The organism is Pseudomonas sp. NBRC 111130 (assembly GCF_001320485.1).
Classification (GTDB): Bacteria; Pseudomonadota; Gammaproteobacteria; order Pseudomonadales; family Pseudomonadaceae; genus Aquipseudomonas; species Aquipseudomonas vlassakiae.
In genome coordinates, this window is the sequence record NZ_BCBG01000047.1 from 1 (window position 1) to 42,560 (window position 42,560).

The following is a 42,560-nucleotide window of genomic DNA, read 5'->3' on the forward strand; positions in this document are numbered from 1 at the left end:
CACCCCATACAAAACAAGCACTTACAGAAACCTTGTAGTGCTTTTTTTGTGCCTGGAGGGGTCGATTTGGGCTGGTAATGCCAGCTTTATGACAGCATGACCGATGACGGATTGCCGGAGCAGGTTGACAAACGTGTCAGCCGCCACCAAGATGAAATCGCGAGCGCTAGCGATGCCGCTAGGTTAACTGAAGGAGTTCTCATGAGTATGAACGTGATGACCAAGCGTGAAGAGTACGAAGGCCTGTAAAGCAGTTGCTCACCCCTCCCACAAGAATGGAGACCTGAAGGTCTCCATTTTTTTCGTCGAGATTTCACATGGATATGGTGTGTCAGACCACGCCTCAGGTGCTTGAGGCTCTGGGCTCCGAGATTTTGCGTAACGTGCTGTTGATACTTGGGTTGGCAACAGCGATTGCATCCGTGGTCACCAGTAAAATTATCGCCAGACGAAAGCAGACCGCTGACCTTATGTTCGGAAGCAGGAGCGACGAGAAGCTTAGCGAGGGCTATGAAGTCATCAGGCAGCTCCACGACGATCCAAATGGAAATATTCGGGCCGTCTTCCCGAAGAATCGCGAGGTGCCTTCTGATCCAGCTGAGGCAGCGAAACACGCGTCACAAAAGGAAAAAACTCAGAAGATCAGCTATGTACTGAACTACTGGGAGCGTATAAGTATCGGCATCGACGAAGGCATCTATTGCGAGAGGATGCTGCGCTACACGCACAACACCACGTTGATCAATCTGTACACCCAGGCCCTCCCGTTCATTGAGGCTGTGCGCGAACGATCCAGAGTGTCGAGTTATTTCGCAGATATCGAGCGCCTGGCTCTCCGCTGGAAGAGCAAGCCGCTCAAGCCTAAGAGAATCAAGCGTAACGGTATCATCTGAACCAGCTGTCTCTGCAAAAAAGTCCATGAAGCCCAGGTGAAAATCTGGGCTTTTTTGGTATCGCCTAGCCTAGGCAGAGTCACCTCAGTTGAGCTTGGGCAGTTCCCTCCCCCTAGCCTTGGTCACGACCCGCAACTGATAGTCGGATACGGCCTGGAATAACGATTCGGCGAGCAGGCGCAGGCGCTCGACTTCTTCAGCGGGTCTTCCTTCATCCTGCGCCTGGTAATAAGCACGCATGGCATCGAGAGCCTCCTTCACCAGGGGCTCTCCCGCCTCAATCATTCCGATGAAAGTGCCCTTCTCCATTTCCCCCTCCGATCAATGAGACAGCGAATTACCAGACACACTAACCTTATCCACGATCACTGCTGCTCCTCCTTGTAAGCTGGGGCGGCTATACCTATGGACGGGTCGCTCAAATTTCCCGAGAGCATCAGTCGATACTCAATAACTGCCTCATACAGCTCATCAGCCAGCAACCGCAAGCGCTCAACCTCTCGTGTAGGTGCGCCCCCGTCCTTAGCGTCTTTGTGCGCCTTGATAGCCTCAAGAGCCTCTCGCAGACGTAGTTCGCCGAACTTGGCGATTTCTCCGACAGATCGCTGCATCGCTCGCCCCCCCATCAATTGATCAGGGCATTATAGGACGCCTCACAGAGCTGGCCCGCTATTCTTGCTCGGTCATAAGCTTTCGCCAGCTCTCCCGCTCGAGCATCAGCCCGTGTGAGCAGGTCGGAGAGCACCATGGCGGCGCGGGTGGCTGCCTGGCCTCGGGCGACAGCGGCGGTATCCGCGCCGGGGCAACTGACGGTGGCGGCGAGCTTTCCAGCTTCGTCGCGCAGCCGCTGGCCAGCAGCATCGGCCCCAGCAGCACCAGCATCAGCAGTCGTTCGTTGTTCTTGGGCATGAGCTCTCGCCTCCTCTTGCGCCTGGGCGCGTCGCTGTTCTTCCTGTCGGGCGCCGCGCTCTCCGATGATCTCGGCCAGCCGGTCACCGCTATCGCGTTTTGCCGTTGCTGTTGCAGCCTCTGCTCGCTCTACTGATCGACCGTGCTGGTAGACGCCCCAGTACGAAGCCAGCAGCGCCAGCAAAACTGCCACCCTGATGGCCAAAGACGTCATACCAGCGCCCTCCGAACGCCCTCATCTATGACGGCCTGGGCGTATGGGTTACCACCGTTCTCGTGGATGATGATGCTGACCACCATGCCGCGTAGTGTGGTCGGGTCTTTTATGTTGATCGGATCAGTGGGACGCACGCCGATGCGCTTGGCCACCGCCGAGGCATAAGCCTGGGTGTCGTTCTCGTTGCTAGGGGCCCAGCGATTGATGGTCTCGAGCACGGTGTCGATGCCCTTCCCGCCCACACCAGGCATGCCGTCCTTGCCTCGGTAGTTGATAAGCAACTTGCCCAGGGCGCGGATGCCATTCTCTGCCGTGTCGAAGATGGCGAAGCGGCCGCCAGGCTCTTTGCCGATCTGGCCCTGCCAGTCGTTGCGCGGGTTGAAATCGATGTTGCCGGGGTTTCGGTTGCGTACACCCCGAGGCTGGGACTGGGTCATGGGTTTTCTCCAGGCAAAAAAATACCGCCAGGCGGCGGTCGGTGGTTTGGTGTCGGTCAGGCCGGCGGCGCGGGCCAGTCGATGTCGGCGGGGTAGCCTGGCTGATCGGGAAGACGGTTCAGTGCAACCCGAAACTTCTTCCAAGACTTGAGCATCGCCTCCTCGTTCGGGGTGGCGTCGTTAATATCGACTGCGTCCTGCAATGGGGCAATGGCCACATCGGCCAAGGCGCGCAGTCGGGCGATTTCACCTTGAACCTTGGCCAAGAGTTCTTTAGCCGCTTGTTCGGCCTTCATTTCGGCAGTGATCATTTGCGACCAGTCAATATTAATCATTCTCGTCGACCTCATTCATCGGTGGTCCATCGACGACGGGAGGCTCGCCGAACGTAGGAAGGCTTACGGGCCCCGCTGCCTCCACTATAATCGGCTTCGGATACCGCGTCTCCTCAGGTGCATACGGGCCGTGTGGGAGTCTGATTGTCAGAGACAGAACACCGTCCACTCGGTTAGCGTCGCCGGGGAACCAATCGGACAGGATAGCCTCGCGGGGCAGGGTGGCCCCCTCCAACAGAGGCGAAAAATCAAACGACTCTCCGTTTACGGTGATGACATCCCCAACGACGCTGAGAATTAAACGTTCGTTCATACGGACGGGAGAAAGAATCAACTCCATATTACCTCCATCGACCAATAGCAGTGATGTCGCACAAAAATTGTTGTGCAGAAGAAGCCCCGTTGCGTAACCTCATGGTAATAGAGCCCGTTGCCCTATTGTAAGCTCCCACGACACCATAGAAATCCCAATTCTGCGTGGGCTGACTGCTGGCTTGGATACTATATCCCGTGTCAACAAACGGCATGGGCATTGTCCAGTTCACGTCAGCAAATGCATTCGGGGCCACGCTGTTTGACGGGATTTGCCAGCTCCAACATATCTGAGTTCCATCTATAAACCTTAAATACCTGCCGTTCGTATTACCACCGTACTCCAATAGTGCCGATTGATTAGGGTCCGTAGATACGACACCGATGGCATTATCGTTTGCATTAATCCTTGTCCAAGCGCCCCAAGTGCCACCATTCTTAACCCGCCCCCAGTAACTGGAGAAGTTTAATTGCTGCCAAGTCTGTTTGGCATAGTAAGGGTCGGGACTCTGAACGTGGGTGAGGTAACCGTAATTACTGGTAGGTAGTCCCGCAGCACCCGGTTGAGTCCAGTATGAGCTTGTGATGTTGATGAGGTTAGCATTGCCGCTAAACAGCGACTCACTGCCGCCGATCCCGAAATCGTTGACACGCAGAACGCGCCCTGGTGTTGCGTCTTGTACCGACGTAGTTAATGTTGCGAAAGCCGCAGAGCCCAAATCTACCGCAGCAATGTCAGTACGCCAATCGCCCCAAGCACCAGTGCCGTTGGCGTTGAATACTCTGGTGGCTGACTTACCAGAAGTAACGTCGGTCGCCTCTTGAACGACGAATCCAGCGTTATGCACCCCGACAAAGATCATCGCGTAGGTTATTCCGGGCGGGAGATTAGCAGCGCCACCCGCGAGAGCCGCATACCATCCGGGCTGATTGGCGTCGTTGAGGTTGGTGATATTTCTGGTCATAACGCCAGTGATACCCCAATCATCTAGGGATTTGAAGTTGTTATTGCAGCGAGTAAACGCCGTGCGGGCATCGTCACCGTCAGTGCCGGTCGGCGGCGTGCCCAGTCTGATTTGATCAAGAGCCATTAGGCCTCCTCGGTAACTGCCGTGTCAGAAATAGGAAACGTCTACCAGCATCAGCGTCGGGGGCTGCATTGCCGGAGACGAGGGCGGCGGTGGCACTCCACCCCCACCAGTTGGGCGAGACGAGATGGGAAGCTCCCCCACCCCATAACTATTCGGCCCAATATTGAGGCCGTACGAGAACTGAACCCAGTAAGGCACGCCGGCCTGCGCTGCTCCGGCGCCGCGCTTCGGGTAACTCCCTATGCCAGCTGCATATGACCTTCCGTCGGCTGGATAATTTTTGACGGTTCCCGACGCCGCGCCGCGTACGATATCGGCAATCCTCATCCACTTAGCGGCAGCGTCAAAAGTCAGCATCCCGGACGAACTAAAGGTCTGAAAACCAACATTAGAAGGGGCGATCTGTTGATCCGCAAATCCGTAGATATTGATCGTGCCCTGAGCTGATACTTTGAATCGCCATGTGGTTCCTGACTTCGCCCACAACGCAATAAACATCGAGGTGCTGGACGAGAAGAACAAAGACGTAATATTCGACGGTACTGTTAGATCGAAGTAGTAGCCCACCGACACGAACGGACCAGAGTTGGCCGTGAAGGGTCCGCTGTAGGTGGTCTGAAATGCCAGCGTGGAAACCCTCACCTCAGAATCAATCTGGAATGTTCCACCTGATTCAAGATCAACTCGAAGACCGGTTGGCATTAGAAAGTCCCTGCAGAAATGTTAACTGCGCGGCGCGGCACAAGGTTGCCTGCAGTTGGGTAGGAGAAATCGACGAAGGACCAGCTCACGGTTGTTCCGCTCACAGTAACATTCGGGTATGCGTACGGCGTAGCGATCGTTAGATCTGCGGAATTATCTTCCACAAACACGAAAGGCTCGCCGCCGTCTGCAAGTGCGGGAACGCTCATCAAACCATTAGACACTCCCGACGAAAAGGTTAAATAGATTCGACCTAAGCGAGTATTGGTGTCGAGCATGATCCTGCCAGAGGCATCAAAAACTTGCAGTCCGGTCGGCATTACCAAGTCCCCATTCTGACGCGCAACACGTTGTTGATTACGATTCGAATACCGTTCCTATCCATGACGTTGTAAGTGTTGGCCATGGTCGGGTGATAGGTTGCGATAGTGCCATTGGCGAAGTTTTGCGCCATGATCGGCGTTCCCCAGTTGCTCTGCTCGGACGACTGGACATAGCCGCCAACGATCGCGTTTTGGACCGCCAGCTTGGAGATAAACGCCGAAGCAATTACTGTCTGCCCGTTCTCAATGGCAAACATGGCCTGAGGCACACCGTTGATGTTCTGCATCACGGCAAAACGGTCAGCCAGGAAGTTAACCTGCGACTGCATTCCTCCTGGCGTGTTCTCAACACCAACGCCCATGCCGGCGGAGTAGTAACGTCCGTTCGCATCGATACCCACCTTGATGCTGTACATGGCCTGCAACTTGCCGTCGGTCGTTGCGATAGCCTGAGCATTCTGCTGCACGCTTAACTTGGTACCGTTCAGCTCAGAGGCGAGCGTGCTGACCTGCTGAGTGCGTGCACCAGCCTCGTCTACTACCGCTTGGGACACGTTCTGAATCTCGCTCTCAGACTCGCCGACGCGCGCTGTGAGGGTATCAGTGGTATTGGCCAGGGCCGATACGTCATCCGTGAGCGCTTCCACGCTGCGCACCACTCGCGCCAGGTTGTTGTCGACCTGGGCCTTGACCTCAGTCACCTGCTTGGCGATCGCCATGTCAGCCTGGGCGAAAGCCGAGTAGATCGAGAACGCGCCGGCATAAGCGCCCTGCTCCCCTGCACGCCAGCTGGTTGCGCCAGCCATGCGCGGAGAAACAGCCGCCTCGACGCCGAGGATTCGGCTCGCCATCGCGGTCAGCTCGCCGTTGATCTCCTCCACGCTGGTCTCAACGCCATCAACACGTACTGCCAGCGCAGAGACCAGGTCACCCAGGGACGCATAATCGCCCAGGTACTCCCAATAAGCCGCTTCGGTCACGGGCGTGCCGGCCGGTACATCCACCTTCGCTCGGTACAGCTTGCCATCGTGCTTAACCAGGGTGCCGGCAAGGTACGGCTTGCTTGCGGCCCAGTCCTCGGCGCCAGCCAGATCGGCCAGCTGTGCAGACAGCGAATCGATCTGGCTTTGCAGGGCTTTGTCGCCGGCCTTGAAGCGCTCATTTACCGACCCGAGGCCGTCGCCGCTGATCTTCTCGATTTCCTTGAGCAGATCCTGGCCAAGCTGCGTCTCAGTGATCTTGCCAGTGATGTAGTCGAGAATTTCGTCTGCGTCTGCGCTCGATTGGCCATTGATCCAGCCCGACCATGGCCCGATGTTGCCGGTGCGGTCGACCAAGCGGCCCCGGAAGTACCTGAGCACACCGGCAGCCATCCCGCTGTGCAGGTAGCTGGAGGTCGGGTAAGCCTGCCGGCCCAAGTCCTCTGGGTTCTCTCCGCCGAACGTAGACGACATCTGCAGCTCGGTGTAGGCAGTGTCCTCCGCGCCAGCCGGGAAGCCCCACTCCAGACGAATGCCAAAGACCTCCGACTTAGTGCGCAGGAACGCCAGCGCCGGCGGTGGCGTGGTCTTGCCCGCTACGTCGGTCAGCACCGATGTGGTCGGGATAGAAGCCACATCCATCGCGTTCACGGCGCGCACGCGGGCCAGATACTGGCCGGCATACACGCCTCGCACATCAACCGAGAGCTCGCCAGTGCGCGGCACCTTTATCCAGTCACGCGAGCCCCAGCGCCATTCCACGTCATACGCGACGGCGCCGGGTGCAGCGTCCCAGCCGATGGTCATGGTGGTGACCGCAATGCCCTGGTCCACAGCCGAGTGGCTGCTGATCAGCACTCGCGCTGGCGCATCCTGCACGCCAGGCGGCAGCACACTGATTGGTCTGTCATCGATCATGGTGCCGTGGTCGATGGCGTCGAACTTGCTCGGCTCGTGCTGGATCAGTTCCAGCTGAAACCGCGTCCATTCCGGCCGGGTCACGTTCCGGACGTAGAACTGCATTAGCTTCAGGTCGTCGTAATCGATCGCCCAGGCACACTCCGGTTGCGGCGGCTCGCTGAAGTCGGCCATCGCGGTGATTTGGCGGCCCGCTACCGAGCGGATCTGCCGCATTTCAGTTTTGCCGCTTGGCAGGTTGACCAGTAGCCTGGCGCCGGTGGGCACCTCAACGTCACGGTCGACTGTCACAACACGCCCGGCGACAGCGGCGATCCGGCCGCCGTTGGCCCTGCCGGCCAGCATCGGGTCGGACAGCGCGATCACCGTGCCGGGCTTCGGGATGTACCCATCGACGCCGACATTGATCGTTGCGCCACGGGTCTGCAGTTGCTCGGTCAGCAATGCCCACTTGCCGGCGCGCTGCGCCTGGCCCCTGCTGGTGCAGCCAACGGCCTCGACAGATACGTCGCGAACCCCATACTCGGCCATGGCGTCTTCGTCGAACACCGGTTCCTTGTCGGTCTCGAAGCCCTGGTCCGGGTCGTCGAACGACACCATGGCCAGGCTGTGCCGGTCGCGCCACTTGCTTCCGGTGTACTTGATCGCGCCGTCACCGAGGATCTGCGACACGGTGTAGGTGTAGACCGGGTCCTGCGGCATGTCGGCGTTCACGGCGATCTGGTTGCCATCCCAATAGGCCAGGCCATGGAAGATTGCAGCTAGGTCCTGCAGCACGGCCCAGGCCTCGGCCTGCTTCTGCAGGTAGAGGTTGCAGGTGAAGCGCGGCTCCTGTCCGCCCTTCCCGTCCGGCACCAGTTGGTCGCACCACTGCGCGATCCGGTACAGCGACCAGCGATTGATCATGCTTGCGTCGATGCGGTCCCCGAGCCCGTAGTACGGGTGCAGCGCCAGGTCGTAGAACACCCAGGCCGGGTTGTTGGTGTAAGCCTCCTTGAACGAGCCATCCCAGATACCGCCGCTGGTACCAGCGCCGCTAGTGGCGTAGGTGCGGGTTTCCGGGTCGTAGTTCATGGGCACACGAACGATGCGACCGCGCATCAGCACGGCAATCTTCGGGAAGTCCCCGCCGAACTGCTGGGCGTCGTACTCTACGCAGCCAACAGCGGTCAGCGGGTACTCTTGATCGCTGTCGACCACCTCGGCGATCGCCTCCACGACCATAGTGTCTTGCACAAGGGAGCTGTTGGCCTCCGGCGTGATGCGGCGCGCGCGGATGGTCCAGCTGCTACCCTCCGGTAGGTCGATGCGGTGGGATCGCTCGTACTTGGTGACGTTCTTGCGGTCTACGTAGGACGCCAGCACCTGCTGGTACGGGCCTCCGTCGGTGGCCACGTCAATCGCATAGTCGATGCGCACGCCGTTGATATTGCCGCCACTGTCCTGGGCCTGCAGCACAGGCCACCCGAATCGCACGCGTGCCGCATCGATAACGGGGTTGTTGATCGAGTACACCCAGGGCGCGGTGGTGCGCAGTTCCTGCGCTACCTGGATCTCGTTGCTGGACTCGGTCACACCTTCCAGGCGGTCCTGGTGCAACTCGCCAGAGCGAAACTGCCACTTCACGCCCGGATAGTTGACCGTGCCGTCTTCGGCCACGAGCGGCGTCCCGTCGAGCTTGACCGAGCGAATCCCGTTCACCGGCCCAACGATGGGGCCCCAGCTCCACAGGTAGAGCAGGCGCGCCGTGGAGATCGACGGCACGCTGTTCGAGGCAATGCTGGGCTGCTTCTGCTTTTTGGCGCCGCCCTTGTGTCCGACGACCTGGCGCCGCTGCGCCTTAGGCATGCGCGCCCTGCGCTTCACTTCTGCGCCCATTCATTCCTCCAGAAACAAAAAACCTGCCGAAGCAGGTCAGGTAATTCAGCTGGCTACAGCTGGTCTTGTGGGTACACCCCACCAGACTCGATCGCGCCGCCGATCTCACGCTCGCCGTACAGGACGGGATAGGGGTTGCCCTGGGCGATGGTGGTGACGGCGCTGCCGAACCCGTAGCTGGGGTTGTTGCCGTCCTCGTTGCGATCCAGGCTGCCGGTCTTGGCCGTCGGCGAGAGCATCTGCACGACACCGCCCAGCGCCAGCGCAGCACCACCAGCCATCAGGGCAATACCAACACCGGAGCTCAGGCCGCCAGTGAAGACCCCGGCGACCACCAGCACGGCGCCGAGCACCACCTGGAACAGGCCGCCTTGCTTGCTGCCTTGGATGATAGGTGCGATGCGGATCTCTTCGGCATCGCTGCCCTGCAGGTCCAGCTCCTCGGGCGCCAGGTTGCGGCGGCCGGAGAACACGGTGAACACCAAGCCGCGCTCCTCCCCTGTTGCGAGAAACTTCTCGAAGCCTGGAAGCATGATGCACAGCGCCTGCACCGCGTCTCGCGGGCTTTGCACGTCGAGAAGGTATTCGCGCCCGAAGTGCTTGCGCAGCACGCCGTAGAGCTTCACGGTGCGCTTCATGGCTGGTAGTCCTTGTGCCTGAGGATCAGTCGGCAGCGGTTGGCCATCGACCAGCCGTAAATTTCGCGAGTAGAGGCCCGGCCGGCCATGTGGTGGTAGATGAACGGGCCGGACCCGCCAAGGGCTGGAGCGTCCTCGCTCACCAGCGCCGGCTCGTCACCGAGATAGATTGCAGCATGGTTCGGGTGGAAGCACGGACGGCCAGGCGATGGCACCATGAAGACCAGCATGTCGCCACGGCGCGGCTCATTGACCTGGTAGAAGCCAGCGCCCTTGAAGTTGTCCTCGTACAGGCTCGGCCCCTCGGCCTCCTCCCACCACAAGTCCTTGCGCTCGAAGTTCGGCAGCACCAGCCCGGCCTCGCGGGCATACCAGTCGCGGCATGCGCCCCAGCAGTCGAGCAGGCCATGGGAGAAATTTCTCCCCAGCAGCGGGGCGACGTAGCCGGTGGGCTTGAACCACTCCATATCCCCGCCCGGCCACGACACGATGCCCCAGGGCACTTCGTGCAACTCGCAACTGACTCTGTCGGCCATGCTGGGGCGCGGGCTCGCGTCCGGATGGCTGTGGATGATCGCCAGCAGGGTTCCGCGGTCTTCGGCCTTGGCCAGGTCTTCGTGGTGCAGCGTGAACTGGTCGCGCGGGGTCCGTGCCAGGTTGCGGCATGGCACGTACTCGCGGCCGGCCTCGGTCTTGATCAGCACGCCGCAGGCTTCCGCCGGGTGAGCGCGTTCGGCATGCTCGCGGATCGCGGCCTGCAGCTGTTGGTTGATGCGCATGGTTACCTCGAACTTGCGATCAGGCTCGCGCCCATAGAACCGCCGAATCGGCGAGTGTTTCCGCGAAGCTTGCAGCTGCTCCAACGGCCGGCGCAGCGATCGAGCGCAGGGTTGTCCGTGGGCTCGTTCTGCTTGGTGAACATCGCCGCGCCAGCGTACGCACAGGCCTCGCCACGGTACCCGTTGCGCGTGGCCCAGCGGCACAGCTTGGTGATCTGCTGGCTGGGAAGCTGCACGCCACCCAGGTCGAGCGGGCTCGACAGCTGGAACGTTACCTGCTCGCGGTCTTCCTCGGTCTTCTGCTCGATGAACCACAAGTTTTCCCGTGCCTGGTTTGCCGCATTGGGGTTGCCGTCCGGGAAGTTGGCAGCGTCCAGGAAGTGCCGGAAGGTTTCGATGACCTTCACCCGCGCACCGGCCAGATCCTTGAGCGCCAGGCACATCGCCGTGACCGCGCCGCGCACGCCGGCGATTTCGTTCGCCAGTTGCAGGGTTGGTGTGGCGGGTCGACCGTCTCCGCGAATGTCGAAGCCCTTGGCCTCGATCTGGATTGGCTCGTACAGCTGGCCCTGCCAGATAATGTCGCCTTCCTGGGCGTGGCCGTGGAAGCGCATGAGGTTGCCGCCCAGGCGGGTGGCGTCCACCTCATACAGCCGGATCTGGTTGCCCGGCTCGAGTTTCTGGATATCGGTCTCGAAAGTCATGGGGCCTCAGAAACATGAAACCCCGCACGGGCGGGGTCAATAAGGGGTGAACACCTGCTTCATGGTGAAGCTGATTTTGAATATCCCGGCGCCTTGCGGGTCCAGCTTGTAGCCGTTGACCTTGTACCGGCCTGGAGCGCCGCCAGGTGGGGTCCAGAGAAACGATTTGTAGCCTTCGTGGCGGTCGAGGAAATCGCGCATCTGGCGAAGCTCCTGCCCCTCCTCCAGGCTCCCCGTGGCCTGGTGCGACCATTCCTGCGATCTTCCGTTGATGCCAGTGCCGCCTGACTGGACGTAACCGTCCCCAAACTCGTTTTCCCAAACCCTGTGCTTGATCTCGCCAGAGGCGCCGACCCTGGTACAGAAGCTGAATGTCTCGGGCATTACCGCCTCCACATCGAGCCGCCCTGGGCGAACTCTTCGTTAACGACCTCACGGATGGTTTGCCTGAACGCCTGCCCCATCATTTCTCCTTGCCGCCGCGCGGCTTCATCGCTCATGCCCGGCTGGGCCTGGACGGTAACCGGCGCGTTGATGGTGATGCCGCCGCCCAGCCCAGCGCCCGCGCCAGCATCGTTCGCGTTGCGCAGGTATTGGGTCAGGTCCTGGTTCTGATTCGGGTTCAACACCCGCTCGCCTCCGTCGAGCAGCCAGGTGCCCTCTCGCGGGATGCTGTCGATACCGTCGTGCGCCATGCCCATCAAAGCGCTAGACGCTACGCCGGCCACCATGGGTGCTGCAGTAGCAGCGGCAGCCGCTGCGGCTGCGGGAGCCATTGCCGGACCAACGATCGGTATTGCCGCAGTAGACGCGAACGCAGCCAGGCTCGCCTGAAACGCAGTAGCCTGAGCATTGGCAACCATCGCCAGCCCTGCGGACACTTGAGTCGTCTTGCCAACCGTTAACTGCACGGCTTGATAAACAAGCCATTGCGCGGCCATGTCTGACAGGGCCTGAACGAATGACTTGGCGAAACCTGTCACCATGTCGATCAATCCGTCGCCAGCATCCTTCGAACCAGTGGCCACATCCGACATGAACGAACTGAGCTCGCTTCTGGCGCTCCCGAGAACAGAGCTCGTGGCATCAGAGGCAATGGCGGAGTAGTTTTTCGCTTCATCAGCGAAGTTCTGCCACGCATCTCGCACGCCATTGAGCCAATTGCCCTGCATCTCGTCCTGCTTCTCGTAGAAGTTACGCTGGTGCTCAAGGCGAATTGCCAGGGCATTGTCGAGCGCCTCGGTCTCCTTCTTGTAGTTCGCTTCAGCGTCTGGATCTTCAGCAAGAACCGCCTCCTTGTACTCCTTGTACATCTCGCGACGCTGCTTGTTGAAGTCCTGCTCAATAGACAGAATTTCTCGGAAGCGCTCGCGATATTTGTCTCCCTGGCCAGCGCCAGCAAGCTCCATGTCCAAGCCTTCTTTGGCTGTGCGGTTGTCCTCACCTAGGTTGAACTGGAGAGCAGCTAACTTTTTGGCATCCTGGTCCGCTTTGAGCAGCGCCTTCTTAGCGTCCAACTCTGCCGCAAGACCTTCCAGGCGCTTGCGCTGCTCGGCGTTGACCCCTTCCAACTTGCCTGCCGAGATCTCGAAGGCCAGCTTCTCAACCTCGGTTGCATTCTTGCGCTTGTCGGTAGTGGTGTTGATCAGCTCGATCTGCCGCTGATAACCCTCCTCAATGTCCTCAAAGCGCCGCCCCAGGGCCTTGCTGTCCTTGTCGCCCGCCTTCGACTCCTTCAGTGCCTTGTTCGCCTTGTCGATCGCTGCGGCGGCGTTCAGGGCCTTTTTTTCGTCGTCCGGCGAGAACTTCACCGCGCCAGCGGCGATTTGCGCTCGCAGCTTCTCGACCTCGGTCAGCTTGCCCGCGACAACTGCCTGCTTTTCGAGGTTTTTGAGGTAGGTGCTGCCCTCCTTGTCAGAAGCCAGGCGGGAGCTGTTGAGCTCCTTCTGCACCGACTGGATGGCCAGCTTGAGCGCGTCAGCCTTCTCTTTCGAGGCGTCGAGCGACGTTTCGAACGGTACATCGCTCTTGTCGTCGACTCCCTTCTGGAATCGCTCCTGCAGCTTTTCCGTTTCCTTGAGCTCAGCTTGAAGCCCCTTCAGTCGATCCTGCAGCTGGTCGTAAGACTGGGTGCTCAGGTTCTCCGGCAGCATCGACCTGGAGGCCTGGCGGATGCGCGTCGAGGCATCCTCGAAGGCGTTCGCCGCCTTGCCGGCGCCCTCTTCGGCTTTGTCGCCGAAGTCGATGAAGGACAGCGCCAGCGCGCCAACGGTCAGAATCAGGCCAGGCCATCCGGCAGCCATGCGCAATACAGCTGCTCCAGCCGTCCGCAGCGTCACGAGGGCAGCGCCCATTGTGGTAGCGGCCGAGAACCATGCTCCCATTGCTACAGTCGACGCCGTCTGGGCAACAGTAACCTGCGTGGTCGCCACGGCTAGCGCTTCTTTGGCCACCGTTTGCTGGTTGATCGCCGCGGTGACCTGGGCGGATGTTGCCAGAGTTGTGGCTGCCAGCTTTGCCTCTGCCGCTGCAAGCTGATTGGTAATTGCAACCTCAGCCAACCGCAACTCAGCCATCCTGGCCACTGCCTGCTGACGGCCAACATCAGTGATCTGAGCCTGAAGCCTCTGGGTTTCCAGCGCTTTCTCAGCAGCCAACGCCGCCTGAACAGACTGCAACCTCGAAACATCAGAGGCCAGAACCTGGCGATCGGCGCTTACCCTGGCTTTAGCGCTGGCAACAGCTCGCGCTGCGGCCTCCACATCAGCGGCAGCCCCGGCACGAACTGCCTCGGCCCTGCGGAGCTCGCCGGCAGCGGCGACCGAGGTCATGTAAGTCTGCTGTTTCGTAGCCTGGAAATCCGCCCATTTCGCAGCGCTGGAATTTACAAACCCTGTGGCCACGCGCGCCAGGGCCACATAGAGCCCAGTTTTCAGCAACTGCGTGTAGGTTTGAACGCCATTGGTGTCCCACGCTTTGGATAGCTCAAGGACTGCGCTCACGAAGGTCTTCGTCACGCCAAGCGACTCGTCAAGCGTACCAATGACCTTGATTGCGCTGTTCTCCATCACCTGGAAAGCTCCGGAGATGGTGGTCTGCGATCGCGCAAATGAATCATCGATAGCTCTGGTCTGATTCAGGATCGCGGCGAAAACATCCTTGGAAGTCAGTTTGCCTGCCTCACCCATTGAGCGAAGCGACTCGCGTGCGACACCAAGACCATCCGCAATCGCCTGGGCCAAGCCAGGGGCCTGCTCGAGGACAGAGTTCAACTCTTCCCCACGAAGCACCCCGGAAGCAAATGCCTGGCCCAGCTGTACCAACGCACCCTGGGCCGCTTCAGCAGAAATGCCGCTCGCGGACATTGCTTTACTGATGTTCTGCGTGACCTGGGCGATCTTCTCTTGACTTGCGCCAAGCTGGCCAGAAGACGCTGCGATGCGCTGGTAAAGCTCCGCAGTTGCGTCCAGGGACGACTGGGAGTTCTGCGCGATCGAGAAGACCGCCTGAGACTGCTTGGAGAAATCTTCGAAGGTCTCCGAAACCTGCTTGATTCGGTTTTGGACACCCACCCACGCCTGCGAGTACTGGACTATCTGCTGGGCGCCGAGATATGCAGCAGCTGCACCAGCAATGGCTTTGAAGGAGGACATGACGGCCGCTGAGGCCCTGTCCGCGTGACGCTCAACCTGAGCCATGCTCCGCTGAGTTGATCTGGCGGCTTGATCCATGCCCTGCTGAAAACCGCCAATCCTTGCAATCAGGTCGAGAGTCAGTGTGCCCAGGGAGCGACTCGCCATGCTTTCCTCCAGGCGAAAAAAAACCCGCCGAAGCGGGCTTTGTTAATTCCTTACTGATATGGATTCGCCATATCCGTTGTCGTGTAGCTGACTACCTTGCCGGATGAGTCGAGTATCACGCTCAGGCCTTGGCTCTTATAGTTGGTACCAGCGAAACCAACATAAGAGTAACCCCAAGACATGATCTGGGTGCCGTCAGAGTTCTTTGTCACAGCCAGTGGCTTGCCGAAGCTGGCAACTAGATCGTCGCGGGTAGTCGTTCCCTGCTGAATTGCATCCAGCTGAGCCTGGGTCACCGGCTTGCCGTAGCTCGCGCAAGCGGACAAGGCGAGCACTGCGGCCGCCGTGAATATCTTCCTCATGATTGCCTCCTGGCAAAATGAGGGAATCTACCACGTCAACGCCATTCCGCCATTGCCTGCTCTAACGAAGGCCCCGGCCGCGAGTGATGTGGCATGAAATCGTACAGATCCGCCTTGCCGCCTGAGCCACGGTTGACCTGCAGCGCAATCAAGGCGCCGGTGAGCTCGATTCGGCGCGCGAGATTAAGCGATCCGTGCTTGTCCCGATAGGCGACCCAGGCCAGCACTTCCGCGTAGGAAAGCGTGGCCTTGGCCTCGGCGATCGTACTGCCGCCGACCCCGTTCAGCACCAACTCATGCCACAGCTCGTCGGCCAGGGTCAGCTCTTTGCTGGAGGGTTGTTCACCTCGTTGACGGCATTGAGCAGGACGATACCCAGGGCCGAGTCGAGGTTGACGGCATCGTCGAACGGAAGCTCTTCGGTACCGTCCTTGCCCAACATGATCGAGGCGGCCAGGTAGCGGGCGTTCTTGAAGCGCTCGGCCTCGCCGCCAGCGAACATAGCCTCCATGACGCCGAAGGCGTGCCGGCGGACGTGCACGGTGAACTTGTCGGTGATGGGCTTGCCGTTCTTGTCGGCGTGCTTCCACTCGACCTCCTTCGGCACCAGGGCGTCGGCGATGACGCCCCCTTTCTTCTTCAGTTGCGCGAGATCCATGGTTACCCCTTATGCGGTTTTCGCGATCCAGGCGGAGCCGCCCGAGCGCTGGATGGAGACCGCGGTGCTAACCACGGCATTGGCGGCGAAGTCGAACGGGAAGTCCGCGACGTAGCCCTCGAAGACGAACCAGGTGCGCGACGGCGGCAGCACGAAGTCTTCTTCCGCGTTAATGGTGGCGGTAGCGGCGGCACCGGTACCGGAACCACCGGTAAAGGTGACGCTCGGGGTGCCGGTGTATCCAAAACCAGGGTTGGTGATGTTGATGGCCACCACCGCATCATCATCGAGAACAGCCACCGCAGTGGCGCCGCTGCCACCGCCGCCGGTAAGGGTGACCGTCGGCGCACTGGTGTAGCCGCTACCGCCGTTGCTCACGGTGATCTGATCGATGCTGCCAGCTGCAGCGACGGTCGGCACTGCGGTACCGTCGGACCAACCAACAGCCCACTTAACGGTGGTATCGCCATCGGCCTCGGACATCTGGTGCAGTCGGATGTGGCTTGCGTTCTTCGGATCGGCGTTGACGGTCAGCGAGGCCTGGCCCGGCGTACGCAGCCCAGGCTTGTAGGTTCGCTCCCTGGAGCTGAGGCAGGTGTCCTCGATCTGCTCCTTCGGGGAGCCACCAGGGTTGAAGGCGGTGGCGCACTCGACTTCCATCACGGTGCGGGGGCCGGCGCCAGTAAGCGACGGGGCCAGGGCAAACACCTGGGTACCTTGAGTCAAAACAGACATGGATATCTCCTGTCGGGCAAAAGAAAGCCCGCACTTGGCGGGCTCGGTAGGTTCAGCGGGGGACTATCCAGTCCACGTCGAAACTTCGGTGAAAGTCCTTGGTATCCGGGTCGCGGTCCGTAGCGCCCCAGCGGACGACGTAGGCGCGCGGCTCGATAGCTGCACACAGCGCCTTGGTGACGGCCAACACCGGCCCGCCAGTTGCGGCATACACGTCCAGTTGCAGGGTGAAGCTGTCGGCGTCGGGGCGGCCGGCCAAGTAGTTCTCAGGGCTGCCAGCGATCACGCTCCAGACCGCATACGGTTTGATCGGCTTTTCCGGCCCCTCACCAAAGGAGTACAGCCGGCACTCAATGCCGGCACCGAGAAGCGCAGCCACACCTGGGTCAGCCGAGCAAACGGCAAAAATTGGCGCTTCCATAGGCTCCTCACAGTGCCGCTTCGATTTCCTGGCCGAGTACCTGCACGAAGCGATCGGTTACGGCGTTGACGTTCGTGGAGAACGCTGGCCGCATGAACGGGGCCGGCGGATTGTATTGGGTGCCGAACTCCAGATATCGCCAGTGCCGGGTGTCGCCGCCAGGGTTGCCGCTGGCGTCTTGGCTGTGCTGGTTGGAACTGGCGCCACCGCGAACACCGACCTTCATCACCACGCCACCCTCGCGCCGCCCTTGGCGAGCCGATTCCTGGGTGATGATGTTCTTCCAGACTTTCTCAGCGGTTTCTGGATCATCCAGCGCCCGTGCCCGCGCCTTGGCGTCGTCCCTGACGATGTTCATTGCCTGGCGGGCGGCCTTACGCAGGGCACCGCGGCGCAGCTTCGGCGCCAGGCCGGTCATCTTTTCGGTGGCGGCCTTCAGCCCTTGCAGGCGCACAGAGATCTCATTGGCCATCCTTCGCTCCTTTAGAGACCAGTATGGTCAGGTACTCCAGCCCTGAGTTGGGATCAGCCAGAGGCGGCCCTTCAATGCTGTATGCCTCGCCCCGGTAGATTATGCGCATCGTGGACAGCACACCGGGGCGGTACCGGATCACCATGCGCGCTGTGGCCTCCGACTGCGCGGCCTGAGCGGCAACCAAGTCGCGGGCCGACAGAGGCGTCACCTGCGCCCATACCTTGGCGAATAGCTGCCAAGAAGGCTCGCCAAACTCGCCAGTGGCGGGGTCACGGGGTGTAACCTTATGTTGGATCTCGATCCGGTGCCGCAGCTTTCCTGCTTGAATGCTCATGCCAATGCCGGGTCGCGAAGGTGGTAGAGGAGCGCGGTGACCGGCCTGGGGAGCATTCCCTGCTCAAACTCACGGTCTGGGTCGCTATCGCGCTGGTTGTACAGGTAGCCGAGCATCATCTTGGTGGCCGCCTTTACTGCATAGGGGACCTTGGCGGGGATGGCCTCCCCATCCGCATCTAGGTAGGCGTCAGCAGCGGACTTGAGGTAACCCCTGACCAGATCGCTTGCTTCAAGGACCTTGTCGCGGATGTCTTCATCATCGGCGTCATCATCCACGCGAAGCTGTGATTTTGCTTGCTCCAGAGTGATGAACATCATGACGCAGATACCCCCTTGGTCAGGTCTTTGCCGTTGGTGCCGTCCTTGCCGTCGCGGCCGCGCTTCGCGGCCAAGGTCCAGCCCTTACTCCCAGCCTCGCCCGGCTTGTCGGTCGTGGGTTCGTCGCAGTGCCATAGGCTGCCGCCCCAGGTGACCGTATCGCCTGGCACGTAGTCGCCAGGAGCGAAAACGCCGCGATAAATCATCACTGGCAGCTGTAGCGCCTTGCGCACCTGAGAGCCGCTGGACAGCGTTAGAGCCACGTCCAGACCGCGCTCGCCGCTCTGCTCGATCTCGACCCGCGCCAGTCCTTCCACGATGCACTCCCAGCCTTTCAGACCCTGTGTTCGTTCGAAGGCGCGCCACAGTCCGCCGGCGTGCGTCGCGAAAGTTCCGCGAACGTGGGATCTCTCCAGGTCGATTTCGGGAAGTATTTCGAGTTGAAGCGCATCGCGGCCCGGCTCGCCGTCCTTTGGCAGCTCCAGCCCGGCCATAGCCTTGGCCAGTTCTTCGGCGATCAGCGGACGCAGATCCTCGGCCGTCACGCTCACGCCAGGTTCTGCCGGCGGCAACGCGGCGACCGCTTCCTGGACAGCATCCCGGATCATCGGTGCCACGTCCTCGACCGTCACTGATTCGCCATTCTTTGGCACGGGTATCTTGGCCACTTCATCCGCGACGGCCTGGCGCATAACTTCGGGATCGGCGTCCTTACCATTCTCAGGTGTTGGAACAAGCTTTGCTGCCTGCGCGGCGATCACCTCGACATCAGGCGAAGGGATTTCTTTGACTGCCTCAGCTAGTTCATTGCGAAGGCCGGCGTCACGCTCATCCAGGTCCTTGCGGAGGTCCCCCCGAAATGCAGCAAGCGCTTTGTCAACGAGCCCCTTCAGAACCGGCGCCAGTACCTTTGCTTGTGCCTCAAGCTCACGCAAATTCAAGGTTCAACTCCTTCTCAACAAGCAGCGCGAATACTCGCGCCTGGTCGTCCAGTTCGTCGGTGGTGGGCTCGGAAGGACCAGATGGTTCCGGTATTGCCGGCGTGACGGGAGCAGTAGAAAACTGGTCAGGCTGCGCGTCGCGCCTGGCGATCGCTGCTAGGCTGTAGTTTTGCTGCTGAATCATTGGCGAGTCGCCACCTTCCACAGGGGGCAACCCTGCACGCCGGCGGGCCTCGTTCGGTTTCATCCACGCACCACTGACCGCCTCGTTATTAGCCTTGTAGAGGGACGCCGTGTCCATGCGAAGCAGACCGTCTAGGTCGAACTCGGTCCCATACTGCGAAGGCAGCTCCAATCCCTCGTCCAAGCACAACTCAAGCGCCTCAATCAATGACTGGAGACAGGTCGAGTAATACTCCAGGTTGAGTACTTCGGCGTTGTTATGGGTTGGCTGCGGCCCTACTCCAACTTTGTAGCCAGGTACATGGAAAACAGAGCAGACGATTTCCGCTGACCATTTCAATTGCTCAATGAGCTGCGAATCGGCTGCCGACATCGCCATGCCTTCGTATTTCAATCCGTCGCCCAGGACAGCGACTTTGCCGGCGCTCTGCCCGGAATATTCGCTATCCCAGTGCGCTTTGAGGCGCTTGGCAGTTTCTTCGCTGATCGCTCCCGGAGCGGTGAGCACGCCACCTGGCTTCGAGCCGTTCTGGAAGAACTTCGCAGAGTTGTTCTGGATCGCATTGCCCTGCATCGCTGCCAGACCACAGGCGTAGATAGGCGAGATGCCAACCAGTGGGTGAAAGAGGCAGTTCATGCGGTCATGGATAATCTCGCTGGCCGGCACTACCACGCCCTCCTGCAGCGTGGACAGGTTGTCTGCCTTGAGGTCGTAGAAGATGCTGCCGTCATCACCAACCAGCGGCGTGACGCGCCGAGGATCAAGGATGTAGAGCTTCGTCACGACGCCTCGCGCATCGCGTAGTTTCAGCGCGTAGGCATTCCCGTTTGTGAGCTTCGATGTCACCCAAGACTCATAGAACTGGATACGGTTCTGAAAATGGTTGGGCTTGCGAAGCACTGGAGAGAATGACGAGCTTGTCGTCTCCTCCCACACTTTGTCCTTCGTGAACTCAACCAGCTTGACCCGCAGCTTTGCGATATCCGATGCGATCAGCGTTATGCAGGAGAACACAGCCGAAAACGCCAGGACCGTATCCTGATCAACCTCTACGTTTTGCTGCCATGCCCCCGCGAAGGACTCGCGGATCACGCCTAGCCAGCCGCCACGATTGTCAGCGGGTCGCAAGGCCTTTTGCTCAGTCCGAGCTCCCCAGTTGAACAGTTTCATCGCGGCTCCACCTGTCATTCGGCCTTCATGTCGCGGCGCTTGTAGGTGCGCTTCGCGGGGGTTGGCGATCCCTTCTGTTCCTGCTCAGATGGGGCTTCAGCGTCATCGTCAAGCCGAGCATTGCTGATCGCCCTCAGCAGCCTGACATCGCGATCACGGGCCTCAAATGCATCACCAGGGAGCAGCTGCTGCCCGGCGTAGCGGAATTCTTTCAGAGCAACCATTTGCATTGGGACTTCCCTCCAGGAAGGGCCGGGAGCTACCCCGGCCCTGATGGATCAGGACTCGTAGTTGGCCGAGTCGATGTAGCCCACTGCCTGCAGGCGGCGGCGCTTCCAGTTGATGAAGCGCTCAGCGCGCAGGGCCACCATGTTGTTCTGCCACAGACTGACCAACTCAGTGGCGCCAGCAGCGGGCGCGCTATCCATCTGCAGGGAGGCCTCACGGCTCACGTCAATGGTCACGCCACCATCGTCAGCCAGCAGGATCTCCGATGCCTTGGCCAGGATGAGCCGCTGGCCAGCGCCGGTAAGCGGGCTGCCCGACCCAGGGTTGGCCGGAACGCTTTCCGACACGATTACCGGCAGGCCCATAAAGGTGCCGCCGTTCATGTCGATGCCAGGGAACTCGGCCTGGCCCAGTGCGTTGGTCATCATGCCGATGGTCAGCGCCATGGTCGGGGTCATGATCCAAACCGCGCCAGCCGGGGTCATGTTGGCAGCCAGGAAGGCGGCAAACAGTCGCTTCACATCCGCTTTCAAAGCGTCAGCGGTGGTGCCGCTGGCAACGATCGGCGTTACGCCGTTGGTGATCGATGCCGGGGACACCTCGGCCACTTCTGCGATCGCCGGGTCGACGAAGGCCACGTCGAGGAACTGCGCCATCGATGCGGTGAGGTCCGCCTGGACCAAGGCCTCAGCGCTCGGGTTGCTGAAGCGCACCAGCTCATCGGTCAGCACCACGATACCGGCAGCCTTGGTGAAGCGCAGGGTGGTGGTGTCGAAAGCCAGGGCGGAAACCGGCTTAGGCTTGCCCTCGCCCACCCAGTTCACGCTGGAACCAGAGGTCTGGCCGGACATCTTGATATTGAACGGTACGCGGCGCAGGCCCTGGATCTTGCCGATGATGGTCTGTGGACGCAGCAGCTCAATGAACTCGCTGGCCATGGTCTGGTACTCGACCAGAGGCGCTGCCCAGGCCGGGTCGGTGGTGGTGCCAGCGGCAACAGCGGCCTTCAGAACGGTCACCACCTCAGGGGTGGATTCCTCCCAGCCTTTAGCGACCTCTACCGCTTGCATCAGGTTGCCCTTCGAGCGCGCCAGCGCGATGGCATAGCGGGTGAAGGAGGTGCCCTTGGGCAGAGTCCGTTCGACGCGGATTACGGCGTTGTCACGAACTTCGTGACCTTTCGAAACGCTGTTCACGCGACCAGGCTCGACCGGCTTTGCATTCGAGGCAATGGACTTCTCCAGGCCGCGCAGGCGCCCCAGGTGGCCGTCGATGGACTTCAGCTCACCCTCAATGGTGTCGTACTCCTCCGATTCGGAGGCGTCCAGGGTGCGACCTTCTTCGGCGGCCTTGGCCATGATTTCTTCGAGGCGGGCAGCCTTCGCGGATCGGGTGCTCTCGAAGGATTTGATTTGTTCCTGAATGTTCATATCGCCCTCCTCGGGCTTCGCAGATTTTGTAATAGGTGCCGAAGCGCCGGCAGGGGTGATGCGCACGACAGGGAGCGCGCTATTGCCAGTCGCGGCGCGCAGCTCTCGGTCGATGGATTTGATGGTTTGGATGCTGGCACCAGCGTTTGCTGGAACGGTCACGGCGGAAAGCTCCAGCCACTCCCATTTGAGGAAGCGGCGGCCCCAGCTGCCGTCGATGTTGGCCGATTCGATCGGCGAAAACCCGATAGACAGGCCTCGAACCAGCTTGGCTTTGATCGACTGCCAGGCCTCATCGAGGCGATCCTTCAATGTGCCGGGCTCGTCGACCTTGGCCAACTCCACCGTCACTTCAATTCCCGCGTCCGTCACGGTGGCCTTGGTCACCTGTCCTACCGGCTGATCGTGGTTGTGCTGCCACAGGAAGGGGATCGGCAACTTGAATTGCGCGCCCTTTGGCTCAACAACATCGTCCATACGGTCAGGCGAGGGCGTGGTGGCGATCCCGGTGATCACCCGCGCGTCATGGTCCACCGCCTTGATCTCAAGGAGGCTGTAGGCTCGGTTCATTGGTTACCCCAGAAATGCAAAAGCCCGCACTTGGCGGGCCTGGCGTAGCGCAACAGCTACGAGTTGAGGAAAAACATCTGGTATTTCTTGCCGGGAGGAGACGGGTTCGTATTCATGAGCTCCACCGCGTTGAGCAATGCCATCACCGGATCGATCTTGGCGGTGCCACTGGCCTGCTTGGTGATCAGCACTGAGTTGGCTCGAGATTCGATCCGGGCGTTGCCGACACACCAATTCATCATTGGCTGGGAGGCATGGAACAGCTTTCGCTCAGCCAGCCTACGCTCAGCAATGCTGATGGCACCAACCAACTTCCACCCCTGGGGTATGCCGAAGATGATTTTCTGGTCGATCTTCCTTTTCAGCAGCTCCTCGAGCATGACTTTGTGGGTTTTCTCCGGGTCCATGCCGATCCCTGCCAGCAGGCCAGTGCCATCGATCATTTCCACGATGTCCGCCACCGCAGCAACATCCCCTGGCAGCTCCTTGATAATCACAAGGTCGCCATCCTTTTCGAAGTCTCGGTACTTGGATTCCTCAGACTTGCGGCGCTCCAGGGCGATGGGGTGAGCCCAAGCCAGCGACCACGAAAGCCAGATATCGGCGCCGGTCTTTCGCCCCAGCACTGTGAGCCCAAGAAGATCGTCAAGCCCGCCGCCATCGATGCCAATAGTCACCGCCTCGGACTGGTCCAACAGGCTTTGCAGGCTCAGTGCATTGTCGGTCTGGGCCTCCCAAAAGTCAGCGCCTGCCCAGCGGTCGGCTCGAAGATTCAGCCCGATCTCGACGTTCATGTGCTTGGCAAGAAAGTCCCGAACTTGCTCCTCACCACCTTCTTGCGCTTCCTGGTATTTCTGCCTGATCACATCCTCATCAACCGAGATACCCCAGTTGGGATTGGTGATGTAAGCGTTGGCCAGATCGCGGTGCGCCCCCTGCTCAATCATGTGTCTCGGGAATTCGTATATGACCGGGAGGAAGCGGTCGTCGCGAACTTCTCCGTCTCGCACCTTCCTGGCGTATTCGAGCTTCGCTTTGAACACGCCGGCAGGTGGTGCATCCGACTGAGTGGTGCAGTAGAAAATGAAACCCTCGGGACGCGATGTGATACCGCCAGTGGCCTCGGTGAGCATACTCGCGGCCTTGGCCTGTTTGCCAAACTCCCACAGCTCGTCGATGAACACGCCGATGGCCTTCTTGCCTGTCACCGTCGCCGCGTCCGCCGCCACCACCTTGAGAGTCGCCTTGTTCAGGCGATCCGTAACCAATCGGTGGTATTCCTGCTCGTGGAACCTGGCCTGCAGGTCCTCGTCAGCATTGATCATGTCGCGGATAGGCTTGTAGGCGTTATCGGCAGCCTCCTTGGTGGGCGCCAGTATGATGAACTCGCCCGAGGCTCTAGTGTTCAGGATCAGAGCCGTCAGCATGATGCCGGCTGCGATGGTGCTTTTCCCGTTTTTCTTGCTCACCATAAGAAAGTAGTTGGTGATGAGCCTGCGGCGGGCCTGGGCGTCATAGGACCCAAACAGAGCAGCAACAAGATCGAGCACCCAGGGCTGGCAAGTCTCCCCCATAAGGGGGCTGCCGTGAGCGTCCACCATTCGGAGGTGACAGAACACGTCTAGGGCATCATCTGCTTGATCTTGAAAAATGGGCTGGACCGGCACAAGAGACTGCCGGTTGACGATCCTCTCCTCCCAGTCGGGACAGGCAGTGCTCCAAGGCTTCATGGATTGCTCACTACAAGCTTAGGCTGACCCCGGAGCCCGAAGCGATTGCCGGCCACCTGTTCAGCGTCCTTTTGCTTCTGCTCTTTCTTGCCCAGGGCGGAGGGCTTGGCGACCGTGAATGCCGCCAGGTTCTTTGCCGCCTCCATCCTCAGCTTGGGGTCAGCCTCTAGGTCGTTCATGACCTGCTCGAAGAATTCAATAGGGCCAGCAGCAGCTGCCGGGATGTACGCGTCAGGGTCGCCAGTAGGTGGCTCCTCCTTCTTACTGGCCTTAACGGCAGTTGCCCTACCCAACGCAGCCTGGACATCAGGATCTTTCTCATACCTTGACGCAGCCTGCGATGCAGTCTTTTCAGGGCATCCAGCAGCGATAGCCGCTTCCTTCTTGCTCTTGCCGGACAGCCGCGCTTCGGCATACCGGCGCTTCTGTTCGGTTAACGCCACAGTTAACAACTCCTGTTAACGAGGAAAAAATCTGCGCATGAGTTGGGCGCGGTGTCCGAGGGAAAACGGTTTCCAGACCCGACCCTCCCCCCGCCTGCCTTGCCCTAATCAGGTGCAGAAATCAGGGAATTGGCGTGCCTCAAAGTCCCAAGGCGCGACCCCTTGCCGCCTCGGTCGCTGTCTTCGCCTGATGGCAGGGGACGCATAGGCTTTGGAGATTCGACTCATCATCACTGCCACCCTCAGCGACGTTGATAATGTGGTCGACCTCAAGCTCCTGGGTGACCAAGCCACAGCAGCAGCAGGTGTACTGATCACGAAGCAGGATGCGTTCCCGGATGCGGCGCCATGGCCTGCCGCCTCGACCAGAACCCCACTGCGTTTGCTGGACCTGCTGGACTGGCGCGACCTCGAGCATCTTGGCTTGGCTCTTTAAGGTATTGAGCTTGCCCATCACCGACCAGCCAGAACGGGCGCGCCGCTCAGGTAGGTCAATGGCTGGGCATCAGGGTCAACATCGTCACCGTCAGCCAGCGCTTCGATCAGCGCCAGGTTCTGGGTGGCGATCTGCTCCAGTAGCGCAGTCTGCTTCCGCTGCTCGGCCAGCAAGTCGCTCACGCTTGGTTGCAGCTGAGCAGTGATGCCCGCCTCAAGCACGATCAGCTCACACTTGAGTCGATCAGCCGTCCCTGCCAGGTGCTGAGTCAGTCGCTCGCGCACCTCCGTCTTGATCGGGAACGGAACGCTGACCACCAACAGGTCGCCCTTCTTCGGGCTCAGCTTCTCGATTTGTTGCGAATAGGTTTGCTGCTCGCTCATACGCCACCTTCGTCCACTTCATCATTCGTTCGCGCCGGGCGGCGCATCCGCTGCAGGCCATCAGCGCACCTCGACCTTGAGTCCGCGCACAACCCAGTAGCTGACTCGCTCCGGGTTCGGCTCGCGACCGGTCATCTGTGCCATGGCGAGCACGCCGGCCAGGTAAAACTTGAGCCACCAGCGATGGCGGCAGACGATTGTCGCGGTCATGCGGGCCATTGTTCGTGCTCCCTATCTCTTGTACCAAGTCAGTTGGTAGCACCGCGCATCAGGCGGCACCTCGGCGATCGGCCAGCGCAGGCAATCCATATGCTTGCGCTCTGGCCTGGTACGGCTGACCCGAAGCGTCTGCACCAGGTAGGCCGAACCGGCTGCAGTAGTGACGTAATCGCCAACCGCGATGCCTTCGGCTCCGTCCACATAGAGCTTGCAGGGTGTGAATGGCGCTCTCGTCCTGGCCACCACTTATCCCTCTCGCCGCATGCCAACCTGGGCGGCGATATCGGCGGCTCGCTCACGCACCTCCAGCACCTGGCCATCGAACGTATGGACGATGGCGCAGACGCCGTGCCACTGCGAGCTGGTACCGGCCTCCTGCACGCGGGCAATGGCGGTCGGCGCCAGGAAGTGCTGCCGGCGGTTGATGTCGGTCAGGGTGATCATCGGCTTACCTCGCGCCACGAAACGGCGCATGTCTGCATTGTGGCGCGGAGCAACTCTTGGCCTGATTGAGAGCCAGATGACCACTGACGCTAGTGACACGGAATGCCATCAATTCGTCTCGATGAGTCATATTGCTGGCTTTCTGCAATCGAACTAATACTTGGGTATCTGCCTGGGGAGGCCTAAGTCATGCAACCACGATTCGTTATCGTTCCGGCTGTACCTATCGAAGGTGAGTCGTTCCAAATCGGTAACCGGTTCTATGCCGCCACCACTTCGGGCGGCTTCGACATCTACGACAATCAAGAAAAGGAAAGGCTGAAGCGCGGCTTCACCAATAGGACGGCGGCGGCAGCAGAATGCGAGAAACTGAACGCTGGCTCACGCAACCCTGAAGAGCGATTCCCATTACTGCGCACAGAATGAGACACCACGAAACCGCGCCCTAGATTTTGTGGCGCAGGTTATGGGCCATCGACCTTTCGCTCTGCCCAGCGCCTGCCGAGTTGACGTGCCTGCTCAACGCCAAGCACACCGACAAAGCCAGCGGTGGCGAACGACCAGGCGATGCTCAGGCCGAACTCTTTTACGGTCAGGCCAACCACCATCACGATCAGCGCACCAAGCGTTGCCTCGATCAGTTGGCGGACTGGGCGGGTTTCCTTGCCGTCGTACTGAATACGCAACCAGGTCAGGGCGAATGTCAGGCCCATCGCCAGGCCGTTTTCTCTCAGGGCTGTCAGTACAAGCACCCAGAAGGATGGGTCTTTCTCTGGCGGCATATGGGCCATCTCGATTCCTCCCGTTGCGGGGAGCGGAAAAAGAAAAGGCCCGCCGTTGTGGCGAGCCTAGGAGTGGGTGCGGAAGGCTGGGGCGACCAACCACCCAGCGAGAACAGTAGAGGAGCCTTATGCCCAGCGAGGTGGCTGCGCCTGGGCCGAGGTCGGTCGGGCCATTGCTTGCTCCGTAAATGAAAATTCGTGCACCGACGTAAAACCGGTCGGATGCTTGCCCAGGAGCCCCCTAGAGGCTAAAAGGAATGTTGCCCGATCTGGCCTCACTAGAGGGAACTAATAAATGCCGATCAGTGACATTTTTTTAATCGCTTACAAGCTCCACGGGGAGGCTCGCGAATTCATCGTCCGCGCCGAGCGAATGAATAACGCTGAGGCTTGGCACTGGGCGGCCTGCGAAGCTGGCGTAGGAGTCATTCCTAAATTCACTGCTTCAGATATCAGGAAGGTCTCTCGACCTGTTGCTGAGCGCTTCGGCATAACCGACGTCCAATGGCGGAGGTCAGCCACCCTATGAGGTACCGCATTGACTACAACCTCAGAGGCCATACCAGGTTTTGGATCTGCGATTGGTCTACTAGGCCGAGCGAAGACAATGTACTCACCGCTCTCCTCCGCCTGCATGCCTCCACTGACGCCCTGTCCGAGATGCGCGCACCGCGCCGCTTATCACATGATGATCTGCGCATTGCGGTCGCCGATTTGGGTATCTCGGATGTACGCATTGAGGGGGATAAATAGCTATATCGGGATACCCAGGCCGACGCTGGGAAGTACGCCGGTCACTGCAAGGGCGCCGGTACTCGGCTCGGCCATAGGTGATGCTCCAGAAACGAAAAGCCCCGGTAAATGCCGAGGCTTGAAATAGTTCGCTCGATCTTCACGCCCAAACCCTAAAGTAGTTTCGCATGTCCTTGCGCTTCGGAAACATCGAACAACTGCCTGATAAATTCAAACTCATCAGCAGTCAGACCTCGTTTCGGGGAATGCTCCGCGAGCACTGATGATTTATGTTCTAGTGCGGCTTGCCATGCCTGCTGCCAGATAGTCCATTCGAGGTTGGTAGACACATCCAAATAGCCTTCATTCAACCGGGCAAGCAAATGTTCAGGCCTGGAAGCCTCAAACTGGTCACGCATTGTCTCTTTTTCACGCCTAACGGTTATTCGAACCTAGGGTATCGGCATGGCCACTCACAATTTTAGGCTTATCGCAAAAAATGGAGAATGGATAACTGGCATCGGGAGATCGTCAGAAATTAAAGGCGCCCGCGAAATGGCGAGGCCTTGGAATAAGTTGCGGAGGGCCGGTGCATACCCGGCTTGGTTGGCCTGGATCGCTGGGTCACATACCCCAGACTCTCATCGCGTAGCCGATCAGGGAACGCACGGCTTTGATCCACGCCACTACCGACTTAGCCCAGCTGCCTGAGCGTGTCATCCGCATAAATTGAGGGTCTTCCCCCTCCGCCCGCCGAAGTCGCCCGTAGGCCTCCCTGGCTGCGGCTCCTTCACAAACAAAAAGCCCCGCACAATGGCGGGGCCTTGAAACGAAAAAGCCCCAGCTGTGATGGCCAGGGCTTCTCAGGGTTCGCATTCTCAAGACGCAAAACCGCAATGTGGTGAATTAGATTCTCATTTTCTCACCGCGTCAAGCTGCTTCTGCAATAAGGCCCGCCTCGTCAAGGATGACTGCAGCCGAGGCGAACGCTTTGTCTAGTTCCTGCTTGAGCCATCGCCGAATGTCTGACCTCCACCGGTAAAGCGTTTTCTCCGGCGTAGGCGAGTCGAGATTATCCCAGGTGTGCAGCAGCATGAATCCGTCGGGCAAATTGGTGACAGCCCAGGCTGTGACGCACTTTTGCCGGAACAGCCAATGTGCCTTGCCCGGTGCAGCCCTAGCCACATATTGAATGGCAAGCGCCCTTTCCTGTTGCAGCGACTTGCTGTTGTCGACCTTGTAGAAGGCCTCGAGCATGTTCCAATGCAGCGGCGAAAGTACCCTGTGCAGCAGAGATCGAGTCATCGCGTCCTGAGTTAGCTGATCGAATCTATCCAGCGGGCAAGGGTTCTCTCCCTTTCCTGACTGCGAGCCTGGAGGCTGATACTTGCCCTGCCATGCCTGGCCCTTGTGTAGCGATATTGCGTCGAGCGTCATGGCTCTGACTACGCCGTGTTCGGCGTCACGATAGACCGTCATGCAGCCCTCCGGATGCGGCGAGGTGGCGGGTTGTCGTCCAGGCCCAGGAGGTTGCGAAGCAGCTTGTCGGCCGGCTTGCTCTTGGCGTTACCTTCGGACACCCAGCGCTTGCAGTAATCCCCGAATTCAATATTGATCCGAGTGGCGTGCCAGCTGGCGACCATATCGAGCAAGCAGGCCATTGCAGTGGCACCCCCAACCTTCTCCTCGGCCAAATGTACGCCTGCGATCTTCAGGAACTTGCGTTCATGCTCTTGCAGGCTTTTGCGCGGCAGTGCCGCAGTTACGTTACTCATCGCGCGGCACTCCATACATGCAGAATTTCACCGGGGCGCTGGTCGGTGCGGGCCTCGATCGATACGGCTCTGGACCAGGACTGATATGCCTCCTCAGGCGAGCTTCCAGCGCCAGCCCATGGATGCTGCTCGGACATGCAGCGCCAGATGCCACCCTTTCGCCAAATCTTCACCTTGGGCAGTCGGCCGGTGAAGCCGACCTTGTGCGATGACAGCCAGGCCTGAACAGCGGGCCAGATCACTTCCTGCTCACCAGGCTCGAACTTGGACTTGTTGCCGCTGGAGACTTCGGCCAAGCCGTAGCCCTCATTTGCCACCCACATCACGAAGCCCGTGGGCGAGTGCTCCAGCTCATAGCCCTTCATGCGCCAGCCCCAGTCGCCTGGGTAGTCCCGCAGCGAGGCGGCAATGCGCTCGGCCTCCGGGTAGCGCGTGATATGAACCACATCAGCACTGGGCGGGAGCACCGCCACGCCATCCGTTACGACCGGCTGGTACCCGGCCGGCTCATGCACGGGCGCCAGCACCCGAGCAATCAACTTGAGCGGATTCATCGCAACGCCTCCAGGTCTTCATCCACCACACGAACGCACTCGTCGAACACCTCTTTCGGTACCCGTGCGTTCAACTCGCGCAGGATGGCCTTGTCGCGGCCCTGCCAGGCGGGGCAATTGCGCCTTGCCTCTACGCGCAAGGCCTTCATGTGCTGCATCAGGCGCTGGCGGTCGCGATTGATGTGCTTCAGCGCTGCCTTGGCGCGGTGGTACCAGTCAGGGTTGGAATATTTGCCCTCGGCAACTGCCCTGCCCTTGGCCTGGCCGATCTGGCACTCCAGGCGGATGGCGTCACGGCACAGGATTTCTTCCAGCGCTTCGCACTCAGCAAGGGTGGCCGGTAGCTCGGTCGGGGCGCGGGGGGTGGTGCTGGGCACCGGGGTATTGCCAGTGGCAACAGGCTGCTCGGTGCCGACACGCTTCGTCACGCTCACCGACACGACCGGGGTTGCAGATTTGCCAGCGCCAGCGCGTGGCCACAGATCAGAAAGTTTCATGGTGCTTGCTCCCCTTACGGCGGTTGGAGAAATTCAGGACGCGACCCATCTCGACCTCGTCGTCAGGTGGGAGGCGGTTACCGGCGAAGTTGACGAAGCGGGCGTACTGCCCTTGGCGCTGGACCAGGCACGAGCCCTGCGGGGCCTGGCGCCCCTTATCCAGGATCAGCTCAGTGACGCCTTGCTCGCCCGCCTCCGACTCCGGATCGTGGTGCACAAGGATCACCGCGTCGGCGTCCTGCTCGATCTGGCCGGAGTCGCGTAGGTCGCTGGCCTGGGGCTTCTTGCCCGGGCGGCTCGCCGGGTTACGGTTGAGCTGCGCCAGCACCAGCACCGGCACGCTCAGTTCCTTCGCCAGATTCTTCAGGGCGATGGAAATCTTCGCCACGGCGTCGGTGCGGCTCTGGTTCTTGCCCTCAGTACCCACCAGCCCCAGATAGTCGATCATCAGGATGTCGAGGCCCTGCTCGCGCTGGAGCTTGCGGGCTTCCGAGCGGATGGCGCTCATGGTCATACCGGGGGTGTCGTTCAGGTACAACTGAGCTGCCTCGATCTTGCTGCCCGCAGTCCCGATGCGCTGCCACTCGTCCTCATCGAGGCTCTTGACCTCCTCCATGCGGCGCAGGTCGATCCCGCCCTGGGAAGCGATGGTGCGGACGGTCAACTCCTTCTCGTCCATCTCCAGGCTGAAGATCAGACCCACGCCAGCGCCACGGATAGCAATGTGGTTGACGATCTGCAGGCCGAGCATGGTCTTGCCGCTGCCTGGGCGGCCGGCGATCACCACCATGCTCTTGGGGCGCAGGAAGCCGATCAGCTTGTCCAGGTCAGCCAGGCCGGTGGACAGCTTCGGCGGCGCTCGATCGTCCAGCACCTCCTGCATGCCGTCGAAGACCTTGGGCAGCACCTCGGCCATGCGCCTGTACCCGGCCTTCTCGGAGCCCTGCAGGTCGCGCAAGTCAGCGATGGACTGCTGGGCCTGGGCGATGATCTCGTCCGGAACAAGGCCGTTTGCAACTGCAGCCTTCGCAGAATGACCAATGTCGACCACCTGACGGATCACCGCCCACTGCTTGACCTGCTTTGCGTAGGCCATCGCGTTCGCCACCGAAGGCACGTTCCGGCAGAGTTCCACTGCGAATGCCAGGGTGCCCAGCCCGCTCGGCAGAGTGCGCTGCACATCACCGACCGTCACCGCATCAACCGGCAGCCCACGATCCAAGCAGTCACGGATCACGTCGAACAGGGCCGCGTGGTCGTCGTAGAGGAAGTCGGCACTGGTCATCTGGCTCACGATGTCATCCACCAGCGCGGCGTTGCCATCGAGAGACGCCAGCATGATCGCCCCCAGCACACCGTGCTCGGCCTCGGGGTAGCCCATTACCAGTTCGCTCATGCTTCACCTCGCGCCGAGGCCCAGGTGAACAGGACGGCAGGCCCGCCAGCATCGGTCAGACGGTCGACAGCGCGATCACCCAGGCACTTGCGCAGGCCGGCAAGCCCCAGGTTGGAGATCACGATGGTCGGCATCAGCTGTCGGTACCTCGAGTCGATTACCTCGAACAGCACCTGGCGCTCAAAGTCGCTGCCATGCTGAACGCCTACCTCGTCGATCACCAGCAGGTCGGGCTTCAGCAGGGAGGCATACACGTCGCGCTCGGTCTGCTCGGACTTCTTGTCGAAAGTCATCTTGATGTCGCGGATGATCTCGATGGCCATGGTGTAGCGTGCTGAGGCTCCGTAGCTGCGGATCACCTGTTGGGCAATAGCGCAGGCCAGGTGGGTCTTCCCGGTGCCAACGTCACCCAGCAGCATCATCGAGCGGCCCAGTTCCCAATTGCGCTCGAACCCATGCACGTAGTCGCGGCACTCAGTCAGCGCCACGGCCTGCCCTTCGGTTTCGGCGCGGTAGGTGTCCAGAGTGGCACTGCGGAAGCGCAGTGGGATTTCAGCGGCCATCAGGCTGACATTCATTGCCCAGTCGCGCCGCAAAGCTTGCGCCGGCTTGCGGATCGCCTCGTCAGCCGAGTGCAGTGCGTCGAACTGGCAGCGAGTGCAGCCCTGCCAGAAGTGGTCGCCCGAGAACGACTCGATCAGTTCATCAGTGAAATCGCCGTGCACGCGGCACTGGCCAGGTTTGAATTCCAGAGTTTTTGGAGTGGTCATGATCTTGCTACCCGGTAAGTCCCGTTGGGCTGGCGAACCAGGCCTTCGGTGTGGTCAATCTTGTCGAGGTCGGTGTGGTGCGATTGGCCTGCACCAGGGCTGGCCCGCTGGTTGCCGCCGATCCTCTGGTTACGCACCCAGTTGCGCCATGTCGCATCCCAGTTGAGCTTCGTGGCGTCCTTGCCGGTCTTGGATATCCAGAAGTCCCTGAACGAATCCGCCATCGCCTGGACCATTCGATCATCAAGCTCAGGCCTTTCCGCTTTCGCCCATGCAGCCAGTTCTGGCGATAGAGCCCAGTCATCAGGCAGGCGAGTGCCGCGTTTCCGACCATCCGGCTTTGGCTCAGCCTGACCAGGCGTCGCGTTAGCGGCGCACTGCTCTTGATCTTCTGGTTCTTGGTTAATGGTTAGTGGTTCTTGGTTAAGGTTATGGTTTGGTTCATCTTGGGAACCGTTTTGGTTTTCTTCGGGTTTCTTCGGGCGACCACCACGGCTCCCGTTCTGCCGACAGGCGTTCGCTTTCGCGTGGTACTTCGCGATCTCCTCGTCGCACCGGCGATGGTGAAAGCCGTCATCTTCAAGCGTGAAAAACTCACCCAAGATGACCACAACAGCTTCCTCGTGGCCTGCCAGTCGCAACCTACGGATAACCGGCTTGGTTTCTTGTGGGATTGGCTTTTCGCTCTCGTAGTAGTGGTCGAGAAGGCGCCGGTAGACGCCCTCCTCTTCCACGGAGAGGTGCGCGGTGTCCCGCGTCCAATCCTTGATGTTGAACTTGTAGTAATGCATGTTCAGAGGTCCAACTCAGCGCAGACGCGGCGCACGAAGGCGTCGTAGGGCTCGACGAACAGGCAGCCATGCCCCTCCAGATCGGCACGCAGGCGCTTGCTGAATTCGTAGAACTGCCAGCGGACCGATTCGGGCTGACCCCGCATTGCGCTGTAGGTTGGCCAGCCCACGGGGATGATCGTTGCACCAGCGCGCTGCTGGGGCGCCTGGGCGTGGGTTGTGGTCGGGGTCATTGGAGAGTCTCCGATGATGGGCCGGTGATATCCGTCAACGGGTTGACCTGGACCACTTCAGCGCCAGCAAAAGGCGAACCTGGGCCGAACAGATCAGGCAGGTCGCCTTCGGGAGCCGTCTTGATCCAGTCGACCATCGCCATGAAGCACGCCTCAAACAAAGGCCCGCCCTCTCCCCAGCCCTCGGACTGTGGGCTGGCACTGTTTTCCAACCTTGCGACGTAGATCAGCCCGGCAAGACCTCGCTCGTCGTTCTGGATAGCTGCACGATGTACCGGGTTGATGCTCAGCAGGTCGCACAAGCAGTCGAAGCCAATGGCGTCGTAGCTGTTGTCGGTGTCCTTGATCAGGTGGTAACCCAGACCGATCAGACCCTGTTTGGTGGTTTTGTGGTCATCTTCACGATGGCTCTTGGATTTCGCCAGGAGGATGTCTGCCTGGTGCTGCGCCACTGGGTACGCCTTGAGCTTTGCCGCCTCGCGACGGAAGACGCGGCGTTCATCGCGAATCTGCTGCAGCTTGGCCAAACCGTTGCGCACCACTCGCTGAGTAAGGATCAGCATCGTTTTGCGAGAGAGGTTGGGCTTGTTCGCGATGCTTGCGATCTTTTCGGCAATTTCGAGTTTGATGATGCTCATGCGGTTTCTCCCGGAGTGCCGAATAGCTCGGTCAGGTCAATTTGGTAAACGGCTGCCCAGGCGGCAGCGGGCCAGGAGCGAACCCAGCCGAATCGCGGGTCTTGGACTTTCGGCGCGGACACCCCATGGCTGTCGCACCAGTTCTTGAGCGGGCGGAAACCCTGGCTACCGAAGCTCAGGTGGGCGGCCTTCTCCACCGCAGTCACGGTGGCGTGCTGGCAGCCACGACCCAGCTCGTTCTCCAGATGCATGACCTTGCGGACCGCTGCGGAAGCGGTGGCCATGGCCGTGGCTTCGCGCCGGCTACCGATCTCAGCCTTGGTAGCGATCGCATGGTCGCGCTGCTCAAGCGCCAACTGCTCCGAACGTTTCGAGGCCAGCAGGTGCTCCAGGGCCGTGATGTAGTCGGTGGGGAGCGCGGGAGCCGGCGCAGGAGCTGGCCTGAAATACCGCTCCACCAGTTGCTCCTGAACCTCCCATGCCAGATCATCGGTGAACGCCTTCACAAGCATGAGGTAGCCGCGCTCCGTTATCAGGACGCCTTTCGAAGTCCTTGGCGCAAATGCCTGCTCAATCGACTGCGTACGAATATCGTCCGCAGTCACTTCGAAGAAATGGCGCTCTGGATTAAACCGGCCACGATGCTCATTGAAGTTGCGGCGGGCAGTACCCTCCGGTCGCTCATGCACCTGGTCGATCATCGCCAGGGTGACGACACGCTGACCGCGGTACTCAACGACGGGCAGCTGAGTGTTGTGGATGGTGATCTGGCTCATACCGCACCTCCGAAACGCGGGGACGGAAATGGCTTCTCTTCAATCGCGCTGTACGAGCCGTCAGCCATGCGCGTTACGAAAACAGCCCGCCCAACGCGGATTGCCTTGCTGATAGCCGCTTGCTGAACACCAAGATCCCTCGCCGCCTCATGCTGTCGTCCACGCGCAAATTCAGCCAACGGCAAGCGCTCAGGGTTGGTGGCTCCACGAAGTGGATCGACGGCATTTTGTGGCGCCGCGCCTGCCGACTCGATGCGCTTCTCCAGAGTCTCCACTTAGTCGTCCAAGCCGCTGTGCCAGTCATCAGCGTTGTAGATCGCCAGGTTGGCCACGTTGGCGCCGTGCGAATCACCAGCAGTTTTGAGGCGGTCTTCAAGCACATGTAAGACGCCCCGCAGCCAGTCGATCTGGCACATGGCGCACTGAACCTGGAAGGTAGCGTCTTGGGCGATGGTCTCAAGCTGGTCAGCGCTCATACAGCACCTCCCTGCTCTGGAGCGACACCGGCATGGGCGGCGTAGCAAAGCGCGAGCGCTGCGTCGGCGGCGAAGTAAATCAAGGTGGCTTGGTTGGAAACGGTCGGCTCAGTCATCAAGTCGCGGAGACCAGCTAGAACCGCTTCCAGGCGATCAGTGGCAGCATCCAAGGACTCGTGAAGAGGAACACCCGCCACCGCCTCAAAGACTTCGCTGGCGCCACTGGAAGCGAAAGGATGAGCAATCGTTGTGGGCTGATTAGTCATTGCTCACCCCGCCGGCAGCTGCGCGGGCAACGCTCTTCTCTACCGACCAGATCAGCGCGCTGACGGTCTCGCCCAGAAACGCGAGAGTCGCCGCGCCATCGCAATACGCCGACTCGCCCAAGTTCAGGCTGTCGTGCAGGTGGTGGCAAAGCTGGCTCAAACCCGAGGAAAGCGTGCGAGCTGCCCGCAGTGCGTCTTCGGCGTTCGTGCCAGGCGCTACGCTGAGCAGATACACACCCCGATTATCAATCGGTGTATCCAGAAAGCCGGTCTCGACGGTGAGGATGGGTTGCGCCGGTGATGGCGCGGTGGTATTTTTTGGACGTGACATATCGTTCTCCTCGAACGAAGATTCAAAAAGTCCCTTGCCGGGGACGGTTAAAAAGCCCGCCTGCGAAGCGGGTTTTTTGTTGCCTGCGATTTAGCCGGACAACAAAAACTGAGACGCCGAGGCCGTCATGAGAAGGCCTTCAGGCGAGGTTGATTGGGGTTGTTCAAGCCGAGCACCATTTGCAGTGAATCAAGCTCGCGCTCGATGTCGCCTAGCAGCAGCGGCTTGTCGCGCTTCCACTCACAAAGTCCGCGCCCGTAGGTGCTGGCGAGAGATTCGCGGTCGTCGAAAATCTTGCAAGCGCGATTGAGTCGATCCAGCTTCGACGGAGCACCGCTCAGCAGTGCTTCAACTTTCGTATCGCACCAAACAGCGAACTTAGTGCTGATCCAGCGACCGAAATAAACCCTGACCTTCGGGTGCAGCCATGTCCCGCCGCTTCCGCCGGCCTTGGTCATCACGAGACCAGTCCTTTTCGCGAGAGCGAGAATCTTGGAGCGAACCCAAGACTTAGATGCATCTAACTCTTTGATTTCATTGAATTCTGTCAGGGTGACAGAATTGACCCCAAGGGCATCTCCCATAACGCAAAGGTATTCGAGGGTGTCGATTTGGCGAAGCCAGGCAGTCGGCTCCTTGCCAAACTGCTTGGCGATTTTCGTGGCGTTCAGCCACCCATCAGCGCTTAGGTCTACCTGCCGCCCTTCGAAGTCGAGGTGGATTACGTTGCTCACTGGGCACCTCCGGCACTGGATGGATTCACAGCCGCCTCAGTGGAGTTACGCTGATGGCTGTTGGCAGGTACCATTTGCTTCAAGGTCGGGGCCAAATCCGCGAGAACAGAGCAAACGTCAGCAGCCTGGATAGCTCCAGATGTGGCGATCTGAATACGAAGTGCATTTGCTGGCGAAATAGAGTGTTTGCCGCGCAACCATCCAGAGATCGTCGTTTGGTCGACACCCAGAGCCACAGCTGCCTTCTGCTGTGTGCCGAAATGGTTTATGAGCTTCTGGATGCGAAGATCCATATCCAACACCTTTTATGAGCTTTCCCCTAGGCTATATCATGAGAATACTCATTTGCAAGCCTAGGGGTAAACCCCTGAAGATATTGAGATGAACTACAGCCAACGTTTGAAAGCAGCCCGTAAGCAAGCAGGCCTTACCCAGGCAGAGCTCGCTCGCCAGGTTGGAATTGACCAAACCTCTATTTCGAACCTCGAAAGAGGGAAGTCTCAGGGCTCCTCGCACACCGTCTCGATTGCTAGCGTATGCGGGGTAAGCCCTGTGTGGTTGGAGACTGGCGTGGGTCCAATGGTTGAGGACCATGTCATTTTTCGCGGCCCGGTGCCTGATGGATTCAAAACTACACGCCCATTCAACACATGGGATGTAGATTCGCCGCTAGATGACTCGGAAACGTTCCTCTGGTTCATTGAAGAGGACCGAGATGCCCCCGAATCTGTGCTGAGGAGCGGCCTCGTTCTACCACCAGGATTCGCAGTGTCTAAAACTCGCAAAATGCGATTCGATACTGAGATTCTCAGCCGGCAAGGAATCACTCCGGATCGCGCATTTTGCATCGAGGTGCGCGGAAACTCGATGGACCCTGTCCTGCCCTCAGGTAGCGTGGTTGCCATAAACACTCAGATCTTAGATGGCGATGACGGGAGAATGTACGCAGTTGCCCATAGGGGGCAGCTCAGAGTGAAACTCCTGCATAGCCTTCCCGATTATGGGACTCGGCTAAGGAGCTACAACCGAGCGGACCATCCGGACGAAGATTACCCACTGGTCGAAGCATTGGATGGCAAGCTCAAGATTCTCGGTCGCGTATTCTGGTATACCGCGACCATATAGCCCCAACTCAAGCAACCGCAATTCCGGCCAATGGCCGGATTTTTTTTGCCCGCGCTGCGAGGGTTATGAGTATCCACGCCAAAATATGAGAAAACCCCTTGACCAAAAATATGAGTTAATCCATATTTGACTCATCCCAACCAGCAAGGAGCGCCACCATGACCACGACAGCAACCATAACCCTCGGTAACTGGCAAGGCCTGCTTGGCCATGGCGCAGCCCCTCGCGAGCTTGAGTGCCTGCTGGCTATTGCTGGTGGCGCCTCCGGGAAAGAGGCTGCCCGCACCCTAGGCATCAGCGAAGACGGAGTGAAGAAACGCCTGATCGCCCTGGGCACAAAGTGGGGCGTAACCCGCCGCGCTGCTCTGGTTGCTGAGGCATTCAAGCGCGGCGTCATCAGCCCTGCCGTTACTGCTTTGGCGCTGATCATGGCCATCCACGGAATGATCGGCGACGACCATGCAATGCGCATCCGCCGTGGCGGTAACAGCGGCGAGCGAAAGATTGAAACCCGCATAGCAACCCGGCGCGCGGAGTGCGCCCTGGCGGTGGCGTGACGCTGCTGGCCTGACCTGATCCATCCCTGATTTTTGCGAAAGCCATCAACCGCGGCAGGCCCTCGGCTTGCCTGAAAAAGGAGCTTCACCATGTTGATCCTCACACGCCGTGTAGGCGAATCCATCAAGATCTCCGACAACATCACCGTTGTCGTGTTGGGCATCAAAGGTAGCCAAGTCCGACTTGGCATCGAGGCGCCACAGGGCGTGTCAGTCGACCGCCAGGAAATCGCCGAGCGCAAGGCTGCCGGAATGCCCGCGCCAGCAGCGATCACTGTTGAGGCAACGAGCCAAGAGAGCGAACCGCTCTACGCCAACCGAACGGAAGCCGAATGGCGCGAGCTGCTGGCCCAGGAACAGGCTGTTCAGGCACAGGAGGTGAACCATGGCCTTTGAGTACGGCTCACGCGTCGCTGACAAATTCGTTGTTCGCCTGCCAGATGGCATGCGCGAACAAGTGACCATCGCAGCAGATGCCGACGACCGCAGCATGAACAGCCTGATCGTGAAGGCGATCCGCGAATACCTGGACCGCAACAAGCGCGCTAACGCTCTGCTGGATGCGCTGACACTGGCTGCAACGACCCAAGGAGCCCAACATGACGCAACCTGACCGCATCACCCTGGTGCTACGCGCATGCGAGGCGGCGCCCCTGTCGAGCATCCTGCCGTTTGTGAAGCTTGGGGAGTTGGTATCCGTGGGTCGCGGGCTAGCTGTGATCACAGCCGCCAGCCAAGGCGACCTGGTGTCGCCAGCACTTGAGCGTGAAGCGCTCAACATCGACGAGCATGTCCGCATGGCCGCTGATGCACGCCGGTACCGCTGGCTACGCGACCAAGCACTTTCCACTCACTCCGGGCACACACCTGCCGTATTCGACAGAGCAGGCGGTATCGGCACTTTGCGTGTAGGTGAGGATCTGGACCAGCGTATCGACGCCGCGATCCGGCACCTCACCACGCAGCAGGTGGTGCAGGAGAGGCAGCCATGAGCCAAGCCGGCCTGCTCCTACTGCTGTGGGATGCCCTGCAGCAGCGCGACACCACCTTCGGGCAAGTGATCGACTTGTCAGCCGCTTGCGGTCTGGACGGACGGCGCGTGCTGGCCGACCACTTTCGGGGGTTGCTGTGACAGATCAGCGTGAAAACGAAAACCTGACGCGTCAGGCGGGGTAAGACAATGCGCTACATGACCGTCAGAAAATTCGCCAGCGAGTCTGGCTACACCGAGGACGCGATCCGCTCAAAGATCCGCGACGGGATCTGGCGGCTAGGTGAAATTTGGCTAAAAGCGCCGGATGGCCGGACGCTGATTGACATGGAAGGATATGAATCATGGGTAGAGGCGGGAGCGGGGTCAGGGCAGTCTCAGACTCGAGCATCGAGATCACGTTCATGTTCCGGGGTGTTAGGTGCCGCGAGCGCGTCTCGCTCAAGCCCACCGCCACTAACCTGAAAAAGGCACAACAGCACAAGGCGGCGATTGAACACGCCATTGCACAGGGGACGTTTGACTATTCCGTCACGTTCCCCGGCTCTCCGCGGGCCGCAAAGTTCGCACCGGAAACCAGCCAGGAAACGGTTGGTGGATACCTGACCAGGTGGCTGGAGGCGAAGAAGAAGCATATTTCCAGCAGCACCTTCGAAGGCTATCGAAAGATTGTCGAGCTGCGACTCGTTCCTGCCCTGGGCCACCATGTTGTCCTAGACCTCAAGCGGAAGACGATAAAGGACTGGCTGGACAAGGTGCAGGTCGGCAACAAGACGCTGAGCAACATCCAGAGTTGCCTGCGGTCGGCCCTGAACGATGCGGTCGACGAGGAGCTGCTGGATACGAATCCGCTGGCAGGCTGGACATACGCCCGGAAGGAAGCACCGCCGAGAGAGGATGACGTGGATCCGTTCACGCCTGAAGAACAGCGGGCGATTCTGGCCGCCTTGAGCGGACAGGCTAGGAATATGGTCCAGTTCGCGCTGTGGACAGGACTCCGGACAAGTGAACTGGTCGCGCTGGATTGGGGAGATGTGGACTGGGTCCGAGGGGAAGTGATGATCAGCCGGGCAATGACCCAGGCTGCAGGTGGAGAGGCTGAGGTGACGAAGACTGCCGCGGGCCGGCGATCGGTGAAGCTGCTGCGACCCGCACTTGAAGCGCTGACAGCGCAGAAGGCGCACACGTTCTTGGCTGATGCAGAGGTTTTTCAAAACCCGCGGACGCTTGAGCGCTGGGCAGGTGATCAACCGATCCGCAAAACCATGTGGCATCCAGCAATGAAAAAGGCCGGCGTACGATACCGGCGCCCCTACCAGACTCGACACACTTACGCTTCGATGATGCTTTCTGCCGGGGAGCATCCGATGTGGGTAGCGAAGCAGATGGGGCACAGCGACTGGACGATGATTGCGAGGGTGTACGGGAGATGGATGCCAAACGATGAGGGGCAGATGGGGTCGAAAGCTGTAGACATGTGGGATCAGAAATCCACGCACGATCCATTGCCCGCGATTGGGCAAGGTGCCATCATCGAGGATTCCTAAATGCTTCCATGGAAGGCAAAAATGGCTTGGGTAACCCCACAGTACAGCAAGAAAAAAGTCATGAAGGCAGGCTCCACCCTGTTTGATGAAAATGCAACTGATGAGGCGTTTGAGGAAGCATTGCTAATTCTCAACAACTGGCGCTCAAGCCACAGCTATCCAGTTAACACTTTCCAAGCAAGTCTGAGAAACAAACTCAAATCGCTGGGAATCAATGGCCTTGTAGCCCAGCGCCTAAAGCGTATTCCGTCAATCGTAGCTAAACTTGAGCGTTTCCCTGGCATGAGCCTCGCACGTATGCAAGACATTGGCGGATTACGTGCTGTAGTACCAAGTCTAAAGGCTATTTACCGCCTGCGGGAATCCTACCTACAAAGCAAATGGGATCATATCCTTGTTTCTGAGTACGACTACATTAAAGACCCTAAAGACTCAGGGTATAGGGGCATCCATTTAGTTTATAAATATAACAATCGGAAGGGTGCCGCAAAAGACTACGAAGGTCTGCAGCTTGAAATCCAAATCCGCAACGAAGTTCAGCACGCTTGGGCTACTGCGGTGGAAACGGCCGGAGTTTTTCTAAACCAGGCGCTGAAGTCGAGCATGGGCAATGCTCGTTGGCTTGAGTTCTTTCAATTCGCCTCCTCTAGCTTTGCCTTAATGGAGGACTGCGAAGTTCTTGCCGCACATCGCCATCTTAGCAAGATGGAGATTCTAAGCCAGACCATGGAGATCGCGGAAGAACTTGAGGTGATTGAAAAACTTACAGTCTACAACTCCATAGTAGAAGAGCTTCATCACACTCAAGATGAAAAAACCCACTACTACCTATTAGAGCTCAATACCCAAGACAGAAATGTAACTGTGAACGGGTATTCGCGAGAAGAGCTTCCAAAAGCCACATCGGATTACTTGGAAAGGGAAAAAGCTGCGAAGGGTAATGATAGTGTCCAAGTCGTACTAGTTGCAGCCCAATCGGTATCCGCACTCAAGAAGGCGTATCCGAACTACTTCCTTGATACCGGTCGATTCGTCACTCGTCTTCGCCGGATCGGGATCATCGTAGCAAGGGGCACCGTGCTACCTCCGCCACCAGTCACTTCGAAACTCACACTGAAGCAGATTTTCGGAGAATGACAGCTTAATGACAGCAATCAGGCTGCAGGCCCTGAGAATAAAGGCTTGGCTGC

60 protein-coding genes and 3 pseudogenes are annotated in these 42,560 nt (G+C 59.7%); 12 read left to right on the forward strand and 51 right to left on the reverse strand.

Annotated features, from left to right (window positions below; all coding sequences use genetic code 11):
- Positions 1-317: 317 nt before the first annotated feature.
- On the forward strand, positions 318-893 hold the full coding sequence (locus APH33_RS18970; RefSeq protein WP_054886637.1) for a DUF4760 domain-containing protein: 576 nt from the start codon (positions 318-320) through the stop codon (positions 891-893).
- A gap of 84 nt (positions 894-977) precedes the next feature.
- Here APH33_RS18970 and APH33_RS18975 read toward each other — a convergent pair whose 3' ends face one another.
- The 29 genes and pseudogenes from APH33_RS18975 to APH33_RS27740 form a co-directional block, all read right to left on the reverse strand.
- Entirely contained in the window at positions 978-1,202 is a 225-nt protein-coding gene (locus APH33_RS18975) for a hypothetical protein (protein WP_054886638.1), read from the reverse strand.
- A 316-nt stretch (positions 1,203-1,518) separates the two neighbouring features.
- Entirely contained in the window at positions 1,519-2,016 is a 498-nt protein-coding gene (locus tag APH33_RS18985) for a DUF2514 domain-containing protein (protein WP_054886639.1), read from the reverse strand.
- Entirely contained in the window at positions 2,013-2,456 is a 444-nt protein-coding gene (locus APH33_RS18990; RefSeq protein WP_054886640.1) for a structural protein P5, read from the reverse strand. Before APH33_RS18990 ends, APH33_RS18985 begins: the two co-directional genes overlap by 4 nt.
- Before the next feature lie 56 nt (positions 2,457-2,512).
- Positions 2,513-2,791 carry a tail fiber assembly protein gene (locus APH33_RS18995; protein ID WP_054886641.1) on the reverse strand — a complete coding sequence of 93 codons (279 nt, stop codon included), beginning with the start codon at positions 2,789-2,791 and terminating at the stop codon, positions 2,513-2,515.
- Between the two features lie 341 nt (positions 2,792-3,132).
- Positions 3,133-4,194 carry a pyocin knob domain-containing protein gene (locus APH33_RS19005; RefSeq protein ID WP_054886643.1) on the reverse strand — a complete coding sequence of 354 codons (1,062 nt, stop codon included), beginning with the start codon at positions 4,192-4,194 and terminating at the stop codon, positions 3,133-3,135.
- 24 nt (positions 4,195-4,218) lie between these two features.
- Positions 4,219-4,896, reverse strand: a complete 678-nt coding sequence (locus tag APH33_RS27235) for a hypothetical protein (protein ID WP_156351984.1) — start codon at positions 4,894-4,896, stop codon at positions 4,219-4,221.
- Entirely contained in the window at positions 4,896-5,216 is a 321-nt protein-coding gene (locus tag APH33_RS27240; protein ID WP_156351987.1) for a hypothetical protein, read from the reverse strand. Before APH33_RS27240 ends, APH33_RS27235 begins: the two co-directional genes overlap by 1 nt.
- Positions 5,216-8,995: a DUF1983 domain-containing protein gene (locus APH33_RS19010; protein ID WP_054886644.1), complete on the reverse strand. Its 3,780-nt coding sequence runs from the start codon at positions 8,993-8,995 to the stop codon at positions 5,216-5,218. Before APH33_RS19010 ends, APH33_RS27240 begins: the two co-directional genes overlap by 1 nt.
- A 53-nt stretch (positions 8,996-9,048) precedes the next feature.
- A complete protein-coding gene (locus APH33_RS19015) occupies positions 9,049-9,633 on the reverse strand; it encodes a tail assembly protein (RefSeq protein WP_054886645.1) in 585 nt (194 codons plus the stop codon).
- Positions 9,630-10,412 (reverse strand): C40 family peptidase, encoded by a 783-nt coding sequence (locus APH33_RS19020; RefSeq protein WP_054886646.1) that lies wholly within the window; start codon positions 10,410-10,412, stop codon positions 9,630-9,632. Before APH33_RS19020 ends, APH33_RS19015 begins: the two co-directional genes overlap by 4 nt.
- A 2-nt stretch (positions 10,413-10,414) precedes the next feature.
- Positions 10,415-11,116, reverse strand: a complete 702-nt coding sequence (locus APH33_RS19025; RefSeq protein ID WP_054886647.1) for a phage minor tail protein L — start codon at positions 11,114-11,116, stop codon at positions 10,415-10,417.
- A 36-nt stretch (positions 11,117-11,152) separates the two neighbouring features.
- Positions 11,153-11,500, reverse strand: coding sequence for a phage tail protein (locus APH33_RS19030; RefSeq protein WP_054886648.1), 348 nt, complete (start codon positions 11,498-11,500; stop codon positions 11,153-11,155).
- A complete protein-coding gene (locus APH33_RS19035) occupies positions 11,500-14,916 on the reverse strand; it encodes a phage tail tape measure protein (RefSeq protein WP_054886649.1) in 3,417 nt (1,138 codons plus the stop codon). Before APH33_RS19035 ends, APH33_RS19030 begins: the two co-directional genes overlap by 1 nt.
- Before the next feature lie 50 nt (positions 14,917-14,966).
- Positions 14,967-15,278, reverse strand: coding sequence for a hypothetical protein (locus tag APH33_RS19040; RefSeq protein WP_054886650.1), 312 nt, complete (start codon positions 15,276-15,278; stop codon positions 14,967-14,969).
- 35 nt (positions 15,279-15,313) lie between these two features.
- On the reverse strand, positions 15,314-15,568 hold the full coding sequence (locus tag APH33_RS19045; protein ID WP_054886685.1) for a hypothetical protein: 255 nt from the start codon (positions 15,566-15,568) through the stop codon (positions 15,314-15,316).
- A 29-nt stretch (positions 15,569-15,597) separates the two neighbouring features.
- Positions 15,598-15,936 (reverse strand): phage tail assembly chaperone family protein, TAC, encoded by a 339-nt coding sequence (locus APH33_RS19050; protein ID WP_054886651.1) that lies wholly within the window; start codon positions 15,934-15,936, stop codon positions 15,598-15,600.
- A gap of 9 nt (positions 15,937-15,945) precedes the next feature.
- A pseudogene (locus APH33_RS28020) lies at positions 15,946-16,098 on the reverse strand (phage tail tube protein); the annotation flags it as partial.
- Between the two features lie 234 nt (positions 16,099-16,332).
- Positions 16,333-16,671, reverse strand: a pseudogene (locus APH33_RS27735) (phage tail tube protein); the annotation flags it as partial.
- A gap of 52 nt (positions 16,672-16,723) precedes the next feature.
- Entirely contained in the window at positions 16,724-17,092 is a 369-nt protein-coding gene (locus tag APH33_RS19060) for a DUF3168 domain-containing protein (RefSeq protein WP_054886653.1), read from the reverse strand.
- A 7-nt stretch (positions 17,093-17,099) separates the two neighbouring features.
- Positions 17,100-17,564: an HK97-gp10 family putative phage morphogenesis protein gene (locus APH33_RS19065; protein ID WP_054886654.1), complete on the reverse strand. Its 465-nt coding sequence runs from the start codon at positions 17,562-17,564 to the stop codon at positions 17,100-17,102.
- On the reverse strand, positions 17,554-17,895 hold the full coding sequence (locus APH33_RS19070) for a phage head closure protein (RefSeq protein WP_054886686.1): 342 nt from the start codon (positions 17,893-17,895) through the stop codon (positions 17,554-17,556). The genes APH33_RS19065 and APH33_RS19070 overlap by 11 nt, the downstream gene beginning before the upstream one ends.
- Positions 17,896-17,897: 2 nt before the next feature.
- Complete coding sequence (locus tag APH33_RS19075; RefSeq protein WP_054886655.1) at positions 17,898-18,221, reverse strand: head-tail connector protein; 324 nt, start codon at positions 18,219-18,221, stop codon at positions 17,898-17,900.
- Positions 18,218-19,162: a hypothetical protein gene (locus APH33_RS19080; RefSeq protein WP_054886656.1), complete on the reverse strand. Its 945-nt coding sequence runs from the start codon at positions 19,160-19,162 to the stop codon at positions 18,218-18,220. The genes APH33_RS19075 and APH33_RS19080 overlap by 4 nt, the downstream gene beginning before the upstream one ends.
- Complete coding sequence (locus tag APH33_RS19085) at positions 19,149-20,516, reverse strand: phage portal protein (RefSeq protein ID WP_054886687.1); 1,368 nt, start codon at positions 20,514-20,516, stop codon at positions 19,149-19,151. The genes APH33_RS19080 and APH33_RS19085 overlap by 14 nt, the downstream gene beginning before the upstream one ends.
- A 14-nt stretch (positions 20,517-20,530) precedes the next feature.
- Entirely contained in the window at positions 20,531-20,746 is a 216-nt protein-coding gene (locus APH33_RS19090; protein WP_082433656.1) for a hypothetical protein, read from the reverse strand.
- Between the two features lie 48 nt (positions 20,747-20,794).
- Positions 20,795-22,744, reverse strand: coding sequence for a phage major capsid protein (locus APH33_RS19095; RefSeq protein ID WP_054886657.1), 1,950 nt, complete (start codon positions 22,742-22,744; stop codon positions 20,795-20,797).
- Positions 22,745-22,800: 56 nt separating this feature from the next.
- On the reverse strand, positions 22,801-24,474 hold the full coding sequence (locus APH33_RS19100) for a terminase large subunit (RefSeq protein WP_054886658.1): 1,674 nt from the start codon (positions 24,472-24,474) through the stop codon (positions 22,801-22,803).
- Positions 24,471-24,917, reverse strand: coding sequence for a hypothetical protein (locus APH33_RS19105; protein WP_054886659.1), 447 nt, complete (start codon positions 24,915-24,917; stop codon positions 24,471-24,473). The genes APH33_RS19100 and APH33_RS19105 overlap by 4 nt, the downstream gene beginning before the upstream one ends.
- A gap of 139 nt (positions 24,918-25,056) precedes the next feature.
- The gene (locus APH33_RS27740; RefSeq protein WP_256218679.1) at positions 25,057-25,176 is read right to left on the reverse strand and encodes an HNH endonuclease; all 120 of its coding nucleotides are present in this window, start codon (positions 25,174-25,176) and stop codon (positions 25,057-25,059) included.
- Between APH33_RS27740 and APH33_RS27745 the strand changes: the two genes are divergently transcribed.
- Positions 25,129-25,353, forward strand: a complete 225-nt coding sequence (locus APH33_RS27745; protein ID WP_256218680.1) for a hypothetical protein — start codon at positions 25,129-25,131, stop codon at positions 25,351-25,353. The two genes, APH33_RS27740 and APH33_RS27745, sit on opposite strands and share 48 nt — an antisense overlap.
- 17 nt (positions 25,354-25,370) lie before the next feature.
- Here APH33_RS27745 and APH33_RS28025 read toward each other — a convergent pair whose 3' ends face one another.
- Genes APH33_RS28025 through APH33_RS19125 form a run of 4 tightly spaced genes read right to left on the reverse strand, consistent with a single transcriptional unit; the run spans position 25,371 to position 26,429 of the window.
- Complete coding sequence (locus APH33_RS28025; RefSeq protein ID WP_054886661.1) at positions 25,371-25,736, reverse strand: hypothetical protein; 366 nt, start codon at positions 25,734-25,736, stop codon at positions 25,371-25,373.
- Positions 25,737-25,796: 60 nt separating this feature from the next.
- Positions 25,797-25,946: a hypothetical protein gene (locus APH33_RS27460; protein WP_177332424.1), complete on the reverse strand. Its 150-nt coding sequence runs from the start codon at positions 25,944-25,946 to the stop codon at positions 25,797-25,799.
- Between the two features lie 21 nt (positions 25,947-25,967).
- Positions 25,968-26,198, reverse strand: a complete 231-nt coding sequence (locus tag APH33_RS27750; protein WP_054886689.1) for a hypothetical protein — start codon at positions 26,196-26,198, stop codon at positions 25,968-25,970.
- A 3-nt stretch (positions 26,199-26,201) separates the two neighbouring features.
- The gene (locus APH33_RS19125) at positions 26,202-26,429 is read right to left on the reverse strand and encodes a hypothetical protein (RefSeq protein ID WP_256218677.1); all 228 of its coding nucleotides are present in this window, start codon (positions 26,427-26,429) and stop codon (positions 26,202-26,204) included.
- Positions 26,430-26,588: 159 nt separating this feature from the next.
- On the opposite strand from APH33_RS19125, the gene APH33_RS26825 reads away from it, so the two are divergent.
- Positions 26,589-26,825 (forward strand): hypothetical protein, encoded by a 237-nt coding sequence (locus APH33_RS26825; protein WP_019471608.1) that lies wholly within the window; start codon positions 26,589-26,591, stop codon positions 26,823-26,825.
- A gap of 38 nt (positions 26,826-26,863) precedes the next feature.
- On the opposite strand, the gene APH33_RS19130 is transcribed toward APH33_RS26825, so the two are convergent.
- Positions 26,864-27,190: a phage holin family protein gene (locus APH33_RS19130; RefSeq protein WP_054886662.1), complete on the reverse strand. Its 327-nt coding sequence runs from the start codon at positions 27,188-27,190 to the stop codon at positions 26,864-26,866.
- 286 nt (positions 27,191-27,476) lie between these two features.
- On the opposite strand from APH33_RS19130, the gene APH33_RS27755 reads away from it, so the two are divergent.
- Positions 27,477-27,710 (forward strand): DUF6555 family protein, encoded by a 234-nt coding sequence (locus APH33_RS27755; protein WP_054886663.1) that lies wholly within the window; start codon positions 27,477-27,479, stop codon positions 27,708-27,710.
- Positions 27,711-28,086: 376 nt separating this feature from the next.
- Here APH33_RS27755 and APH33_RS27245 read toward each other — a convergent pair whose 3' ends face one another.
- The 17 genes from APH33_RS27245 to APH33_RS26835 all read right to left on the reverse strand — a co-directional run bounded on the left by APH33_RS27245 (position 28,087) and on the right by APH33_RS26835 (position 37,443).
- Positions 28,087-28,332: a hypothetical protein gene (locus tag APH33_RS27245; protein WP_146048962.1), complete on the reverse strand. Its 246-nt coding sequence runs from the start codon at positions 28,330-28,332 to the stop codon at positions 28,087-28,089.
- A gap of 511 nt (positions 28,333-28,843) precedes the next feature.
- Positions 28,844-29,392: a hypothetical protein gene (locus APH33_RS19145; protein ID WP_054886665.1), complete on the reverse strand. Its 549-nt coding sequence runs from the start codon at positions 29,390-29,392 to the stop codon at positions 28,844-28,846.
- Positions 29,389-29,688 (reverse strand): hypothetical protein, encoded by a 300-nt coding sequence (locus tag APH33_RS19150; protein WP_054886666.1) that lies wholly within the window; start codon positions 29,686-29,688, stop codon positions 29,389-29,391. Before APH33_RS19150 ends, APH33_RS19145 begins: the two co-directional genes overlap by 4 nt.
- A complete protein-coding gene (locus tag APH33_RS19155; RefSeq protein WP_082433657.1) occupies positions 29,685-30,242 on the reverse strand; it encodes a hypothetical protein in 558 nt (185 codons plus the stop codon). The genes APH33_RS19150 and APH33_RS19155 overlap by 4 nt, the downstream gene beginning before the upstream one ends.
- Positions 30,239-30,739: a hypothetical protein gene (locus APH33_RS19160; protein WP_054886667.1), complete on the reverse strand. Its 501-nt coding sequence runs from the start codon at positions 30,737-30,739 to the stop codon at positions 30,239-30,241. Before APH33_RS19160 ends, APH33_RS19155 begins: the two co-directional genes overlap by 4 nt.
- On the reverse strand, positions 30,726-32,135 hold the full coding sequence (locus APH33_RS19165) for a replicative DNA helicase (RefSeq protein WP_054886668.1): 1,410 nt from the start codon (positions 32,133-32,135) through the stop codon (positions 30,726-30,728). The genes APH33_RS19160 and APH33_RS19165 overlap by 14 nt, the downstream gene beginning before the upstream one ends.
- Positions 32,132-32,905 carry an ATP-binding protein gene (locus tag APH33_RS19170; RefSeq protein ID WP_054886669.1) on the reverse strand — a complete coding sequence of 258 codons (774 nt, stop codon included), beginning with the start codon at positions 32,903-32,905 and terminating at the stop codon, positions 32,132-32,134. Before APH33_RS19170 ends, APH33_RS19165 begins: the two co-directional genes overlap by 4 nt.
- On the reverse strand, positions 32,902-33,696 hold the full coding sequence (locus APH33_RS19175) for a DUF1376 domain-containing protein (protein ID WP_054886670.1): 795 nt from the start codon (positions 33,694-33,696) through the stop codon (positions 32,902-32,904). Before APH33_RS19175 ends, APH33_RS19170 begins: the two co-directional genes overlap by 4 nt.
- 2 nt (positions 33,697-33,698) lie before the next feature.
- Positions 33,699-33,929 carry a hypothetical protein gene (locus tag APH33_RS19180; RefSeq protein WP_054886671.1) on the reverse strand — a complete coding sequence of 77 codons (231 nt, stop codon included), beginning with the start codon at positions 33,927-33,929 and terminating at the stop codon, positions 33,699-33,701.
- A complete protein-coding gene (locus APH33_RS19185) occupies positions 33,926-34,567 on the reverse strand; it encodes a hypothetical protein (RefSeq protein ID WP_054886672.1) in 642 nt (213 codons plus the stop codon). The genes APH33_RS19180 and APH33_RS19185 overlap by 4 nt, the downstream gene beginning before the upstream one ends.
- Complete coding sequence (locus APH33_RS19190) at positions 34,564-35,343, reverse strand: ORF6N domain-containing protein (protein ID WP_054886673.1); 780 nt, start codon at positions 35,341-35,343, stop codon at positions 34,564-34,566. Before APH33_RS19190 ends, APH33_RS19185 begins: the two co-directional genes overlap by 4 nt.
- A complete protein-coding gene (locus APH33_RS26830; RefSeq protein WP_371263262.1) occupies positions 35,340-35,618 on the reverse strand; it encodes a Cro/CI family transcriptional regulator in 279 nt (92 codons plus the stop codon). The genes APH33_RS19190 and APH33_RS26830 overlap by 4 nt, the downstream gene beginning before the upstream one ends.
- Positions 35,619-35,819: a hypothetical protein gene (locus APH33_RS19195; protein ID WP_054886674.1), complete on the reverse strand. Its 201-nt coding sequence runs from the start codon at positions 35,817-35,819 to the stop codon at positions 35,619-35,621. It abuts the gene before it with no gap.
- Complete coding sequence (locus tag APH33_RS19200) at positions 35,816-36,085, reverse strand: hypothetical protein (RefSeq protein ID WP_054886675.1); 270 nt, start codon at positions 36,083-36,085, stop codon at positions 35,816-35,818. The genes APH33_RS19195 and APH33_RS19200 overlap by 4 nt, the downstream gene beginning before the upstream one ends.
- Complete coding sequence (locus tag APH33_RS19205; RefSeq protein ID WP_054886676.1) at positions 36,078-36,416, reverse strand: hypothetical protein; 339 nt, start codon at positions 36,414-36,416, stop codon at positions 36,078-36,080. The genes APH33_RS19200 and APH33_RS19205 overlap by 8 nt, the downstream gene beginning before the upstream one ends.
- A 125-nt stretch (positions 36,417-36,541) precedes the next feature.
- Positions 36,542-37,150 (reverse strand): KilA-N domain-containing protein, encoded by a 609-nt coding sequence (locus tag APH33_RS19210; RefSeq protein ID WP_054886677.1) that lies wholly within the window; start codon positions 37,148-37,150, stop codon positions 36,542-36,544.
- Positions 37,147-37,443 (reverse strand): Cro/CI family transcriptional regulator, encoded by a 297-nt coding sequence (locus APH33_RS26835; RefSeq protein WP_082433658.1) that lies wholly within the window; start codon positions 37,441-37,443, stop codon positions 37,147-37,149. The genes APH33_RS19210 and APH33_RS26835 overlap by 4 nt, the downstream gene beginning before the upstream one ends.
- Positions 37,444-37,531: 88 nt before the next feature.
- Between APH33_RS26835 and APH33_RS28030 the strand changes: the two genes are divergently transcribed.
- The 8 genes and pseudogenes from APH33_RS28030 to APH33_RS19250 all read left to right on the forward strand — a co-directional run bounded on the left by APH33_RS28030 (position 37,532) and on the right by APH33_RS19250 (position 42,507).
- Positions 37,532-38,275, forward strand: a complete 744-nt coding sequence (locus APH33_RS28030; RefSeq protein ID WP_054886678.1) for a helix-turn-helix transcriptional regulator — start codon at positions 37,532-37,534, stop codon at positions 38,273-38,275.
- Between the two features lie 158 nt (positions 38,276-38,433).
- Positions 38,434-38,832 (forward strand): LuxR C-terminal-related transcriptional regulator, encoded by a 399-nt coding sequence (locus tag APH33_RS19225; protein WP_054886679.1) that lies wholly within the window; start codon positions 38,434-38,436, stop codon positions 38,830-38,832.
- 90 nt (positions 38,833-38,922) lie between these two features.
- Positions 38,923-39,096 (forward strand): annotated as a pseudogene (csrA, locus tag APH33_RS27760) (carbon storage regulator CsrA); the annotation flags it as partial.
- 121 nt (positions 39,097-39,217) lie between these two features.
- Entirely contained in the window at positions 39,218-39,445 is a 228-nt protein-coding gene (locus tag APH33_RS19235; RefSeq protein WP_054886681.1) for an Arc family DNA-binding protein, read from the forward strand.
- Positions 39,432-39,824, forward strand: coding sequence for a hypothetical protein (locus APH33_RS27465; RefSeq protein ID WP_176506971.1), 393 nt, complete (start codon positions 39,432-39,434; stop codon positions 39,822-39,824). Before APH33_RS19235 ends, APH33_RS27465 begins: the two co-directional genes overlap by 14 nt.
- Positions 39,821-39,964 (forward strand): hypothetical protein, encoded by a 144-nt coding sequence (locus APH33_RS27470; protein ID WP_176507120.1) that lies wholly within the window; start codon positions 39,821-39,823, stop codon positions 39,962-39,964. Before APH33_RS27465 ends, APH33_RS27470 begins: the two co-directional genes overlap by 4 nt.
- A 203-nt stretch (positions 39,965-40,167) precedes the next feature.
- A complete protein-coding gene (locus tag APH33_RS19245; RefSeq protein ID WP_054886682.1) occupies positions 40,168-41,370 on the forward strand; it encodes an Arm DNA-binding domain-containing protein in 1,203 nt (400 codons plus the stop codon).
- Positions 41,371-42,507, forward strand: coding sequence for a RelA/SpoT domain-containing protein (locus tag APH33_RS19250; RefSeq protein ID WP_054886683.1), 1,137 nt, complete (start codon positions 41,371-41,373; stop codon positions 42,505-42,507).
- Positions 42,508-42,560 lie beyond the last annotated feature (53 nt).

Excerpts from the sequence above, each read along its gene's own strand:
- APH33_RS18970 (WP_054886637.1), top strand. The coding sequence starts at position 318 with ATGGATATGGTGTGTCAGACCACGCCTCAGGTGCTTGAGGCTCTGGGC.
- APH33_RS18975 (WP_054886638.1), bottom strand. The coding sequence starts at position 1,202 with ATGGAGAAGGGCACTTTCATCGGAATGATTGAGGCGGGAGAGCCCCTG.
- APH33_RS18985 (WP_054886639.1), bottom strand. The coding sequence starts at position 2,016 with ATGACGTCTTTGGCCATCAGGGTGGCAGTTTTGCTGGCGCTGCTGGCT.
- APH33_RS18990 (WP_054886640.1), bottom strand. The coding sequence starts at position 2,456 with ATGACCCAGTCCCAGCCTCGGGGTGTACGCAACCGAAACCCCGGCAAC.
- APH33_RS18995 (WP_054886641.1), bottom strand. The coding sequence starts at position 2,791 with ATGATTAATATTGACTGGTCGCAAATGATCACTGCCGAAATGAAGGCC.
- APH33_RS19005 (WP_054886643.1), bottom strand. The coding sequence starts at position 4,194 with ATGGCTCTTGATCAAATCAGACTGGGCACGCCGCCGACCGGCACTGAC.
- APH33_RS27235 (WP_156351984.1), bottom strand. The coding sequence starts at position 4,896 with ATGCCAACCGGTCTTCGAGTTGATCTTGAATCAGGTGGAACATTCCAG.
- APH33_RS27240 (WP_156351987.1), bottom strand. The coding sequence starts at position 5,216 with ATGCCGACCGGACTGCAAGTTTTTGATGCCTCTGGCAGGATCATGCTC.
- APH33_RS19010 (WP_054886644.1), bottom strand. The coding sequence starts at position 8,995 with ATGGGCGCAGAAGTGAAGCGCAGGGCGCGCATGCCTAAGGCGCAGCGG.
- APH33_RS19015 (WP_054886645.1), bottom strand. The coding sequence starts at position 9,633 with ATGAAGCGCACCGTGAAGCTCTACGGCGTGCTGCGCAAGCACTTCGGG.
- APH33_RS19020 (WP_054886646.1), bottom strand. The coding sequence starts at position 10,412 with ATGCGCATCAACCAACAGCTGCAGGCCGCGATCCGCGAGCATGCCGAA.
- APH33_RS19025 (WP_054886647.1), bottom strand. The coding sequence starts at position 11,116 with ATGACTTTCGAGACCGATATCCAGAAACTCGAGCCGGGCAACCAGATC.
- APH33_RS19030 (WP_054886648.1), bottom strand. The coding sequence starts at position 11,500 with ATGCCCGAGACATTCAGCTTCTGTACCAGGGTCGGCGCCTCTGGCGAG.
- APH33_RS19035 (WP_054886649.1), bottom strand. The coding sequence starts at position 14,916 with ATGGCGAGTCGCTCCCTGGGCACACTGACTCTCGACCTGATTGCAAGG.
- APH33_RS19040 (WP_054886650.1), bottom strand. The coding sequence starts at position 15,278 with ATGAGGAAGATATTCACGGCGGCCGCAGTGCTCGCCTTGTCCGCTTGC.
- APH33_RS19050 (WP_054886651.1), bottom strand. The coding sequence starts at position 15,936 with ATGGATCTCGCGCAACTGAAGAAGAAAGGGGGCGTCATCGCCGACGCC.
- APH33_RS19060 (WP_054886653.1), bottom strand. The coding sequence starts at position 17,092 with ATGGAAGCGCCAATTTTTGCCGTTTGCTCGGCTGACCCAGGTGTGGCT.
- APH33_RS19065 (WP_054886654.1), bottom strand. The coding sequence starts at position 17,564 with ATGGCCAATGAGATCTCTGTGCGCCTGCAAGGGCTGAAGGCCGCCACC.
- APH33_RS19075 (WP_054886655.1), bottom strand. The coding sequence starts at position 18,221 with ATGATGTTCATCACTCTGGAGCAAGCAAAATCACAGCTTCGCGTGGAT.
- APH33_RS19085 (WP_054886687.1), bottom strand. The coding sequence starts at position 20,516 with ATGAAACTGTTCAACTGGGGAGCTCGGACTGAGCAAAAGGCCTTGCGA.
- APH33_RS19090 (WP_082433656.1), bottom strand. The coding sequence starts at position 20,746 with ATGCAAATGGTTGCTCTGAAAGAATTCCGCTACGCCGGGCAGCAGCTG.
- APH33_RS19095 (WP_054886657.1), bottom strand. The coding sequence starts at position 22,744 with ATGAACCGAGCCTACAGCCTCCTTGAGATCAAGGCGGTGGACCATGAC.
- APH33_RS19100 (WP_054886658.1), bottom strand. The coding sequence starts at position 24,474 with ATGAAGCCTTGGAGCACTGCCTGTCCCGACTGGGAGGAGAGGATCGTC.
- APH33_RS28025 (WP_054886661.1), bottom strand. The coding sequence starts at position 25,736 with ATGAGCGAGCAGCAAACCTATTCGCAACAAATCGAGAAGCTGAGCCCG.
- APH33_RS27460 (WP_177332424.1), bottom strand. The coding sequence starts at position 25,946 with ATGACCGCGACAATCGTCTGCCGCCATCGCTGGTGGCTCAAGTTTTAC.
- APH33_RS19125 (WP_256218677.1), bottom strand. The coding sequence starts at position 26,429 with ATGCGCCGTTTCGTGGCGCGAGGTAAGCCGATGATCACCCTGACCGAC.
- APH33_RS26825 (WP_019471608.1), top strand. The coding sequence starts at position 26,589 with ATGCAACCACGATTCGTTATCGTTCCGGCTGTACCTATCGAAGGTGAG.
- APH33_RS19130 (WP_054886662.1), bottom strand. The coding sequence starts at position 27,190 with ATGGCCCATATGCCGCCAGAGAAAGACCCATCCTTCTGGGTGCTTGTA.
- APH33_RS27755 (WP_054886663.1), top strand. The coding sequence starts at position 27,477 with ATGCCGATCAGTGACATTTTTTTAATCGCTTACAAGCTCCACGGGGAG.
- APH33_RS27245 (WP_146048962.1), bottom strand. The coding sequence starts at position 28,332 with ATGCGTGACCAGTTTGAGGCTTCCAGGCCTGAACATTTGCTTGCCCGG.
- APH33_RS19145 (WP_054886665.1), bottom strand. The coding sequence starts at position 29,392 with ATGACGGTCTATCGTGACGCCGAACACGGCGTAGTCAGAGCCATGACG.
- APH33_RS19150 (WP_054886666.1), bottom strand. The coding sequence starts at position 29,688 with ATGAGTAACGTAACTGCGGCACTGCCGCGCAAAAGCCTGCAAGAGCAT.
- APH33_RS19155 (WP_082433657.1), bottom strand. The coding sequence starts at position 30,242 with ATGAATCCGCTCAAGTTGATTGCTCGGGTGCTGGCGCCCGTGCATGAG.
- APH33_RS19160 (WP_054886667.1), bottom strand. The coding sequence starts at position 30,739 with ATGAAACTTTCTGATCTGTGGCCACGCGCTGGCGCTGGCAAATCTGCA.
- APH33_RS19165 (WP_054886668.1), bottom strand. The coding sequence starts at position 32,135 with ATGAGCGAACTGGTAATGGGCTACCCCGAGGCCGAGCACGGTGTGCTG.
- APH33_RS19170 (WP_054886669.1), bottom strand. The coding sequence starts at position 32,905 with ATGACCACTCCAAAAACTCTGGAATTCAAACCTGGCCAGTGCCGCGTG.
- APH33_RS19175 (WP_054886670.1), bottom strand. The coding sequence starts at position 33,696 with ATGCATTACTACAAGTTCAACATCAAGGATTGGACGCGGGACACCGCG.
- APH33_RS19180 (WP_054886671.1), bottom strand. The coding sequence starts at position 33,929 with ATGACCCCGACCACAACCCACGCCCAGGCGCCCCAGCAGCGCGCTGGT.
- APH33_RS19185 (WP_054886672.1), bottom strand. The coding sequence starts at position 34,567 with ATGAGCATCATCAAACTCGAAATTGCCGAAAAGATCGCAAGCATCGCG.
- APH33_RS19190 (WP_054886673.1), bottom strand. The coding sequence starts at position 35,343 with ATGAGCCAGATCACCATCCACAACACTCAGCTGCCCGTCGTTGAGTAC.
- APH33_RS19195 (WP_054886674.1), bottom strand. The coding sequence starts at position 35,819 with ATGAGCGCTGACCAGCTTGAGACCATCGCCCAAGACGCTACCTTCCAG.
- APH33_RS19200 (WP_054886675.1), bottom strand. The coding sequence starts at position 36,085 with ATGACTAATCAGCCCACAACGATTGCTCATCCTTTCGCTTCCAGTGGC.
- APH33_RS19205 (WP_054886676.1), bottom strand. The coding sequence starts at position 36,416 with ATGTCACGTCCAAAAAATACCACCGCGCCATCACCGGCGCAACCCATC.
- APH33_RS26835 (WP_082433658.1), bottom strand. The coding sequence starts at position 37,443 with ATGGATCTTCGCATCCAGAAGCTCATAAACCATTTCGGCACACAGCAG.
- APH33_RS28030 (WP_054886678.1), top strand. The coding sequence starts at position 37,532 with ATGAACTACAGCCAACGTTTGAAAGCAGCCCGTAAGCAAGCAGGCCTT.
- APH33_RS19225 (WP_054886679.1), top strand. The coding sequence starts at position 38,434 with ATGACCACGACAGCAACCATAACCCTCGGTAACTGGCAAGGCCTGCTT.
- APH33_RS19235 (WP_054886681.1), top strand. The coding sequence starts at position 39,218 with ATGGCCTTTGAGTACGGCTCACGCGTCGCTGACAAATTCGTTGTTCGC.
- APH33_RS27465 (WP_176506971.1), top strand. The coding sequence starts at position 39,432 with ATGACGCAACCTGACCGCATCACCCTGGTGCTACGCGCATGCGAGGCG.
- APH33_RS27470 (WP_176507120.1), top strand. The coding sequence starts at position 39,821 with ATGAGCCAAGCCGGCCTGCTCCTACTGCTGTGGGATGCCCTGCAGCAG.
- APH33_RS19245 (WP_054886682.1), top strand. The coding sequence starts at position 40,168 with ATGGGTAGAGGCGGGAGCGGGGTCAGGGCAGTCTCAGACTCGAGCATC.
- APH33_RS19250 (WP_054886683.1), top strand. The coding sequence starts at position 41,371 with ATGCTTCCATGGAAGGCAAAAATGGCTTGGGTAACCCCACAGTACAGC.